The following is a 57,671-nucleotide window of genomic DNA, read 5'->3' on the forward strand; positions in this document are numbered from 1 at the left end:
TTATCCGGTTAAATTCCACTTTAAAGGGTTTGACGCATTTCGTCAAACCCTTTAATACCGAATTTAGTCTTCCGTGTGGAATTTAAGTTTACATGCGGAATTTACTTTTTCACTCAAGCCCGAATCCGCCCCGATACCAGCTTATTCTGCCCGATTGGGGACATGTCCATTCCAGTTTGGGACATGTCCATTTTACCCGATTCTTATTCACTGAATAAAATGATCGAAATGGACATGTCCCAAACTGGAATGGACATGTCCCCAATCGTCAGCAAAAATTTACAAAATTATAGACATTAATTCCGATAATCACAATCATCAGCAGCACAAACAACACCTTCTCAGCCCGTTCCGACACGACCCGGTGCGCTTTGCTTCCCAGCAATCCCCCAAGCACACCGCCAACCACCATCACGGCCAGAAAGACTCCGGGCACTTCCGGAACATTTCCCCCGGCCAGCGTGTGCAGAAGGCTTGTCGCCTGTGAGAACATAATCATATACAGCGAATTCACCGCCGCTGTCTTTGCCGACATGGAAAAGAAATAATAGAGCACTACCAGATTAATCGGCCCGCCGCCGATTCCCAGAAATGAGGACAGTACCCCCAGCACCAGTCCGATGCCCAGACATACCGCCGTATGCCTGACATGCAGCGTCCTGATTCTGGCACTGTACAACGTATAGACCAGAGTCCCCACCGTCAGAAAGATCAGCATCATCGCCTGGATAGCCCCAACCTGGTTCTGATCCCCAAAAAAGCCAATCACATACTGAAACCCGCTTTTTCCGACGAGTCCTCCAACCGCCGCTCCTATAGCCAGCGGTGTGGATGTCTTCCAGTCGATCTTCCCGCTTCCCTGCCGCATCTGCCGGAAGACAGATACCACGCTCATAGACAGAACCGTGCAGCCTGACAGGAAGCTGATGCCGGCAACTCCCATAATATCTGCCGCATCCAGCACCGGCTTGATGATCACTCCGCCGCCGATCCCGCAGATCGCTCCCACGACCGACGACAGAAAACTGATAAAAAATATAAGTATCTCCATAGATTGTACCTTCTTTTATCCGGCTGTTATATGCGATGCGATTTCCATCAATCCCGGCAGCGCATGTGCAAAGAACATTTTGTAACTCTCACAAAAATAATTCCCACCATATTTTCCGGACGGCAGAAGCAGCCGGTTTCTTTTGCAGCCGCCGCGGCAGATCCGGAAATAACTGCACTCAGAGCATAATTTCTGCGCTTCCTGAGATTCTTTTATGAATCCTGACACCCGGCGGTGTTCTTCGATTTCTTCAAAAGAGCATTCCTTAAGATTCCCAAGCTTAAAGGCACTCATGGCGTAAAAATCACAGGGATAGACGCTCCCGTCCGCCTCAATCACATTCTGCCTCCCGCATACACCGTTCATATCACAACACTCCGCCGGGTTTCCAAGCAGCAATGCCAGGTAATTCTCAAACTGGCGGATATAAGGCTGTTCTCCTCTCAACACGTCGGCGTACCACAGATCAAACAGCCGGATCAGGAATCCGCCGTACTCTGCCGGACTCAGGGAGTATTCTTCCATCCCCTTCTCCTTGCCAAAAGGGTCCAGACAGGGAATGAATTGAAGATACTGGAATCTTTCCCGTTTAAAGAACTGATAGATCCGTCCGACACAGACCGCACTGTCTCTGGTCACCACGGTGAGAATGTTAAATGGCACTCCGTAACGCCTGCACAGCCGGATCGTATCCATGACACCGTCAAAGGTTTCCCGTCCCTGCCGGGTCTTTCGATACCGGTCGTGCAATTCCCTGGTCCCGTCCAAAGAGATCCCCACCAGAAATCCTTTTTCAGCCAGGAATGGAAACCACTCCTTATTGAGCCGGTATCCATTCGTCTGTATTGTATTGTGGATGACCAGATTTCTGGTGTTATACTGTTCCTGAAGCCTAACCGCGTCCCGGTAAAAATCCAGGCCCGCCAGCGTCGGTTCGCCTCCCTGATAGCCGATCACACATTCATCCTGCGCATAGTCCATGGCCTTTTTTATGATCTGCTCCAGGGTGTCCAGCTTCATAAGACACTCACTTCCCGGATCTCTGGCCTGATAAAGCTCCCTGTAAAAACAGTATTCACATCGCAGGTTGCAACTGCCGGAAGCCGGTTTTATCAACAAGTTCAGAGCTGGCATTTTCTCCCTCCATCCAGGGAATATCCCATTTTGCTATGAGCACTTAGCCTTCCACTACAGATAATTCCTCATGCCCTTCTGTATCAGATCCTGATAGAATCTTTCCCCGATCCTGCCGTCCCTGTCATAGACTCCATAATAGGGCGCCAAATCCCAGGACATCCCTCCGGACACATCCTTTTCCCGGCCAGTGCAGGGGATCGTCGGATTCGCCGTCTTGATCCTTGTGGTCCGGACCAGCCAGCAGTAAAGCTTATATCTGAGTTCCTGCACCACATCCTGGTACCCGGGATCAAAATATAGATTTTTTAATTCATAAGGATCATTTTCCATATCAAAGAGTTCCCCAAAGTCTTCTCCCTGGAATTCCGGAAGATATTGGGTCAGTTTATAGCGTTTCGTGTGGATCGTCTTTGTATTCGGGTTCTCCGTAACCGCCATATCCCGGATCGCGGTGTCATCCTTTAGTACCGGTACCGCGCTTTTACCGTCCGCCCAGTCCGGACGCGCCAGCCCTGCCAGTTCGCACACCGTAGGCAGAATATCAATGGATTCCACCAGGGAATCCCGCACCTCGCCTGCCTTCATTTTCCCCTTCCAGGAAAAGATCATGGGTATTCTGGTGACACAGCCAAAGCCGATCCCCGGCGCCTTCTCGATCATGCCATGTTCTCCCGCGAACTCTCCGTGATCTGTCGTGTAGACAATGATTGTATTTTCCCTGATACCCAGCTCGTCCAGTTTGTCCAGCACCCGGCCCATAGCGTCATCCATCTGGGAAACACAGGCATAATATCCCCGCAGTACCCGTTTTCTCGCCTCATCGAAGTCCCGGGGCTCGAACAGCATCCAGTCTCCATTCTTCTGGAAATTCTCCTGGGTAGTCCTGGCCGCGGCCGACCGGTCATGCATGTCATTTCCTGCGTTTGGCGGCAGTTCCAGATCCATGCCCTCGTACAAATCCCAGAATTCTCTGCACGGCGCATAAGTCTGATGCGGTCTGGGAACGGTCATCCAGTAACAGAAGGGTTTCTCCTCCTTTACACATTCCTCGATAAATTGATTGGTACACTTGGCTGTCCAGGCCTCCATGGAATGTTCCTTCGGAATCCTGGAAAACCGGGAATCCACGCACTGTCCTTTCCTGTGCTCATTTTGCTGGAACCATTCCTGCAGGATCTTGTCATCCCGCTCCTCATATAGCCCGTGTTCGGCCAGATAGACCGAGTAGTCATCCCCTTTTAGTCCCTGGCAGCCCTCTTCCATCCTGCGGTTCCATGGCCTGACCGGATGTTCGAAGCCATACCCGTCTCCCACGTAATCACAGGCGTCTGATACCCAGCCGGCCGGCGTATGTAATTTCCCCGCCGCCCCGGTCCGGTAGCCCTGCTCTTTGAAATATTCGAAAATATTCGGCAGGTGTTCCGGTTTTTCCCCCATCAGTCCATAGTAACCGATGTTGTGGGCGTACTGCCCGCTCAGCATACACATCCTGGACGGGGTACAGATGGGATTCTGTGTAAATGCATGATCTATTTTGATACCGTCCCCGGCCAATCGGTCCAGATTCGGCGTGATTACCTGTTCATTGCCGTAACAGCCCAAGGCCCTGGCGCTGTGCTGGTCGCTGTGCAGAATCAGGACATTCGGCATACGTTGTTTTTCGTTCTTCACCTTTACCTCCTACTGCATCCTCTCGAATACAGATTCTATAGACTTCCCTACCACCATTTGATCAGATCAGTTACCTGGTTTCTCAATTTTACAAATTCTTCGCCGGCAATATCCCGGGGCCTCGGCAGCGGATTATCCAGGAAGGTTTTCACCGTCGTCGGCTTATTGGTCAGAATCAGAATCTTACGTCCCAGATAGACGGCCTCCTCAATATTATGTGTGATAAACATTACGGTAGTTCCGGTTGCTTCCCATAGCTTGATCAGCTCATCCTCCAGCTTGTAGCGCAATTCAATGTCCAGCTGGGCATAAGGCTCATCCATCAGCAGCAGATTCGGCTTCGTGGCAAATGCCCTGGCAATCGATACCCTCTGCAGCATACTGGCCGAGAGCTGTCTGGGGAAAAATTTCCGATACGGGGTCAGGCCTACGATCTCCATAAATTCCTCGACCCGCTCCTTTTTCTCCTGATCACCGACTTTTTTGATATCCAGGCCGAACCGGATGTTCTCCTCCACAGTCAGCCACGGCATTGTGGAATTCTCCTGAAAAATATAGGACACATTGTGTTTCTTCAGATCCACCGGCTCATCATCAATCAGGATCTGACCGGAGGTAATCTGATACAGGTTCGTCAGACTGTTTAAAAAGGTGGTTTTCCCGCATCCGGTGGGTCCTACCACGCACAGCAGCTCTCCCGCCTCCACTTCAAAGTTCATATTATCCAATACAAGGAGATCTCCGAATTTCTTCGTTAAATTTACCGCCTTTATATTCGCTCCACGACTCATTTGCTCTCCTCCTATTTCGTAATATCCACGATGCTGGTGATTTCCTTGCGCAGCCGCAGGAATTCGGGATCCACATAGCTTCGTGGCCTGGGCAGATCGATCTTATACTCCGCCTTGATCGTCGCCGGGCAGTTACTCAGCACCACAATCCGGTCCGCCAGATACAGAGCTTCTTCTATATTATTCGTGACAAAGATCACCGTCCGTTTTTCCTTCTGCCAGATCTTCTCGATCTCTTCCTGCATCATATAGCGGGTCTGGGCATCCAGCGCGCCAAAGGGTTCGTCCATCAGCAGCACGTCCGGTTCGTTACAGTAGGCCCTGGCGATTCCCACACGCTGCTTCATGCCGCCCGATAATTTTACCGGATAAGCCTTCTCAAATCCCTGCAGCCCCACCAGATCAATATAATACTGGGCCTTCTTCTGCCGTTCTTCTTTCCCAACGCCCCGGATCTTCGGGCCGTATTCCACATTTCCCATGGTGGTCAGCCACGGAAACAGATTGATGGTCTGATAGACAACCCCTCTGTCGGCACCGGGTCCTGTGACCGTCTTGCCGTTGACCGTAATCTCACCGGAAGTGGCCGGCAAAAGCCCGGAGATCAGATTAATCATCGTGGTCTTTCCGCACTGCCCGGGTCCGAACAGAACCAGGAATTCGTTCTTTTTCACCTGAAGATCGATGTCGCCGATCACCACGTGTTCTTCTCCTGCCAGGTTCAGGAACTTTTTATGGACAGCCTTGCACTCGATTACCGGAGCTTCTATTTTCCTCTCACGTTCCACTGACATAATTTGCCTTCCACTCCTCTCATAATGGTTGCTAACAGGAAGCCGACGATACCGATCGCCAGGATTCCCACAAAGATCTGAGAAATATTATTGATATCCATACCGCTGACGATCAGGAAGCCCAGGCCTTTGGAAGAACGGACCATTTCCGCCGCCACCACGGCCGCCCAGCTGGATGAGATACCGATCTGCATCCCGGCGAAAATATAGGGGATCGTAGCCGGGATAACCACGGTGCGGAACACCTGGGCTTCATTGGCTCCCAGCATCTTCGCGCAGCCCACCAGCTCCTGATTGATGGATTTGGTTCCCATGAACACGTTAATCGTAATGTTGTTAAACGCGGACAGGAAAATGATAAAATATGCCATGGTCTCACCCAGGCCGAACCACAGAATCGCCAGAGAGATCCAGGCAATAGGAGGGATCGGACGGATCATTTCATAGAATGGACGGAAAATGGCTTCCGCCAGTCTGTATCTTCCCATCAAAAGACCCAGGCTGATACCCAGGATACAGGCCACGGAATATCCCACCAGTACCCGGCTCAGGCTCCAGAACGTATGCCCGAATATGGTATACCCGGCCGTCTTCTGGGTGAATGCCTCGAAGAAGCTTTTCAAAATGACGACGGGCCCCGGCATAATCTCTCCCAGTCTGGTTCCGTTGGTCCCGAAATGCCAGATCAGAAGAAATCCCAGAATCGCGATGATTCCGCAGATCAGCCGCCAAAAATCATCTCTGTCTTTGAACAGTTTTTTCGCCATTACCATCTGCCTCCTCTCAGTACCAGTTTTTCCAGCAGATTCAGCAGGACGCCTAAGAGTGCCCCCACGATACCGATCATCGCCATACCTGCTATGATAATGTCAACCCGCATTAGCCCCCGGCTCTGCTGGATCATGAAGCCCAGGCCTTTTGTGGATGCCAGAAGCTCCGCCGCGATCAATGCGCCCCAGGAAGTCCCAAGCGCTGCTTTCATCCCGGTCATGATCATGGGAAGTGCGGTGGGAATCGCGATCTTGAAGAGCTGTGTCGCATTGCTGGCCCCGTAGATCTGTCCGACCCACAGATGGACGCTTTCCGTCTGCTTGATACCGGAGTAGGAATTGATGACACAGGCGGTAAAGGATGAGATAAAGATAACCATGGATTTTGACAAGAGGCCGATGCCGAACAGAATGATCATCAGCGGAATCCAGGCGATTCCCGGAACCGGACGGATCAGATCAAACAGAGGTCTGGCAAACCAATCGAATTTCTTATACCAGGCCATGCAGATTCCAAGCGGAATACCGACCAGCAGGCCGATCAGGTAACCCGACAGCGCCACCTTTAAGGAAGCTGCCAGATGTACGAGCATCGTGGCTCCATCCGGGTTTTTATCCGTAAATTTCAGGAAGAAAGCTTTCACTACCGCCACCGGTGTGGGAAGCATCCCGCCCGGATTCATAGCCGCGCAGATCTGCCAGATCATCAGGAAAATGGCCACGGCCGCAATAGAGATCAGCGTATATTTTTTCTCTTTCATGGAGTTCCTCCTTCTTTTGAGGGAGCTGCCGCCTCAGTCTGTATCAGATCGAAGCGCAGCCCCGCAAAAGTCTGTCATTATTTTGTTTCCGGTTTAATGTCGATGCCCAGTGCCTTGTTCAGATAACTGGGATCCAGTGAGGAATACAGGTTCGGGATCTGGTCTTCCGTGATTTTACCATTCTCCACATAGAATTCGCCCTGGTCGGTGAAGCATTTTCCAAAGGAGTAGGTGCCGTCTGTAAAGTCATCCTTACCCATGTATTTTCTTACGGCGATCTCATCCGCCATATCCTGCTCGGAGTATTCTCGACCGTTATCTTTAAAGAACTTCATGGAATATTCGCTTCGCAGCGTATCATCTTTTAATTCCTCATCGGCTCTGATTACACATTTTACAAATTTCTCAATATCTTCCGGGCGCTCCTTGATCACTTCCGATCTGCCGAACAGCGCATCGATGATGCTGAATCCGGTCGCTTCCTCGAAGGTTGTGATCTGTACCATACCTTCGTTCTGCGCATTGAAGGAATAAGGCGGATAGGCCGCCAGCGCGTCCCCTTCTCCTGCCACAAAAGCCTGGAAAGCGGGGCCTGCGTCCATATGTACCATGGTGTAATCGTCACTGGTCAATCCGAATTTGTCCATGTATTTGGAAACATTTAACTGTGCCGAGGTACCGAGCTGTCCCAGAACCGTTTTACCCTTCAGCACGTCTGCGGAACCATATACATCAGGAGTATCCGTAAGTTCTCCCTGGACACTCAGGATATCGGAATCGGGCCTCACATAGATTCCCATTCCGCCGGAGGTACATAGCTCAGCCAGCAGCGTACAGTTGCCGGATGCCAGCGAGAAGATCGTGGCGGCGCCGGAAGCGGCCAGGTCGATCTGTTTCGCAGCGATCGCCTCGTTAATCGGAGCGCCGGTCTGGAATATCGAAAGTTCCACCTTCAGGCCTTCCTCCTCAAAATAGCCTTTGTCATACGCGTACTGTACCGGAACGCCTACGGATGCCGGCATGATTCCGACCTTTAAAGGCTCTCCCTCTTTTTTCCCTCCGCATCCCGCCAAAGAGGCAGCAGCCAATACGGTTATAAGTCCTGCACAAATAAGTTTTTTCATTCTTCCTTTCATTCGTCTCTCTCCTTTAATGTGTACGTTAACAGTTCTATTTCATTATAAGCAAACATGCAAAATAAGTCAATTTTTATTTGAATTTGTCGGTATTTTTGTGATTATTCAACCATTTTTTACATTTATTTTTATGCACATTTTACATTATTTCTTATATCTCGCATCCTTTCCTCTTCACTTTTCATATTCTTCCGTTACCGTACACACATGTAATTATTGTCATCTATGGAACAACAAATAATTACGAACAATAACCGATTATCCTATCTGTGTACCTGCATCTCCCGGCAGGCAAACCATAATATTTATTCTCAGCTCCCAATATAAGAAAATCCGGACAGCACTCTACAGAGAATGGATGCCCCCCCTTGTAAACGCAAAGAGCCTTACTCCAAAACACCTGGCCGATCCGTTTTTATACGCCGCACATAAGCGCTATCTTCCTTTCGCAACCGTGTGAACTAACCGCCTTATGACTCTCAAATCCCGTTGATAAAGAGTTTCACCTGGGAAACTCTCCGCCTGCTGCGGGCCGTGTAAGCGGCATCTTCTCCTCCGCCGCTGTGCGATCTCCGCGGAGCGTATTTTATTTCATATGAGCATTTTCCTATAAAATTAAAAACTGTTATAACAGCCCTGTCTGCTCCGCAGACTCGTTCTATTATAACAGTTTTTTCTGATCCGTTATCCCGGCAGATTATAACAGTTATCCCTGTTCAGTTATCCCGGCAGATTTTCCCTTATCACAATCTCAGACTCGATCGTGTGGGTGTATTCGGTCAACTCACCCGTCAACAGATAATTAAATATCATCTTAATCGTCTCGTACCCCTGCTTATAAGGTTTCTGATTAATCGTTGCGGAAATATACCCCTCTTCCAGCCCTTCCCTGGTAAAATTCTGAAGATCAATGCAGATTATTTTAATCTTATACAGCAGATCCAGCTCCTTCAATGCCACGATCCCTCCATTACTCAGTGAGGTCGCATACCAGAGAGAAGTTATCTCCTGGTGTTCCTGAAAGAACTGCTTGACTGTTTTATATATCTCGATATCATTCGATGGAATCTCACAGACACCTGCCATCGTAATCTGGGGATACCATCTATGAAGGGTATCCTTCAAGCCTTCAATTCTCTGCACATGGCCCAGCATTTTCATTCCCGGCGAAACAATCGCCAGTTTTTCCTCGCCTCTGGAAATCATATTAAACAGTCCGGCCGTAATCCCGCCAGTCTGATAAGCATCGATACCGACAAAGATATGCGGATTCCTGGTCTTAATATCATTGATAAAACAAAACACAGGAAAATTCTGATCGATCAGCCCATCGATCCGGTCGATCACCGGCTGCTCATTAATCGGTGTAATCGCCAGAGCCGAAACCCCTTCCTCCAGCAGACGGTCAATCAATGCCAGCTGATCATCCACATCAAAATTCCTGCTGTAATAGCTGATCACCGTAATCCCATAATCCACCAGTTCTTCGGTAGCCGCCTGAACTCCCAGTTTCACCTGCTCAATAAAGAAATTATTCTTCACATGAAAAACAACCCCTATTTTAGGAGCTTTCTTCCTCAAAGCCAACGACTTCGCCATCAGATTCGGTTTATAATTCAATTCCTTCGCTATCTGCCGGACTCTGGCCTCAATATCCTTCGACACATTCCCGCGGTTATTCAACACGCGGTCCACCGTCCCCTTAGACACCCCGGCCAGCTCCGCAATCTGATTGATGGTTACCGGCACATTAACACCTCATCCCTTAAACTATCGATTTTGATACCCTTTCGCTCATATTTTTCAATTATATTGAGTTTCCCAAACTCTGTCAAGTGAAATGGGGATTTTGTTGCAGCCCCGGAGCCGGTAAAATCCCTGGCTTCCAGGGCCCTTTCTGAAATTTCAAAAAGGACATGTCCCAAATGGACATGTCCCCGATTGATTTTCATTATTTCATTACCCGCGTTGCGCATACAGGAGTTCTGTAATACATTCCGGAAATCTTGATACCGGACTTCGGAGAACTGGCATGAACAACCTGTCCGCCGCCGATATACAAGGCCACGTGGTTGATCCCGCCGCCGTTGCTGTAGAATACCAAATCTCCAGGCTGTACTTCATTTAATCCGACACGGGTTCCGCAGTTGGCCTGCGCCCTGGAGGAATGAGGAAGCCCGATTCCAAATTTGGCATATACGCCCATGGTAAATCCGGAACAATCTGTACCGTTGGTCAGGCTGGTCCCGCCATATACATAACGGTTACCAACAAACTGTTTCGCATAAGAAACGACGGAAACACTCTTCTCAGATACGCCTTCTCCCACCTGAAGCTCCTGAATCGTGGAAGCCTTGGGCAGTTTTGCGGATACATCCACATATTCTGAGGATACATAACCCTCGTCGCCGTCGATATTAACTTTTACCCAACCCTCCAGTTCTTCCAGTACCTCCAGCTCCTCTTCAATGGGAACCAGGGTAACGATGGTGGATTCGGTGTTCGGTTCGGCCCGCACATACAATGTGGTGGTGTTGACCTTCGCCATCTTGGACATCGCCTGCTGCGCCGCTTCCGTAGCTGCGTCGCCGGTCAGCAGATATTCGCTTTTTACATATCCGGTTACTTTTCCGGATTCGATTTTCGTCCAGTCTCCCTGAACTTCTAATACTTCACAGCCGGCATTTTTAGGCATTTTACCGACCAGTTTTGCGCCTTCATCGGGTTCTTCACGGACATTCAGATGATTGTCCACCTGAGCGATTCCCAGATTCGTATATCCCTCGACCTGTACAGCAGGTGCTGCCTGATCCTCAGCAGGAGCCTGTGTCTGAGAAGCCTCGGCCGGCTGGTCTGCTGCGGGCTGGTCTGTGTTCGCTGCCGGAGCTGCCGCAGGAGTCGTGTTCGCCGTGGCTACTGCTTTCGCATCTGCCATAATTCCCGCTGCCATGGCCGGTGCATCGGTCTGGGCCGTTGGCTGTGTATTTTGAGCAGTTGTGTTCACGCTGGCGGAAACATTGGCTGTCTTCGTCTCTATCTCAGCAGAAATGCCCGCTCCTGCGAAGCCGTTGGCGGTAGATGCCTTTGCTACGGCGTCCCCTCCGAATATGACAGCTCCGGTAAGACTCAGGCACAAAACTGCAAGTACAATCTGTTTTTTCATTAGAACCTCCTGTTGGTCTTATGTAAATTATTGTAAATTATTACGTAATTGTTAAATTTATTACCAATTTATTATAACACAGCTCATCTGTTTGTCAACAACGGAGGCTCATAAATCGCACTTTTTACAAATTGTTCATATTTTTGGCAAAATATGTTATTCCATATTGAATGTCTTTTTCCATCTGTTCTTTCAGCGCATCCATGGAGCTGAATCTGCGTTCTTCCCGCTCGAAGTTTAAAAGTCCCACTTCGATATATTTACCATAGAGATCTCCTTCATAATCGAAGAGGTAGGTCTCCACTCCAACCCTCGTCTCTCCCCCGACCGTCGGCTTATATCCGATATTCGTCATGCCCCGGTATACGAGATCATCCACCCGGGTCACGGATACATACACCCCGTTCGGAGGCAGCAGCTTATCCGCGGACGGCATCAGGTTCACCGTAGGCATTCCAAGCGTTTTACGCCCGATCTGTCTGCCATGGGCCACCGTTCCCCGGATCATGTAGGGATAACCAAGCAGAGCTTTGGCCGTTTCCATATGTCCCAGCTTAACCTCTTCTCTGACATAGGTACTGCTGATCTCCCGGCCTTCATATACTTCCTTTTCCACCACATGCAGCCGGTAACCGCAGCTTTTTGCGAATTGCCTTAAGGTCCCGCAGTCCCCGGCCCGCCGGTATCCGAAGTGAAAATCCGTACCTGCCACCAGCTCTTTGACCTTCAGGCGGTCCACAAGGATTTCCCGTATGAACTGTTCCGGGGTCATATGGGAGATCTGGGGGATGAACGGGCATTCCACGCAGTAGTCGATCCCTTCCCGTTCCAGCAGTGCCCTGCGCTCCTCATTGGTAGTCAGAACAGACAGGCCGTTTCCCGACAGGGCCGCCTTAGGAGGCACGGAAAAGGTAAACACCGCTGTTTTTTCCGCACCAGTGCGCAATTCTTTCATTTTATTCAGCAGCTTCTGATGGCCCCGGTGGAGTCCGTCGAATTTGCCGAGGGAAACGACGGACGGAGCATCCATATGAAAATTAGTCAGTTCTGTAATGTAATCCATGTTCTCAATCTCCTAAAAACATTTTCACCGGCTGATAACGGCCGCGGTCTGTCTGATATTCATAGATGCCGTAAAAACCTCCGGCCTCATCGTAGACACGGACCTGAACCTGTCCCTGCTCCAGGCTGCCGCCGCCCGTCCCGACTTCGTCCGGCAAAGACAGCAGATGCCCTGGCAGAAACGCATTGCCGTTCTGGATCAGCTTCTGAAATTCACTTTTTATGGTCACGGCGGGCATCCCGCCGAACATCTCATCTACCGGCGTCAGGATCTGACCAATCTGACCATTTTCCGCCAACTGCTGAATCTGTTGGAGCTTTAAGCTGTCCTTTAACGTAAAACGCCCTACTTGCGTCCGAAGCAGGGATTCCATACAGCCGCCGCAGCCAAGTTTTTCTCCGATGTCCTGGCATAAGGTACGGATATAAGTACCTTTTGAACAGCGGACCGTAAAGCGGATCAGGGGCAGCCGGCATTCCAGAATCACGATTTCATAGATTCTGACCCTTCTGGCCTTTCTCTCCACTTCTTTTCCTTCCCGGGCAAGTTCATATAATTTTTTTCCATTGACCTTCCGCGCGGAATACATGGGGGGGATCTGATCATATTCCCCCACGAAGCTGTTCACCGCTTCCCTGGCCTCTTCCGGCGACGCCTGTACTTCCCGGACCTTACGTACCTGTCCGGTCATATCCTGTGTGTCTGTGGTAATTCCCAGTCTCAGTACGGCTTCATAGACCTTCTCTTCCCCGGTCAGCATATCACAAAGCTTCGTGGCTTTCCCCAGGCACACCGGCAGCACTCCCTGTGCATCGGGGTCCAGCGTCCCGGTATGTCCGATCTTCTTCTGCTTCAGAATACCACGCAGCTTGGCCACCACATCATGGGAAGTATATCCCCGTTCTTTGTAAACGTTGATCACTCCGTGTATCACTCTTGTTCTACCTTCCTTTTCAGCTGCTTTTCGATGTGAGGAGTCAGGTTGTTGATAACGTCAAACATCGTTCCCTGCATGGTGCATCCTGCCGCCCTCACATGGCCGCCTCCTCCGAAATAGACCGCGATCCCGCTCACATCCACCTGGCTCTTGGAGCGCATGCTGACCTTGAATTCCTGGTTCCCGGATTCATAGAGAAACACGGCCACCTCGACGCCTTCCGTCAGCCTCAGCTGATTGACGATTCCCTCAAAGTCCAGCGGTCCCACGTGATAAAAATCCATATCCTTTTTGCGGAAGCCGCTGACAATACACTTTCCGTCCAGCAGCAGCATACTTTCCATCAGTGCCCGGCCCAGGATCTGGTTCTGAAGATAGGTCTTTTTATAAAAAGTCTCATCCACAATCCAGGAAAAATCAATTCCCTTGTCCATCAGCATACCGGCGATATTCATGGTCCTGGAGGAAGTGCAGGAATACTGAAACACTCCCGTATCGCTGGCGATCCCGGTATAGATGGCCTCGGCCATCTCCCTGGTTACTCTCTCCTCCCCGATCACTTCAAACACCAGCTCCGAGGTGGAACTGGCATCCGGCACGATATAATTGACCTGGGCAAATCCCTGGTTGCTGACATGATGATCGATACAGATGGTTTTTTCCGCCGTATCAAACAATTCACCCGCCGGGCCCAAACGCTCCCTGTCACTGGAGTCAAGGGAAATGAAAACGTCATACGGGCCCGCTCCCTCGCTGTCATGGCGTATTTTTTCCACTCCTTTAAGGAAATTATATTCCGGAGCGATTTTTCCGAGGAACACGTCTGTCTGTATCTCAGGAAAATATGTGGTCAGATACAGATACATTCCCAGGCAGGACCCGATGCAGTCGCCGTCCGGTTTTACATGGCCGGCGATCGCAACGGTTCTTACATTTTCAAGCTCAGATGTCAGATTGATCATCTACTTCACCCTTTTCATTCAAGTCCCGGTTGACATCGTCGATAAGCTTCGACATATTAATACCATATTCGATGGACTGGTCCAGCACGAACCGGATTTCCGGCGTGTTGCGCAGGTTAATGGTACGTGCCAGCTTCGTCCTGATATAGCCTTCCGCGCTCTTTAAGCCTGCCAGCGTATCTTTTTGGGATTCTTCATCCCCCAATACGCTGATATAGGCTTTACAAGTCTTCAGATCCGGCGCCACCTCAACCGCAACGACACTGGTCATGGGATTGATCCGCGGATCTTTGATTCCCGCGCGGATAATTTCGCTTAATTCCTTTTGTACTTCCTGGTTTATTCTGGTGTTTTTAATACTGTTCTTTCTCATGTTTCACACCTCGTTTTCAGGCTTACCGCCCGTTTTTTCCATCAGGCAACGCCTGTGGGAAATTATCTGGGGACCTCGACCATGGTATAAGCTTCGACCAGGTCCTCCTCTTTGATATCATTGAAGCCTTCCAGTACAAGACCGCATTCAAAACCGCTCTTGACTTCTTTTACATCGTCTTTGAAACGCTTCAGAGAGGCCAGCGGTCCTTCATAGATCACCACTCCGTCTCTGGTCAGCCGTACTGTACAGTTTCTCTGGAAGATACCGTCCAGAATGTAGGCTCCGGCAATGGTTCCGACTCCGGATGCCTTAAATGTCTGACGCACCTGTGCGTGGCCCAGGACCTTCTCCTCAAAGATCGGGTCCAGCATTCCCTTCATGGCCGCTTCCACATCGGCAATGGCATCGTAGATGACGCGGTACAGACGCATATCCACGCCCTCGCGTTCCGCCGTATTTTTCGCCGTGGCATCCGGACGCACATTAAAGCCGATAATAATCGCGTTGGACGCGCTGGCCAGGATGACGTCGGATTCGTTGATGGCACCTACACCGCCATGGATGATCTTAACCACTACCTCTTCGTTGGACAGCTTCAGCAGACTTTGTTTGACCGCTTCCACAGAGCCCTGCACATCGGCCTTCACAACGATCCCCAGCTCTTTGATATTGCCGGCCTTGATCTGTGTAAACAGGTCATCCAGCGACATCTTGGCTTTGGTATCATCCAGAAGCCTCTCACGGCCTTCGGAAATGAAAGTCTGTGCAAAATTTCTTGCCTCTTTATCATTTTCCGGCGATACAAAGATATCACCGGCGTTGGGAACATCGCTTAAGCCTAAGATTTCCACAGGAGTGGAGGGGCCGGCTTCTTTTACCCTTCTGCCCTTGTCGTCCATCATCGCGCGGACCTTTCCATAGGAAGAACCGGCGGCGATCGAATCTCCCACGTGCAGAGTTCCCTTCTGCACCAGGACAGTAGCTACCGGACCTTTTCCTTTATCCAGCTCCGCCTCGATTACCAGTCCTCTGGCTCTTCTCTTGGGATTCGCTTTCAGCTCGCACACTTCAGCCGTCAGGAGGATCATTTCCAGAAGATTGTCAATTCCCTCATGGGTATGAGCGGACACCGGAGCGAAGATGGTGCTTCCGCCCCAGTCCTCCGGAATCAGTTCGTACTCGGTCAGTTCCTGCTTCACCCGCTCGATGTTGGCGCTGGGCTTATCTATTTTATTGATCGCTACGATTATTTCAATCCCTGCCGCTTTGGCATGGTTGATCGCCTCTATGGTCTGGGGCATCACGCCGTCATCGGCGGCCACCACCAGAATAGCGATATCGGTGGAATTCGCGCCCCGCATACGCATGGCGGTAAATGCCTCATGGCCCGGTGTATCCAGGAAGGTGATCTTCTGCCCGTCGATGGACACCGTGTAGGCTCCGATATGCTGGGTAATGCCTCCGGCCTCTTTATCAATCACATGGGTATTCCGGATCGCATCCAGCAGAGATGTTTTACCGTGGTCAACATGACCCATCACGCATACAACAGGAGGTCTGGGGATCAGGGTTGCCGGATCTTCCTCGTCCTCCTTCAGCAATTCTTCGATCACATCCACTTTTACTTCCGCTTCCGCTATACAATTGAACTCCAGGGCAATCTCCTCGGCCTTTTCAAAGTCAATTTCCTGATTGACCGTCACCACCGATCCCTGTAAAAACAGTTTCTTCACAACCGCGGCTGCCTGCACTTTCATCTTTTCCGCCAGTTCCTTGATCGTCATGGTCTCCGGCAGAATAATGGTGCGGATGGTCTCTTCCTTAGGCTCCTGCTGTACCGGCTTCGGCGCGGGAGTGTTATTTCTTCCTTTTCCGCCCAGGTTTCTCTGGTTCGGTCTGTTGTCCTGGTATCCGCGGCGGTCGTTCCGGCCATTCCGGTCTTTATCCCTGCTGCGGTCGTTTCTGTCCCCTCTCTCCGCTCTGGAGGTTACATTCTGCTTCTCTGTAGCTTTTGTCTGAGGCGGCTTCGGTATCGTCAGACCGTCTCTCATCGTCTGACCTCCTCCGGGCCTGGTTCCCTGGGAACGGTTATTCTGACCCTGCGGTCTGCCGTTCTGTCCCTGGTAAGGACGGTTTCCATACTGGCCCTGACCGCTTCTCTGCCCATTCTGTCCCTGGGAATTTCTCTGATACTGTCCGGAACCCTGATTCTGGTACTGTCCGGAACCCTGGCTGGGACGGCCGTTCGGACGGTCTCCCTGCGCCGGACGGTTATACTGGCCCTGGCCGCTTCTCTGGCCCTGGCCGGACGCCGTATTTCTGTTACCATTATTATTCTGCTGTCCATAGGGTCTGTTGGAACCGTAAGACTGCTGGTTTCCGGCCGGTCTTTGGGACGAATTTCCCTGCTGGCCGTTAGGTCTGTTATACTGGGACGCTCCTGCCGGTCTGTTCTGGGAACCCTGCTGGCCCTGGGGACGCTGTCCCTGATTTCCCTGATAGGTGCCATTCGGTCTGGCACCCTGGTTTCCCTGGCCCGCCGGTCTGGTCCCCTGCTGGCCCTGACCCTGCATCGGTCTGGCACCCTGCTGGCCCTGGCTGCCCTGCATCGGTCTGGTACCCTGCTGGCCCTGGCTGCCCTGCATCGGTCTGGTGCCCTGCTGGCCCTGGCCGCCCTGCACCGGTCTGGTGCCTTGCTGGCCCTGACTGCCCTGCACCGGTCTGGTTCCCTGCTGGCCCTGGCCGCCCTGCACCGGTCTGGTACCCTGCTGGCTCTGGCCGCCCTGCACCGGTCTGGTACCCTGCTGGCTCTGGCCCTGCATCGGTCTGCCGGTCTGCTGGCTCTGGCCCTGCATCGGTCTGCTTCCCTGCTCTCCCTGGCCCTGCATTGGTCTGGCACCCTGCTGGCCCTGACTCTGTACCGGTCTGGTTCCCTGCTGGCCCTGACCCTGTACCGGTCTGGTTCCCTGCTGGCCCTGACCCTGCATGGGTCTCGTTCCCTGCTGGCCACCCATGGGCCGCTGGCCCTGAGGTCTGGCATTCTGGCCAGGCCTGCCTGCCTGCGGACGGCCGGACTGACGGTTCAGCGATGCCTGCTGGCTGTTCTGCGGATTATATACCTGAATGATATTGGGCTTTTTCTTCGGCATCTCCTGCTGCGGATGCGCCTCAGACGCATGGGCGGACGCCGGCGCTTCCTGGGCAGGCGCTGCCGGACGTTTGCTTTGGCTTTGGGGCCGGACCGGACTCTGGCCCTGGGTTTTTCCACCCAAGCTCTTTCTCACCATATCCACCTGATCATCAGACAGACTGCTGGCATGTGACTTCACTTCTATATTTTTCGACGCAAGGACCGTTAACACGTCCTTGCTCTCTTTGCCTAATTCTTTTGCTAACTCATATACTCTCAATTTCGCCATACTTACTACCTCCAGTTTTTGCCGCGTTAGTATTAACAAGTTCCTTTTCCACTGCCTTCGCAAACCCTGCGTCCAGCAACGCTAACGAGGCCCTCATTTCTTTACCCATTGCATGACCCAGTTCCTCTTTACTACCAAAAAAGTATACCGGCACTTTATAGTAAGTACACATGTTCCGAAACATTTTTTTGGTGTTGTCGGATGCCTCGTCTGCTACGATCACCAGGCTGGCCTTATTGGATTTTACCGCTTTCTCCGTGGAAAATTCCCCGCTGGCCGTCTTGCCTGCTTTGGTAGCCAGACCTATGAGGGACAGGACTTTATTCTGTTTCAAGAGCATCCAACTCCTCTCTTAATCGTTCGTATACTTCTTTTGGGATACTCATCTTCAGGGACCGTTCCAGGCCGCGGCTTTTGACCGCCTTCTCAAAACATTCCCGGGAATAACACAGATAAGCCCCTCTGCCGTTTTTCTTTCCGGTGGCATCTATCACAATTTCGTTCTCTGCGGTTTTTAAGACGCGGATCATTTCCTTTTTGCTCTTCATCTCACCACAGCCGGTGCATTTACGTAACGGGATCTTTTTATTCGTACTCAATCTACCACTTCCTTTGAAGACTTACTGCTGTTCGTAATCTTCTATATATTCTTCTGTCGCAAAGTCCTCATCCGTATACTCTTCGTCCGCATAATCCACATCTGTGTACTGAAGGTCCTCCGGATAGTCCTCATAGCCCAGATCTTCCATATAGAAGTCACCGGCCTCCCGAGCCTGGCTTTCACTCTTGATATCTATTTTAAAGCCGGTCAGTCTGGCGGCCAGTCTCGCGTTCTGGCCCTCCTTACCGATGGCAAGTGATAACTGATAATCCGGAACCACGACCTTGGCCGTCTTTTCATCCGCGTCCGCGATAACGGACACTACCTTAGCCGGGCTTAAGGCATTTTCAATCAGAAGCGCCGGATTCTCGTTCCAATTGATGATATCTATCTTTTCTCCGCGCAGTTCGGAGACGATGGCATTGACTCTGGCGCCGTTCATACCGACACAGGCTCCCACAGGGTCCACGTTCGGGTTATTGGACCACACGGCGATCTTCGTTCTGGAACCGGCCTCTCTGGCAATGCTCTTGATCTCGACTGTTCCGTCCCTTACCTCGGTTACTTCCTCTTCAAACAAACGTTTCACCAGTTCCGGGTGTGTCCTGGAGACGAGAATCTTCGGCCCCTTGGTCGTGTCCTTTACCTCCAGCACATACAGCTTGATCCGCTCGGTGGGACGGAACACCTCGCCTTTGACCTGCTCATTCTCAGTCAGCAGCGCGTCCGCCTTGCCCAGATTAATACTGACATTCTTCCCTACATAGCGCTGTACAATACCGGTGACCACATCTCTTTCCTTCTCATAGTACTGATTGTACAGGACTTTACGCTCTTCCTCGCGGATCTTCTGCAGAATCACGTTTTTGGCGTTCTGGGTGGCGATCCGTCCGAATTCCTTGGATTTGATCTCCACATTGACGATATCGCCCAGATCGTATTTGGAATCCATCAGCTTGGCGTCGGACAGGCTGATCTCCAGCACCGGGTCCTCCACCTTTTCCACAACGGTCTTCTCTGCAAATACGGCAAATTCCCCGGTCTCATGATTGATATTGACTTTCACATTATCCGCTTTTCCAAAATGGTTCTTACAGGCCGTCAACAGGGAATTCTCAATGGCTTCCATCAGGGTTTCCTTGCTGATATCTTTCTCCTTTTCCAAAATGTTCAAAGCTTCCATTAATTCCGTATTCATTTTCTCACTTTCCTCCTAATATGATCAAAAATCAAAGGCCAGGCGGATCAATGCGATGTCCGCTCTCGCGATTTTCATGGTCTGTTCGTCTTCAAACGCAAGGGTCACACTGTCTTTATCATATTCTTTTAAAATACCGGTGAACTCTTTGGACCGGTTGATGGGACGATAGGTTCTCACTTCCACCTCTTCCCCGATACTTCTTAGGAAGTCTTTTTCTTTTTTCAGCGGCCGCCCTAATCCGGGGGAACTGACCTCCAGGATGTACGCTTCGCCGATTAAATCCTTCTCATCCAGCAGGTCGCTTAACTGCCTGCTGACCAGTTCACAGTCGTCGACCGTGATTCCGCCTTTTTTATCAATATAGGCCCGCAGGTACCAGTTGCTGCCTTCTTTTACATACTCCACATCCACCAGTTCGAACTGATGGGCCTCTATAATTGGTATCAGCAGCTTTTCCGTCTCTTGTTCGTATTGCTCTCTCTTTGTCATTCCTACACCTTCCTTCTACTTATACCAACAAATAAGAGTGGGCATTCACCCACTCTAGTCATTCTACCTTGTAATTATCTTATTCATTATAGCACCGGGATATACGAAATGCAAGTACTTATTTTTGTAACAATCCTGGAGCCATTTTTCCTTTTTTCGCGGTTATTGTAACATAATATTCCTTTAAACGGGCAGGGAAAGAAATCGAAGAATAATGCAGTAACCGAATAACAGAAAAACAGCAGAGCTAATCTGAGGAAGATCTTTACCTGAAGTGCTCCGCTGTTTTTTTGTTATTTATTTTTATTGCTTGTTATTTTAACTATCTTTCTGGTTCTGTACATCCGTTCGGATTAGTCTGTTCCGTGTCCACCACTGCTCTGTCTCTTCCGATACAGTATGAAAATCACTGTTCCAATCGCTGCCAGCGCGAACAATACCCATACAACAATTGGTGCGCTGTCCCCTGTCTGAGGTGCCCCCGCCGTCTGCTGTGATGAATCAGACTGTTGTTGCTGATCGGAATCGCTGCCCTTATTCTGATCCTTAAGTTTCAATTCTTTTACCGCGATCTCAAGTTTCGTAATCGCTTCATTGATCTGCTGCTGGGTCGCTTTGTCATCCTTCATAACTGCAAGGGCGTGTGCTCTTGCATCGGAAAATACCTTGAAGCTTTCGTCCGTGTAATCTCCCTGCTTAAGCTCCGCATATTTATCATAAATCTTTTGCAGCCCGGATTTATCTGTCATCACAGGGTCATCGTCCTTGGTTATAAAGACTGCAAACGGAGAAAGGCTGCTTACGTTAACCTTTACCCGGCCATCGTTCACCGTGGTTTCAAACCGTTCCAGCCCGGCCGGTACAGCGTGAAGCACCAGCACTTTTGAGCCGTTAAATTTGGGGTCTGTCGGAATAGTAGCGGTGATATCTCCTTTAAAGTCTTCACTGAGTGTCAGGTTCCCGCTCCAGACAAAGGAATCCTCATGCTTGTCCAGATACTCCCTGAATTCTTTACACCCATTACAGTCATCCAGTTTCAACTCTTCTACCGACAATTTTGCGTTCTTATGGACCTGCTGCCCGTAGATTAAGAATCCTTTGTGATCCGGATCATCCACGGTCCTCTCCAGGTAGTCACTTTCTCCTATATCCTCGAAAACTGCTTCCACCGTGACATCTTTACCCGGCATGATAAAACTGGTTTTCCCGGACACGGCATCTGCGAACTCCACATCATCCGACATCCATTTTACAAAACGTTTTCCTTCCAAGTCATCGGCAACAATCTCTACTGCTGCCCCTTCCTCAAAATCACCGGATCCGCTGCCACCCTTTACGGTGACCTTATATGACTTGCCGATTACAGGAACATCTTTGTATGTGGCTGTTACCGTTACATCCTGCGCTATCATTATGAATGTGGTTGATTCCTCTTCCGGCTGTTCGATCTCCACATCGCTGCTGATCCAGCGGTCAAATTCCTTTCCTTCCGGAGCGTTGTCTGCAGTAATACTGACCTGATCGCCTTCTCCGTATTCACCGCTGCCTGTTCCGTCCGTCACAATTACCATATACCTGGGAGCCGGTTCAAAAGTTCCGGTGATGTTGACATCACCCTCCGGCATCAGGAAACTGTAGCTGTCTCCGGATACTTCCACCGGGACATGCGTTTCCCCGAACAAGACCGTTAAACTGTCCTGCGTCAGGCGGTAACCGCTCTCCGGCGTTACACTTATGTACACTCTTGTATCCTTGGCAGCCGTTTCCTTATCTGCCTGGATCTCGCCATGCTCGGTCTGAGATACGGTTATATGATAGAGAATCTCTTCAAACTGTGCATAGACTATCTTAGATGTCGTAAAATCTTCTACTTTCTCGCCGCCCGCAGCCTGGGTAAACCACCCGGTGAAACGCAAGCCTTCCTTGACCGGTTCTTCCGGCATAGTGATCTCCTGTCCCTTTTCTGCGGACGCTCTGGCATATTCGCTGTCGTCCATCATAAAGACGACCTCATAAGTCTCGGCCTCCCCTACTATCACGATCGCTTTTGCTTTCAGCGCGGTACCTTCCACACTTCCCTCTACCGTAAATTCGTGCATAGTCTCGACCTGATCCTGGGACACTTCATCCCATGTCACAGTCACATCCATCTCGTGTCCGTCTCCGTAAGTAGCTTTCACGGTCTCCGGCAGTACCGGCAGCACGTGCAGAGGCGTTTCCACATTGACATCCTCTAAGGAGATCAGATGTTTGCTCTCATCGGTGTAGATGCGGAAGGCATCTACTGTGATGTTTCCGCCTTTATTTTCCAGACGAATGGTATGTTCGCCGTATGACAGATCCGTTTTGCTGAATACGCACATCTGGTTTGCCCGTTTGAAATATTTATCATTCGGAGTCTTTGTGTTTACATCCGGCTGTGCTTCCCCGTCAATGCTGACTCCCAGGAGGCAGCCGTCCACATTGACCGTCGTGACAATGTCGATTCCGGTTCCCGTGAATGTATATTCTGCAGTTGCGTCTCCCGTATTTCCATAGTGGATATCCCTGCTGTATTCCGTCACTCCGTCAGGGTCACCGCCCCGGCCGTTGTAGTAAGAAAAACCGCCGGTATAGATAATCGCCGGATCATTATCATTGATCACTGCTGTCGGCTCCAACCCTTCCACCGTTACATGGACCACCTTTGTCAAACTGTTGTCCTTAGGATGCGTCAGTGTAATATCCGTATTTCCACCGCTTACCGCATTGATCTGCAGACCATCCGCCGCGCTCCAGTTTGCAGTTGCGATTCCCTCATCGCCGGATGTGACCGTCAGATCCCTCAGGTTCGTATCTGCATCAACCGTAACCTTTACAAATTCTCTGTCTCCGGCCACCTTCAGGTCAATATCCTCGGCGGAAACGTTCAGTTCCGGTTCGGCGGGCGCCTTCGAGCCATACACTTCCAGCTCAGATACATTCACATACCCCGAGTAGCCTCCGGACAGATTATAAAAACCGCTGTTTTTCAATCTCACATACCGTCCGGGTACCGGCTGATCCAGAATAAAGTCATTGCCCAGTGCAAAGCTATAGAAGGTCTGGTCGCTTCCCGCTCCGCATCCCATCCGGTTCTCCGTATCCGTATTGAGGACGGTCACCGTATTTTCCGCCGCAAAATCAGCCGTCGTTGATATCTGAATCACGACATCACGGAATCGTCTTAACTCTTCGTTTTTATAATTTCGGAAGAACTGCGTCAGGGAGATTGCATCGATATCATAAACTGCACCCAGATCGATCTCATACTTCAGTCCCTGATTCCCTACTGTACCGTTGGAACGGGCCGTCCACGGCGTATCTCTTTCTTTTCCGGCAAAATCCAATACTTTGCCGTCGTTCAGCCGCTGCGCATCGGACATACCGTCACTGTTCAGCTTCTTGCCCAGAGCGATGTTTTCCCGCTCTGATTTGCGGAAGGGAATAGCCTGTGACGCTGCCTCAATATCCGCGTCCTCAAGAGCTGCTCCGTAGAAGGAGAATTCATCTACCAAGCCATTATATTGAAGCTCTCTTTCCTTTTCATTCAGCTTCGCACCGATCGTAAGGGAATCCCCGACTGTCACATTTTCAAGTGATACCTGTCCCATCTGAGTTCCGTTCAGGAAGAGAGTAAATGTATCCTTGCTGCGAACGACGGAAAAATGGTTCCATGCTTGGCGTGTCTCGCCTCCGGTCACTGTCTCCATGGCAAATTCTTCCGGGGCCGTCAACACCTCGGTTGTATTCCCGTCGGAAATTTCCAGCACCAGTTTGCGCTTCTGAAGAGACAGTACGAAGTTCCCTTCCTGATCCGCCAGAAGCACCTGCTTTGGCGTACCCTGCACCTGGTTATCCGGATCGATCGTATCCGTAACCTCTGTGTCCAGATATAACTGCGGTTTAAACCAGCCGTTCACCGTGAACTGTTCCATCCCCCAGATAGGTGAATCCGGGATCGAGATATAGTTCTGTATATTTTCGTACAGGTATGCTCCCCGGTGGAACGGTGTCCCGACCCTCATATATTCTCCGTTTATAAACTTCGCGTTATGCCCCGGAATCGCGTTTGCGATTGTCTCACCTTTTTCTTCATCCATATGGTAAAGGGCCGTCAGCTCTTTGCTGCCATCCGCCAGCTGCAGCTTGTCCTGTGCTTCCTGGAGCCGATCTATCATATCGGCAATCTCCGCAGGCATCATACCGGCCGGATCCTTGCTGTCCACTTCATCCATAACAGCTTTCAATGCCTGATAGGTCTCGTCAGTAAAGAGGCTTCCATCCACAGCTTTTGCCTCATCCATCACCGTGCTCAGGGCCGCCAGTCCGGACCGGGCAAGTAATTTTACATTCTCTGCATTCAGCGGTACATTATAAATGGATATCTCACTTAAGTCTCCGCTGTAGAAATACACGCGGTCACCGCCTGCATTGTTGGTCATAGCTCCGGCTAACAGTGCATTCTGTGTATTATTCTCCCCTATCTGTGCGCTCTGAGTGCTTATCTCTTCCCCGTTCAGATAAAGAGTAAAGGTGTCCCCGTCCCGCACAGCCGCGGCCAGGTTCCACTGATCCGAAACGATAGTCCCGCCCTGGAGTGTGACATCGTTTCCAGTCCCGTCACTGATGTGGAAATTCAGACTTCCATTCTCTGTCCAGAGAGTCAGGTCATCCTCCGGAATTCTATCCTGTCCCTGACTTAACAGAACCTGTTTTTCCGCCTGGTCTGTCTTAAACCAGACACTCATGGAATACTGTTCCATTCCCTTCAGTAGTCCGCTTCCCAAATTGCCGTAAGATTTTTTATCAGTATTCAGTCTTACGGAAGATCCGTAGGTCTGTTCCAGCTCATCCATATAATAGGCTTTGCCGGTATAATTATGAAAAGCATCTGTAATCAGACCTTCGTCTGCCTGTTCAAATCCAAACTTAGCAATGTAGCCGTAGATCACTCTCTGCTCATACGGTTCCATCTCGTTTTTGTTTTTGGATGCGTCACACACCTTCTCTACCTCCAGTGTGTAAGGCTGCAGCAGTGAAAGTTTATCTGTGGTCAGTGTAACTTTTTCGCCCTTTGCTGCAGCGCTTTTTACCGCGATCCCCTCTGAAATGCTGTAATTCGCGGTATCCTCCGCCGTTACAGCATCTACGTTCTCGTTAAAGCTGATCTCGACGGTGGTTTCGTTGATTGCCTTGATTCCAGCCACCAGCGGAGCCGTCAGGTCGGTCTGCGTGTCCACTTCTGCCGGATCGCTCAATGCGCCTTCCACACCGTTCGCTACCGCCTTTACTGTGTAGGTGTATTTCTGCTGCTCTTTCAGACCGGAATCCGTATACGTGTTATCCATAGTCTGAGCGATCAGATCGCCGTCCCGATAGACCATATAACCGTCAATCGTAACTGCCGGATTCGGGATTACCACGCCGTTTTCTGTCATAGTAAAGCTGACATCTTTGTCCCAGTGTAGCTCTGCGGAATTCTCAGTTACCTCCCGGGCTTCAAGACCGCTTACTTTTCCTACTTCCAGAGTTACTTCCGGCGCCTCTGCAGTATCATAGATGCTGTAGTAGGTAAAGCTCATAGGCGGCAGCGTTACTTTCAGCTGCGCATTTCCATTGGAATCAATGGATAATACCTCTGACTGAACGCCCTGCTTCATGAATGCAGCTTCCCCGTAATCACCGGCCTTTGTATCCGGCTGCCGGTAATTCGCCTCTGTCTGAGGTATCCATTTGTAATTCGGAGGATATGCCCCATACCTGTGGACATCCTTGCCCAATGACCCATTTAACGGTACCGGTGGATAATTCAGTCCTTCTGACAGGCCAGTATAATACATCGGTACGTCAATAATCTCCGTTCTCTCTTCGTCCGTCTGATTATATACCCAGAGAAGGCCTTTTTCCCCCTCGTTCAATGCGTTGACATGATACAGCGTATCCATCTTTGTACCGCGCTGTCTGTTGGTTCCCGCAGCGTCGTAGGTTGCCTGTGAAATATGTACCATATCAGAATTCACGATGCCCCGGTAACGCTTGTAGAATTCCACCCATTTATTCAGAATATCCTGCGTTCCATCGTCGTATAAATGAGGTCCCCGGAAGTCGGAATTGACTCCGTTCCCCACATTCTGCGCGATCACCCAGTTATAATCCTCTTTTTTGTCTTTAAACGGCTGAAACGCCGCGTCTCCGCCGCCGCCGTGATACTCGGCAAACGGTACATGTGACCAGCTCATGGACATGGTCCTTCCATAGGAAGCGTTATACATAATCTGGCGTCCATACATCAGCTGTTCATGCCGGGGCTGGCTCCAGGCTGCTTCCTCATAACCGATACCGCATTTATTTGCGCCGTTCAAATAATACCACGCAGGTACCTTGATATATACGCCCATGTCGCGGAAATCCTTGCACATCATGCGTACACTGTTCTCCCACTGTTTCACCACAGAGTCGAAAACACCGTTGTGGAAACTGTATTTGGAAGCTTTTCCGGTCGTCGTATCCGTGGGATCCGCCGGATCGGTCTCTTTATCCTCGTTTACATGTTTTTCTCCGCTGTTGCAATAGGTCCCGGGATACGTACCGTCGATTTCCACGCAGTCAAGTCCCGTATACTGAACAAAATTTTTGAAATTATCCCAGTAATCATCAAAGGCTGCAGTGGCTACACACCATCCGTCCCAATGTCCGGTCGCGTTCGTGCCGTATGCCTCGCCCTTCTTATATTGCCCTAATTGGTACTGCGCCTGATAGATCCCGATCGCGATTCCCTTGCTATGCGCATAATCTACCAGTTCCTTGTAATGATCCAGCGTTTTCTGATCACGGGTTAACATCTGTCCGGAAGAATCCGGCGCGCTGTAGGACTGGATGATCATCTCGAATTCGGCAGCCGCCGCTTCATCGATCACTTCCTTCGTCAATGCTCCCGTATTATGGTGGGTCAGCGGATTATCCGTTATCCACGGGAACAGCGTGCGGTAGATCCCCAGCCTTTCCCGCATCTTCAGTTCAAACCAGTAGGTGCTGTGGGTAAATTCGTAAGTATTATATCCAATCATCGATTGATCTTTTACCAGCTCGTAAGCCGGCCCCACTTCATAACAGGTATGAGCGATATCCTTAAGCTCCAGGAATGGACTGCCCTCTTTCTCCAGTTCGCATTTACAAGGAAGCGCCCTGTTGATCGGAAGGGTGCTCTGATCGCCGCAGGTAAAGTCTGTCTCTAACGCCAGCAGGTCCTCCATATCCTGGTTGCCGTTTAATACCTCAGGCGCCAGGCGGCCGATCATCACCTGCTGATCACCGGTATTGGTAATTTCGACTCTTTTTTTCATAGCCGGTACATTGTCATACATCTCGTAAATAACTTTGACCTTAATTCCCTGGTACGCCTGCGGGAATTCAGCCGGCGCGGAAAAGTTGAATTCCAAATGTTTTCCCTTCGGCGGCCATTCCTTCGCCGCCGGATCCCCGAAGAATTCGTTAGGGGTCCACTCAAAGGGTTTTTCACAGGTTTCCTGAATCTCATAACCGTCAAAGACAAAGGTATTTCCAGCTTGCTTTCCTCCGATAAAATAATAGTCCGGATCTGCCTTGATACAGCTTTTTGGTATCTCAATCGTATTGTCAGCGGAAGAGATCGGATCATGTGTGATCTTTATCCCCTCATCACTGTAAACCTCACGATATGGTTTATCGTAAAGTCCAAGATACACATCCGGCCTGACGTCGTCCGTGTCCATCATTTCTTTGTCGATATACAGATTTTTGTAGCTTGACGTATAGAATTCGCTGCCTCCTTTTTCCGGTACCTTAAACTTTCGTTCAACAATACCGTTTCCAATCGTCAGACTGCCTTTTTCTTCTTTTACTTCAACCGGCAGCGGCTCTGTCGTCTCCAGCCAGTGACGTTTCCCGGACACGGCATTCTCAAGCCCCTCCACGACTTCGCCCTTTTCGTTCGTATAAGGCGTAGCGATAAAGGTGGTATCCTCAGCATTCAGCTTTACAAACCCCGCTTTAGCCGCATCACCCAGAATTCCCGCAAATGCCTCGAGGCCTGTCAGTGAGGTAAATATCACCGTACAGGCCAATAACATTGCAAGACGTCTTTTGAAACCTCGATACTTTTTCTGCATTTTCTCCCTCCTCAGGTTGTATTTTATTTCCAGCACTTCGTGTGAGCTAATTAAATTATATCGGATAATCCATAGAAAGATAATGTACAAACCTGACCAGAGACAGTGGACTTTTTTTACACCAGCTGTGCGGTAAAACCACGGGGACAAAACCGGCAAAGGCTCTTTGTAATAGAAAAAAGCACCCTGACCGTTTGACACAGCCCTCTTCTACTGCATCTTACTATCAGGGTACTTTCACTTATTTATGAAACATTAATTTTTTCGTGCTGATGAATCCCCGTATCTTCTTCTGAACAGCAGGATTATTGCCGCCCCGCCGGCCGCCAGCATGAACCAAAGCCACGCGATGGGTGCCCCGTCTCCGGTCTCCGGAGAATCTGCTGTCTGCTGCCCGGACTGATCTGACTGCTGCGATTGGTCCGAATGGTCATCAGAATCCTGTTTCTTCTCCTGTAGTCCCCTGACCGCATTTTCCAACTTTTCTTTTGCTTCATTTACCTGCTGTTGTGCCGTTTTGTCATCCTTTAGAACATTCAGTGCATGATCCCTAGCTTCGGCAAACGTCTTCCAGCTGGCATCCGTATACTTGTCCTGTGTCAGGTTAACGCATTTGTCATATATATTCTGCAACCCGGACTTATCCACCGTAACCGGTTTTTCCGTAGGCTGCGGTTCCTCCTTGATCTTCTCAAACTCCGCGCTTACGCTGACATTTTTGCCGGGCATCCGGAAACTGGTCGATTGGGCACCCGCATTATCCAGAGTCACATCTGCTGATGTCCATTTTATAAATTTCATACCCTCAGGAATGGCCGCTGTAATCCTCACCGTCTCGCCCTTTTTGTATTCTCCGCTTCCTGAGCCGCCTTCTACTGTAACCTTATATTTCTCTACTGCTACAGGCACTTTTCTTAATCCATCCACCGCATCTGAAAGGGTTTTCACCATTTTGTCGATCTGAGGCTGGGAAAAACCATCGTCAAACAGGGTGCGCACTGACTCTGCCAATGCATCCGAAAACGGTTTCCATGTCTCTTCCAGGTATTCTTCCTCTGCCCGGTCTTTATTTTCCTCATACAGTTTCTTTAGATCAGTGCGGTCTGTCACATTTACCCGGAAATTCACCGTTTCCGTATCTGTGCCGCTCGTGAAGGTGACCTGGAACGTATGTGTCCTGTTATCAAGCGTGCCCAGATATTCCGGTTTCAATGTGATCCCTGTGCCATCCTGAGCAATTGTATAGCTTCCGGCATCTAACTCGGTGCCGCAGGATACCTTACTTACACCGTAACCGTTAGGGTCCATATGAATGATGACTTCATTCCTGGCGTTGGCCTTGTCAAACGCATGGTCTTCGTCATAGATTACCGGCTTATATTCCGTCATGCCCGCCTGCGCTTTGATTTCTTCCGGAGTCAAAGCTGCTGCATAGATTTTGTACTCATCCAGCAGGCCGTTGAAACCATGGAGATAACTGCTGCCACTGGTATTGACACCCATGCAGAGATTCTTTTTCCATTTGCCGGCGTCGAATCCCGCGATTCCTTCTTTGGATCCGATCTCTTCCCCGTTCAAATACAGTATCATGGTGCCGTTTTCATAAGTAAGCGCCACATGATTCCATTGATTGAATTCTATCGCTTTGCTTCCATTGAGTGTACCGCCGCCTGACGTGGATTCCACTTCCACACAGGGCTTACGGGAATCTCTGTGTATATAGAACCATATGCCGTTTTGGCCCGCAGTCCCGCTGGTGACACTTGAGAACAGGGTCTGCGACTGGCCTGAGGCTCCCAGGCTGTTGCACCATGCCGAGATGGTGAAACTGTCGGAACCGGCAAACGCGGAGGAAGTGATCTGCACCCCATCATTCTTTTTGCCGTCAAGCTTAACTGCACCGGCATTTTTACCGTCTCCGGATTCTAAGGTACCGATCTTTGTTCCGTCTTCATCACCGGAAAAATCCCTGATGGTATCTCCGGAGATATCATCGAATTTGTAGTAGTGTGTCCGCAGCGATAAACCTGCCCTGTCCTTTATACAGAGGTTTGCGGATTCTGAAGTGTCCGTCACATTGCGGACCGTGATAACCAGCATATCTTCCGGACTCATATCGGAAATTGTCAGGGTCACAGTTTTTCCATCTGCTCCCAGCTCAGCTTTTATTACTTTTACACTGGAAGATATTGTATAGTTCTCTGCATTTTCCGCTGTCACTTTTGTGACCGGTTCATCAAATATTACATTTATGGAGGTTCTAGATACAGCGGTTACCTTATAAATTTGGGGAGCCTCTGTATCTTTTCCGGCAGTGACTTTTGCTTCATTGGAACTGTCACTTATAAGATTAGCTGCATTCACTCCTTTTACCGTATAGGTATATTCCGTATTCTCCCTGGTATTCGTATCCACATAGCTCGTATTTTCCGTAAAGGCAAGGAACTCACCATCGCGGTATATGTTATATCCTTTCATAACGCCGTCATTTTCCTCAGAGGGCTGCCATTCCAAGCGGATTTGATTACTGTCTGTGGAAACTGCCGTCAGCGCGGACGGTGCGGTGGGCGGCGTCGTATCTATCCGTTCGTTCACCTGCCTTAGCTGATCAAATGCGGTAGGATCCAACTCACCCCGCGCGTTCACTTTCAGATCAAAGCAGAGTACAAAATTATTTTCCATAGCTCCGGTCCGCGCCTCATACATCTCATCCACACTGCGCGAAGATCCCTTGCAGCCCCAGCGGTTCTGCCATGTGCCAGTGGAACCAAGAGGGGCGAAGTGGAAGAGCTGACAGTCACCGCTCGCCCAACGAGTGTCAGACAATCCGGGATTAAGCCCGCCTGCCTCTCCGGCCGTATAGTCCGTATAATCAGTAATTTTACTGTGATTGACCGAGGCGGAGGTACCCTTGTTAAAGGTAACAATGCTGTAAGGGTTGCCTGCTTTCGCAGCATTTGCCAATGAAGAGACATTATACTCCAGGCTCATATCCAGCTGGCTGCCTGCACCGCTGTGATAAAAGCCGTCAAACCACCATCCGGATACCATGTCACCATAGTGTTCGGACCACCACGCCACCATCTCAGAGAGCACCTTTCTGGCTTTTTGAGACGGTACGCCGTCCTGGCCGGGCGTATAGTCAAACACTTTTTTTGTCACCAGATAATCGCTGAAATAGCCATATCCATTCGGAGTACCCGATTCATCCCAACAGGCGGAATGAGGAGGGTTGGAAGGCAGGTACAGCATCAGACGTATCCCATAAGGTTCAAGTGCCTTGGCAATCTTCATCGGAAGATCATTCTCCATAGAGGTAGTCTTGGGATTCTGCTCTCCCTCTTTTAACAGCCCTGCCTCACGCATATACTTATCATAGACCGCATTGGGGGCACAGTAGCTTCCGGAGTTCTGCCCCAGGGTGAGCAGTACATATTTCGCGCCTGTCTCATTTACCTGCTTCGCATATTCTTCCGCGTCGAACTGACCGACGTACTCATCCCACGTTGTAGTCGACCGGTCCCATTTTTCACTGTCACCGGCGTAAGTACCGGGAAGATTGAAGTAATTGGACAGGAAATGATGAGAAATTCCGAATTCCGCATCATAGAACCAGTCCGTAAGCGGATTGCCGTCGGTGTGCTTGACAGGGGCAGAGGTGGACGGTGTGAAATATTCCGTACCTCTGTTGCCAAATTCATCCGCAGGCGTAACCTTGCAGCGCAGATACTTGTCCTCGTACTTATCCAGCAGGATAACCGTCTCTGCGCAGATGCCGGAGAGATCCTCGAATGGCCCGTCCTGTGCGTCTGCTATCTGCCACTGAAACTTTGTATCCCCCTCGGCATCGCCGTCCTCATCTGAAAAAGTATATTCGGCTTTCAACATCCCCTTTACGCTGGGATCTTCCCCCAACATAGATACAGAAAGATTCGTCACTTTAAGATCCGCTGCCGCAGGCGCCTTGTTGGTGCCTCCCGGCAGTACCACCGATGTTTCTAATGTTTCCCAGGCGTAAGTGACCGCCAGTTTAACGGTCACTTCGTATTCCGTCTTGTTCGTAAACGGATCATACGTAACGACAGCCTGGCCGGTTGACGAATCATAAGCGAAATCGGTCACATTGACTGCCTTCTCTGCCCCATCGACAGTGGCTTTCAGTGCAACTTCGTTGACCTGCACATCCGCCGGCATATTGGGAAAGGTAAGTGTCAGCTTTCCGTTTTCGGATTCTTCCTCCACAATAGAAAAGGAACTCTGTGCTTCCGCGTCATAGATCGCCGCAATTTCTTCTGCGGATATGGCAGTATCATACAGGCGCAGATCATCCATCGCTCCGTTGAATGCATTCTTGGCGTATACATTTCCGTCTTTATCACAGTTAATACCTATGTACAGTGGATAGTCAGTGGCTGCAAAATCATCTGCGCTCACTGCCAGTGTACCTGCCGGCGCTCCGTCGATATAAAAAGATACTACCGCGGCCTCCCTGGCAACAGCAATATGGTGCCACTGTCCCACATCTGCTCTGGCCTCTGAAAAGCCTTCCTGAAATGAGGAGTTGGAACTGCCCACACTCATTGCATGATACACCTGTGCGTTCTTTATATTGACTCCCAGCTGATTCGCGACTTTACCTGTGTTCCCGCGATAAAATACTGCCTGTCCATCGGCCGGATTCGGCGCCTGCCTGATCCACCCCATCATTGTGTAAGCGCTGGTTGGCTGAAAGTCCGTGCCAAGATCGATGTACGTATCGGTACCGTTGAATTCCAGCGCATACTCCCCCTGACGGCCTTGCGTAAGCGCGGTGCTACCGTTTACGGCATAACTTGCCCCGCTGATCTTCTCCTCCACCATGCCGCCTGTCAGACTTTCCATTTCAAAACGTAGTTTTGGTTCCGTCATCTGATCCGACTCCGACGCATATGCCGGCAGCGCGGGAATCTGCATAAGCATGGATACACAGCCGAAAATGGCGACCATTTTTTTCCATAAAACAGTTTTCCTCATTTTGCAATCTCCTCTTTCTCATATTAGTGAACGCAATACCCACATAATTTGATTATAAGGAAATTTATTCAAAACAAAAGGGACAGACCTGACCAGTAAGTGTGGACTTTTTTTACTCCCGGTATTCTCCCGGTGTCATTCCTGTCTCAGCCCGAAACACCCGGCTGAAATAACGATAGTCATTATAACCGCATAGATCGCTGATCTTTGTCAGATTCATATTCGGATTTTCCTTCAAAAGCTGCTTTGCCAGTCCTATCTTTTTTTCCGTAATATACCGGTTCATGGACACTCCGGCTTTTTTCTTGAAAAGCCGGGAAAGATATGCGTAATTATAACCAAACTCGTCCGCGATCTGTTCCACACTTTCGATCGTCAGGTAATTCTCGCTGACATAGTCCAGCAGCTGATTCTCTACCTTGTCCTCATATATACTTTCCATAAAATTATTTACCTTCTTAAACTCACGCATAAGGTTTTCAAACAGCTCTTTTTCTGATATGGACATACTGATACTTCTGATCATACGCATCTGCATTTCATCCAGAAAATTTTGTCCATATTCCTGTCTCGAAAACTCCAGCAGCTTCAGTACATAGAGGCAGAGCTTTTCTATACTTTCCTGTGAGGCATGTTTGCTCTCCATATATTCTAATACCGTTTGGATCTCATTCATAAAATTTTCCAGATTCGTACTGATAAAATATTGCCGTATATAGGTATTCATTTTCATCTTGACGATTTCCAGAAGATCATGCCGATATGTTCCTCCTTCATCTGAAAAAAACAGATTGTTTCTGCCGATAACCAGCCGCTGTTTGATAACATTGCGCAGCTGCTTGGCACCGTCCCAGATATCCTTCTGCAAAACAGCCTGGCGTACCCCGCACATGGTCACCGGAAGTTCTGTATACTCCTGCACCAGTGCGGTCAATGCTTTCATGCGCTCTTCAATCACAAAATCGTCAGACGGCTTCGCTTTTATGGCAATCATTTTTTGATTCGGAGAATGTTCATCCGCCACGAACCATTCCTGCTCTTCCTCGCAAAGCTCCGTCATGATGACCTTCCACGGTACCGCACCCATCTGTTCCTCATAAAATTGCCATACTTCCTCATCCTGCAGATTATAGATCACATTTCCCATACACAGTTCTATCAGCAAAAAGCTTTCTCCCTGTTCCGGTACAATCCGGTACTGAGCAGAATAAATGACATGCCGCTGTCTGTGGACGGCAAAATGGGACAGGCTTTTTTTGATATCAAATAACGTTTCCCGCAGTGCTTCCTCTTCCAATGGTTTTAGAAGATAGTTAAACACCCCATATCTGATCGCTTTCTGCGCATAAGTAAAGTTTGAATACCCGGATATAATCACAATAATAATATCCTGACTGCTGTTTTTGATCTCCCTGGACAGCTGCATTCCATCCATAACAGGCATAGCGATATCCGTAAAAACCACATGGGGTTTTAGTTCGGCTATTTTTTCCAGCGCTTCCTTCCCATTTGACGCACATCCAACGATATCAAACATAACATCCGCCGACTGGATTTTATGGCAAATGCCGGCCGCGATTTTCTCCTCGTCTTCCACTACCAGTGTCCTGATTTTAAATTGTTCCTGCATCTCCATTCATACATCCTCCGATCACGATTTTTCCTTCCAGGGCTTCTATATGATAGGTCATGTTCTCCCCAAAGAAAAGCTTCAGTCTGACGAACACATTGACCAATCCCATTCCATCTATCTGGCTGGACAATGCTTTTTCATCCTTCATCCCTTCCCGGCATTTTTTCATGATCTCTTCTTTCTTCTCTATCGGGAAGCCGTCTCCGTTATCCTTTACCTCCACAGTCCACCTGCCATCCTCCATAAGATAGCCGCGAACGGTAATCTCCGGCTTCTGCCGCTTACAATATTTAAACGCATTTTCCACCAGGGGTTGGACAATCAGCTTTGGTATCCGGCAGTTCATAAGCTCCAAAGGAATATCAATCTGCACCTTAGATGTCGGAAAGCGTTCTTTCATGATCTCGACATATTGCTCCACATGACGTATCTCCTCAAACATCCGGACTCCGCCTTGTCCGCTGTCCGCAATATAGCGGAACATCTTAGTGAGATTCAGGCATATTCGCGTAATCTTGACATTTCCGTCCTCCTCCGCCAACGTCCCGATCATAGTCAGCGTGTTGAACAGGAAATGAGGCTGCATCTGCGCCTGAAGCGCCAGCATTCTCGCCTGTGTCTCATAATCCTTCAGCGTAATTATGTTTTGAAGGGACTCACCCAGATCCACGCTCATCTCCCTGAGGGAATCGGATAAAAATTCCAGTTCATCAATGTGGGTTTCCACTTTTTCAAAATGGATGCCCTGCTTCAGATCTATGCTCCGCACCCGGCCGCACATATTATGAATCGGCTTGGATATCTGCTCTGAGATCTTATAGGTAATAACCGTGATCGCGCCAAAGATCAGGATGCTTAAGAACAGGGCCATGATAAGGAAAGAAAACAGCTTATTATAATAAGTAGCGCTATCGATCGTATAAACAACGGTCAGCCTGCCGTTAAAAATCTTATGGACATCTATCATAGATCCCTTTTCACGTAAGACACCGGTTACTCCTTTCTCCACATATGACGTGAGATTCAAATCCGACTCTGTGTAGATTGGTTGTCCGTATGTATCGTATATATTGACCTGAAGTCCCTGGCCGTCGGTATTTCCCGACAAGCCGGAAATCATGTTTTTAAACTCATCCACATCCGTCATGATCTCCAGAACCGCCCGCCCATTCAAATACCTATTACCCGGGTCCATACTTCTGGACAATGTGATATAGCTCTGCTCCTTTTCCTTTGCAAAGCGATCCCCCCCAGTTTGTTCCAGATATTCGTTTTTACTTAGGTACTTGACAACCGGGGTTTCATCCCTCACCAGGTCGTCATACGTATGGATCTGTGCCGTGTCCACCGGACTGATATAATAGCTATGCCCCATCCATATATAATATTGATTATCCACCAGAATCCCGATCCGGTACTTCTCCTGTATCATTTTATAAGACTCAAGATACATGGTAGAGAAGGCCTCAGACGCTCCCCCCATTCCGGTGTCACTTATTTTCGGAAGACGGCTGACAGCAGCTTTCTTGAATTCACCGGAATTCAACAGTTCAATCGAAAAAGAATTCATATTCTTAAAATAATTCTCGATATTCTCATCGATATTCTGGCTGAGCTGCTCCCGTGTATCTGCGATGTTCTGGCTAATCACCGTGGCCACATACCAGATCGCAAGACACAGGATAATAAACAGGCACAACAAAAACCAGCCTGCATAGGTTCGGAACAGTTTCTGAGACAGAGAACACGTTTTTCTGTCCATAGGACACCTCATCATTCATATGATCTGTTACGCTCAATAGCGCCGGTTGACAAATACAAAACATTGCCTCAACCCGACGCTATATTACTGATTATGCAATCATTTGCACCTGAAAAAGAACACCGTCACAAATGTACAGTCTGTTCAAAACATTATATCACAATTGCCAACGTCCCCGCACTCATATTATGACAGCTCTGCCCTTTTCCTGAAATCCTCCATATGGATCGTCTTCCCGGTAATTCTCGACTCCTCAGCTGCCAATGCCATCAGGTGACTGTTGACAGAAACCTGGGCCCCCGACAGAGTAAAAGCTCCGTCTGTTTCCACTGTTTTGATAAAACCTTTCATAAACTTTTCATCACTCCCGCTATGCCCTGAATTACCCACTTTTACGGTCGTCTTCGTCTTATCACCTGTCAGGAAGTCCTTGACTTCGATTATATTTTTCTCCATATCACATAAGATCTGGCCTTTTGTACCCATGATATTCATCGTACGGCTGCCCTCATAAGTAAATGCGCACATGGTGAAGCTGACGGTCACTCCGTCCTCAAACTCAAGATTGACAACCTGATGATCCACCACGTTGTTATCACACCGATAGACGCATCTTCCGTACGGCCCTGTTTTCAGCTCCTCCGTTACTGCCTCCTGCGAACCCTTAAGGGCCACCACTTTCCTGATCGTGTCAGAATACCATTCCTCATCCCGGCAATAGATCTTAGCCGCGCTGTACGGACAGCTGTCCTCGATCTTACAGTCGGTCAGGCATCGGGTTCCCGCTCCGTTTGGCGCATTCTCCTCCTTAAAGTGTTTCAAAGAGCCAAAAGAGGATACGCTAATACATGGCTTTCCGATCAGCCAGTTCAAAATATCCATATCATGACAGGATTTCTGAAGAATCATAGGACTTGTCATATCCGAATTTCTCCAATTCCCGCGCACGAAGCTGTGGGCCTGATGCCAATAGCCGACACACTCTATGTGCTGGATCGAAACGATTTCACCGATTACTTCCGTGTCCAGAATTTCTTTTAGTTTTGTAAAAAACGGGGAATAGCGAAGCACATGACAGATCGTCAGCGTCTTATGGTATTCCTCTGCGTACTTTCCCATCTCGATACACTCTTTGGCATCTGGTGACATGGGTTTTTCGCACATCACATGATAGCCTGACTTCAGCGCCTCCTTCACAGGTTCCGTGTGAAACCGGTCCTGTGTACAGATCATGGCACAATCCGCAAGCTTACCGGCTGCGAACATATCTTTCCAATCAGAAAAAGTCTGATCCTCAGGAAGCCGGTGTCTAGCCGCAAATTCCCTGCGTCTTTCTTCATTCGGTTCCGCCACCGCCACGATCTTAATCTCATTGGGATGCGAGACCGCATATTCCGCATAGACCTGTGCTCCGCGCTGGCCGGCTCCTGCTAATACAGCTGTTATCATACACTCACCCCTTAACCGATCCGGCCACCATACCGCTGATAATGTATCTTTGTCCGAAGATATAGACGATCAGGATCGGCAGGATCGCAAATAGTATTGTAACGCTTACCAGGTTCCAGCTGGCTGTATAGGTTCCATAGAAATTATAGACCTTCTGCACGATGACTGCCTTATCCGGATCCGGCAGTGTATACAGAGGAATCTGGAAATCATTCCACACATTCAGGAAATTAATCATAATGACTGTGACAGTAGCCGGTTTTAACAGCGGGAAAACGACCTGTGTAAAGATCCGCAGCGCCCCGGCGCCGTCGATCACCGCGGCCTCATCCAGTTCCTTTGGAATCCCTGTGATAAAACCGTAATACAGGAATACGCTCAGCGGCAGAATCAAAGCCACAAACACCAGGATACTTCCAAACAATGTGTTATACAGATGGATCACCCGAAGCACCTTCACGATGGAAACCATGCTGACCGGAACCATCAGTCCCATGGCAAAATACAAATAAATGAACCGATTCTCTTTTGTCCGGTTCCGGCTGATCACATAGGCGCACATGGCGGATGTGATCACCGTTACAACCACGGAGGTAATACTGATGATCAGGCTGTTGACCAGAGAATTCAGGATACTTCCCTGTTCCCATACCTGCTTAAAATTTTCAAAATGCCAGACCTTTGGCAGTGTCAGCTGCATGTTGATCGCTTCCGGCTTTGTCTTAAACGCATTAAAGATTACGATCAGAAACGGGACGATTACAATCAGGGACAACAGCCAGAACAGGACTTCCTTCACCGCCATCATTGCTTTTTCATGTTTTGTTTTCATGGCTCCTCCCTCCTAATCGTCATTATTATCTTTGATACGCAATACCAGAAGCCCGGCCGCCGCTGTGATGAGGAACAGGATCACTCCATATGCCGAGGACATTCCATATAGTTTCTTTCCGAATTCCTTAAATACCAGGGTATTAATCAATTCTGTAGCTCCGCTGGGGCCACCGCCCGTCAGCACAAATACGATGTCAAATGCTTTCAGGCCCTGGGAAAGAGCCAGCAGCAGGTTAATGATCAGGGACGGTATCATTCTCGGCAGCGTGATAGAAAAAAGCTGCTGACGTTTGTTTGCCCCGTCTACCGAAGCCGCTTCATAGTAACTCTTGTCGATCAGCTGCAGACCAGCCAGATAAATGACCATATTAAAGCCTACCTGCCTCCAGATTTCCACGAACATGGCCGTACCAAGCGCCGTATCCTTGGATGTCAGCCAAGCACGGGTCAGGTTCTCAAGTCCCAGTGAAGAAAGCAGTTGATTCGCAAATCCGGCCTTCATGAATATAGAACCGAATATCAGACCGATGATCAGCGGGGACAGCATAGCCGGGAGAAAAAAAATCGCCCGCAGGATATTCTTTGTCTTGAGTCCTTCATTGAACGCCAGGGCCAGCAGGAATCCGATCACATTTTTGAAAATAGTGGTAACCCCCGCGAAAACCAGGGTTCTTAAGATGACGGAAGCCAGTTCTTTGTTCTGGAAGATCTTTATGTAATTGTCCAGACCGATGAATCTCGCAGTTTCATGAGTCATCTTGATCGCATTCCAGTTCGTGAATGAATAGACAAAATTCAGGATAACAGGAACCATAAACAACAAAGTATAAAGAAAGACGGCGGGAAGAGTAAAATAACGTTTATAGATTTTTTTATTATACACTTATTGCTCCTTTCATTAAATTGGAGTGGAACAATGTGTTCCACTCCAATCATTTTTACTCAGCCGTGTCAAACATCGTCGCTCTGTAATTATCGGCATTTTCAATAAACTGATCCGCTGTAACACTACCGTCCGCAAATCCCTGCAAATATTTATACATATCGGGATCCCAGTACAATATAGTCTTCATACCCATGACAACCGGTTCCCCTTTGGATCTCTCCATAATTTCTGTCGTAGCAGTGGTAGGTTTTACGCTTTCCACATCCTTAAATGCGGAAGTAACCAAATCCGTGCGCGCGGCATAGTAGGTTTCCAGGTTCTCTTTCTTTGCCAGGAAGTTTAACAATTCTTTGCATTCATCGATCGCTTTACTGTTTTTATTGATAAATTTGGAGACTCCCCCACCATTGCTGACTGCTGTCTGGTTGTCCAGAAGCGGTACCGGGAACATACCGAACTCATCGGTTGCTCCATTGGCTGCCAATTCAGCTGCATAGGAAGAATATGTAAACATCATGACCGTTTCCTGCTCCTGAAGGGAAGTATAGCTGCCGAACCAGTCCTCTGCCTGTCCGTCATTGGTATAATACTTCGGATTGTTGCCATCTTTCGCAGACAGAAGCTGTGAGAGCTGTTCCAGCCCCGTTTTCAGGCATGTGATATCCGCGAGTTTATTATCTTTGCTTTGATTCAGGTATTCCACAAAGTCCGGTTTCTCAGCAGCCATACACGGGGTCATCCCGTATACCCAGGACTGTGTATGCCATGTCCCGTTGATTCCTTCGTACAGCGGCGTTTTGCCCAGTCCCTTGATCTGATCGCACAGTGCCATAAAATCATCCCATGTAGTCGGAACCTCCAGATTGTTCTCTTCAAAGAAGGTCTTATTGTAAAGAATACCTTCATAGTCAATCCCCCAGGTACTAAATCCGATCACTTTGCCATCGTAGCTGTTGGCATCCACTGCCCATTTTTCCAGATCGGCTACCCACTGCTCGCCGCTCAAATCAACCGCCACATCCGGTATACCGCCGGATTCCATCTCCGAGCCCGCAGGATACATGAACATATCAACTGCGTCACTTCCACCGGAAAGCGTGGTTCCAAGAAGAGTTTTGTATTCATTGTCCGGTGTCAGGGATACTTTTACTTTGATACCGGTCTCTTTTTCAAACGCATCAAACAGTTCGTTGTCCACATCCTTGATCCAGTTCTGGGAAGCCATCAGCGTGATCTCTTTTTTCTCTTTTGAGTCGGAATCACCGGCTTCCTGATCTGCGGCATCATCCGCCGCAGGGGTCGCGCTTGCGTCTGCAGTTCCGCCTCCGGATCCTTCTGCTGTGCTTTCTGCCGCTTTGTCTCCGCATCCTGCCAGCATAGACATAGTCATTCCCGCCACTAAGATTGCGGACAGGACTTTCGTTGTTGATTTTCTCATATAACTGCCTCCTTTTATCTTTTCTGAATCATCATTTTTCTGATGATCCTAATTTACCACAACGCTTATCCTTTTAAAACTAACAGACCTGACTTCCCGGTGTGCACTTTTTTTACCATATGTGCCCTTCAGCACTTAAAAGAGCTTATTGCTTCCTGATACACAAAAACCCCCGGCAGAGACTGCCGGGGGAAATATCCTGTTTATTTTATAACTGAGGTCCGGCAGCAACTAAAGCTTTACCTGCCTCATTATCCTCATATTTCGCAAAGTTCTTCACGAAGCGCTGTGCGAGATCTTTTGCCTTAGCTTCCCATTCAGAAGCATCCGCGTAAGTGTCGCGGGGATCCAGGATCTTGGGATCTACGCCGGGAAGCTCTGTGGGAACTTCAAAGTTGAAGTACGGCATCTTCTTGGTCGGTGCCTTTGCGATAGAACCATCGAGAATCGCATCGATGATACCGCGGGTGTCACGGATAGAGATACGTTTTCCGGTGCCATTCCATCCTGTATTCACAAGATATGCCTTCGCACCGCTCTCCTGCATTTTCTTAACCAGCTCCTCTGCATACTTGGTCGGATGCAGCTCCAGGAATGCCTGGCCGAAGCAGGCTGAGAATGTAGGCGTAGGCTCTGTGATACCACGCTCGGTTCCGGCAAGTTTTGCTGTAAATCCGGACAGGAAATAATACTGTGTCTGCTCCGGAGTCAGGATCGATACCGGAGGAAGAACACCAAAGGCGTCTGCAGACAGGAAGATAACATCCTTTGCAGCAGGAGCAGCGGAAACCGGGCGTACGATCTTCTCGATATGATCAAGAGGATAAGATACACGGGTATTTTCCGTCACACTCTTGTCGTCGAAATCAATCTTGCCGTCAGCATCCAGCGTAACATTCTCAAGAAGAGCATTGCGCTTGATCGCATTGTAGATATCCGGCTCGGATTCTTTATCCAGGTTGATTACTTTGGCATAGCATCCGCCTTCGAAGTTGAATACGCCATTGTCGTCCCAGCCGTGCTCATCGTCTCCGATCAGCAGACGCTTCGGATCGGTTGACAGCGTGGTCTTGCCTGTTCCGGAGAGACCGAAGAAAATAGCAGTATTTTCGCCGTTCATATCCGTGTTGGCAGAACAATGCATGGAAGCAATTCCCTTCAGCGGCAGATAGTAGTTCATCATAGAGAACATACCTTTCTTCATCTCTCCGCCGTACCATGTATTGACAATAACCTGCTCGCGGCTGGTAATGTTGAACATTGCCGCCGTCTCAGAATTCAGGCCCAATTCTTTGTAATTTTCCACTTTTGCCTTGGAAGCATTGTATACAACGAAATCCGGCTTAAAGTCCTTCAGCTCCTCAGCGGTGGGCTGGATGAACATGTTAGTAACGAAATGAGCCTGCCATGCCACTTCAACGATGAAACGGATCGCCATACGGGTATCTTTATTGGCTCCGCAGAATGCATCCACAACGAAAAGCCTCTTGTTGGAGAGCTCTTCCAGAGCAATTTTCTTCACGGTATCCCAAGCTTCCTGGCTGGCCGGATGATTATCATTCTTATACTCATCAGAAGTCCACCATACCGTGTCTTTGGAATTTTCATCCATGACAATAAACTTATCTTTGGGGGAACGGCCTGTATAAATACCGGTCATAACATTCACCGCACCGAGTTCACTTACTTGTCCTTTTTCAAAGCCTTCCAGGTCCGGTCTGGTCTCTTCTTCGAACAAAGTATCAAAAGAAGGATTGTACACAATTTCTTTGGTTCCTTTAATGCCATACTGGCTCAAATCGATGTTTGCCATAACACTTAACCTCTCTTTTCTGTATTGTATTGTTTAATAGTAACCATTTTAACACTTAACCCGCCGGATACAAGTCACAACTTATAACCAAATTCTATTATACAATATTAAACCAAAAAGTCTATATAATTTTTTCATTTTTATCGCTATGGGCACGAAGCACCGGTTAAGCGAATCCGTTAAGAACCGGCATAGATATTGTAATAACTCCTCTTTAGCTTGACATTTGTCATGCAATATGATACGGTACAAAAAAGAACGACTACTGTCGTGCAGCGGAGGGAACGAATGGCAAACGAAACCAATACACTTGGAAAAAGCGAATGGCACATTATGGAAAAGCTCTGGGAGAAAGCTCCCCGCACCTATGTACAGCTCTGCCATGAATTAAAAGAAAATCCCGGCTGGAGCCGCAGTACCGTCCAGACCATGCTGGAACGCATGACGGACAAAGGAATTCTGCGCTATGAAGTGGTCGGACGGGCAAAGCAATATTATCCCAACGTTGCGCGGGATGATGTGGCGGTCGCCGAGACCCGCTCTTTGCTGGACCGGGCCTTTGAAGGCTCCGCCAGCCTGATGATGAGCACCCTGGTACGCAAAAACCAGCTTACCAAAGAGGAAATCGATGAGCTGTATGCTATTTTAGAACAGGCGGAGGTGGAATCATGATAGAAACCATCATCACCTCATCCGTTCTGATCCTGATTATTATCGCGCTTCGGTATCTGCTCCGGGGTCACATATCCTCACAGCTGCAATATACTCTGTGGATGCTGGCGGCCATCCGTCTGCTTCTGCCGTTTCCCCTGTTTGAAAATCCTGTCAGTGTGATGAATATCCTACCGGATACGCAGACGTTCGTACCGGCAGACATGCAGCAGGCGGGCGGCTCTCCCCCAGCGGAGGGGGCTTTGACGGGAAATCATACCCCTGTTGTCCAAAACAGCAGATCCGCAGCAGGTCCTGCGGCAAACACAACGCCTATCGTCTGGACCGCACGGTATATCTGGCTTTGCGGCATGCTGCTGACCGGTGTATTTTTTGCAGCATCCAACGCCCGTCTGGGCCGAAAACTGAAGCAGAACAGGAGGCAGATCCAAGTACCCGGTTCTCCTCTTCCGGTTTATCTGACAGAACACCTGCCCTCCCCCTGCCTGTATGGAATCCCAAAGCCTGCCGTCTACCTGACACCGGACAGCCTGGCCGATGAAAAGCGCACCGCGTTTGTTCTGGCACATGAACTGACCCATTACAGGCACAGGGATTATCTGTGGGCTCTTATCCGCATTTTCTGTCTGTGCATCCACTGGTTCAATCCGCTGGTATGGCTTGCCGCTGTATTATCCCGCAGAGACAGCGAGCTGGCCTGTGACGAGGGAACTCTGGGGAAGCTGGGCAGCGAAAACCGAGTGGAGTATGGCAGGATGATCATCGAAATGTCCACCGCTCCCGCAAAGCCCTCTCAGCTCTTCTGCTGCGCAACCACCATGACCGGCGGCAAGAAAGAAATGACTGAGCGGATCAGGTGCATCGCCAGGCAGCCGAAAACTCTGCTGATCTCACTGGCTGCTGTTGTGATCGTGACTGTGACAGCGGTTGCCATAACTTTCGGAAGTGCAGCAAATAGAAGTGAATCCAAACCGGAGGAGGCACAGGTCCTGAATCCGCAGGAACTATGGAATGCGCGGACCGCCTATGTTGGCGACAACGCCGCAGAAATGCCGCAGTACCGAATAGCAAAGCTGGAAAATGGAAAGGTGCTATCAGAAGTTCCATTGGAAGACGGCGGGTTAGCGAATGCCATCATCATGGATGTTATGGTAAAATCCGCCGCATGGGAGGGCAGTGATATCTCTGCGCTGTCCGAATGCTATCAGATACGCCAGACATTCCCGAATGCGAATGAGATTCATGACTACTATGCCTATCTGCCGGAAGACGGCAGAGCTGTCCTTCAGTCAGGTACAGACGGATTCTGCTCTGTGCTGTCCCAGGAGCTTTATTCAGAACTGCTTGTATTATGGGATAATCTTACCGGGGACCCCTGGCTGGCAAACAGTTATACCGAAGGTGTTCCGCGGCCTGATTTTGACCACCTGCTCTGGATGACACCAGATGATGAGAAAGGATACTGTGCCGTCTGCTATCAGGATGTCAGCCGGGAACAGATGGAAGCCTACCTCCAGACACTGGCGGCTGACGGCTGGCAGACACTCCGGGATTTTTATGAGGATACCACGGTCGGTGGCCTATATGAAAAAGGCAGCCGCATGATCAGTATCCAGTTTGCCGGTCAGCAGGTGGTCTTATACTTCTCTTCAGAGGGGGCTTAATCCTTAGTATTCTACTTTCGTAAACACCACGAAAATACCCCGAAGCCGGGTACCGGCGGACAGGTTAATTTCCACCAGTTTCAGACTTCAGGGTATTTATTTACTGGTCCAGAACCACAGACGGTATCTTAAGCATCACCGCGATCTTCTCGAAGAGGGAAGCATTATGTCCCACGCTCATGGCGAAGTGATGTGTGGGTGCCTGTGCAAACCATTCGTCCATGTAGGCATCCGGATCTTTTTTGAATCTCACCGGAGTCTGTGTGTTTCCGATCGTCATAATGGTACCGTTGGTCGCTTCGGCTTCTGTGATGATAAATTTAAGCCTTCCGTCTATGTTCTGGGTACAGCCCAGATTGGTGATAGCTCCGGCTTTTACTTTCGCCTCTACGGAGACCCCGGTCCCCTGTTTCCCGTGATACAGTCCCATGCCGCGCAGGATGGGCTTGCCGTTTGCGATAGCCAGATGGAATGGGCCGTCATGGCCCAGAAGGATCGTACCGTCCTCATAGTCGGTGACGACGATCTCGCAGTAACTTCCGCCTCTGTTTACGATATCACAGATTTTCATGGCAAGGCAGGTCTTTAAGTCTCCTTCCCCGGCACAGGGAATTCCTTTTGCGGTGAGCAGGGAATGGCCTACGATAAAGCCGCCCTGTATTTTTTCATAGTATCCGCCAGGTGCTCCGTGATAGTAGTAAGTCAAAGCGTCCAAATCATATTCTTTTACCAGTTTTTCCTGGGCAACTGCCACTTTCGCAGACCATTCCAATTGTTCCGGAGTAGGTTTTTTGGCCAGCGGATCCGAAGGGGAGTCTTCGCTGATGATAAAAAATTCAGTGATTTCCTTTTTCTTCGCTTCCACTTCCTCCTCTGTTACAGTATCCAGCATGCGGTTCAGATCGCACATCTCCAGCACTTCCAGATGGGCTCCCGTCTGTCCCTGGAACATGGTAAAGTCACTGTACATATCCAGCATCCCGTTGAAGGTGTTGCCGAGAAAACCGAATCTGGCATTGGACAGCCCGCTTTTCACGCTGGCGGCCAAAACCCACTCTTCTATCTGTTTCCAGGCCCGGACCGCTTCCGGTCGGGAGGCCGTGTTCTCATCCGTCATGGAGATCTCAGGCGTATAATCAAGTCCCAACAGGCCATTGATGATGTGGCATTCTATGCCGGACCGGTTGAATGCGTTGGTCATCTCAGGTACCGGACATGCCCCGCAGTGGGCCAGCCACTCGCCGGTCGTAGTCCGGGCATAGTTGATTCTGGCTGTGGGCTGAAGATTCAGGATGACGACCGGGGCTTTGCAGACCTGATGAACCGGCAGAACCGAGGCGCTGTTTACATAGGTACCTGCATGGGCAAAGATCAGATCCACATTGTTGGCGTTAAAATATTTTCCCGCCTCCTCTCCTCGTTCGGAACAGTCCACCAAACCGTATAAGAATACCTGTGCATTGCCTATTTCCCGGACTTTTCCGGCAATAAATTCTGCATACTCAATCACTCGTTCGCGCAATCCGGGGAATTGATCCCAGTAGGGCTTTAATCCCATTGTATAAATACCGATCCTAGCCGGTTTTGTTTGTTTTAATTTTTCCATGTTTTCCTCCAGTAGCGCATTTACTGCGCATTAAATTCAGGTACACCGTTTACTTCTGCAAACCAAATGAATACCGTTACTTATTCTATTACGGACAAATCACTTCCAGCTCAAGTCCCAGAACTACTGCCGTTTTCCGGATCATATCCATCCAGCTGCCCACAGCCATTGAACTGTGATGGGAGGGCCCAGCCATACACCATCTGTCCATAAAGTCCCTCACGGGAATCGGAAAGCGCACCCGGGTATTCGTATCCCCGAGCGCCAGGATATCTCCCGGAACACTCTCTCCCTCTGCCGCGATCAGACGGTAATTGCCTTCCCCATCCTCACTCAGCGCCAGCAGGGTCACCGGACCCTTTTTGACCAGGAACTGGGTAAGATAGCCTTTTCCGGATTTCCCGTGGAACACTTCGGACTCTCTTAACACCGGCTTTTCATCTGACAGCGCGAAATCGCTGGAACCACTGTGACCGATCAGACAAGTGTCATTCTCAAGATCCATGGAATACAACTCAGCGGTGGCGCAGCATCCCGCCAGCACTTTGGTGATCAGCATGGCGATGGTGGTCTTAATATCCCCCTCCACACAGCACGGAATACCCAGGGCAATGAGGGCGGAAAATACAATGTTCATCGGCCCGATAATCTCCTTATATTCTCCTTGCGTCTCACCCGCATAGTGGAACGCCACCGCGTCCAGATTCTGTTCCCTGATCAGTGAAACCATGGCGGCGGTCACTTTGCAGAGATCCTCGAATTCCCGGGCATTCTGAGACACTGTGAGCGCGAAATGGTCCTTGATAAATTGGCGGCACTCCTCCAACAGCTCAACGGTTACCTCCCCCATGGCATTTTTTATCTGATACAGCTCCAGAAATTCGGTGTAGATCCCGAATTGATTATATATTTTTGTCTCATCTACATACAGGTCCATCATCCCGTTAAACGGATGACCGATCATCCCGATCCGGCCTCTTTTCAGCCTGGCCGCCACGGCCGCCGCCCGGCACCAGGCGTCTATCTCACTTATCACATGAGGATCAGCCGAGATCGCGCCTGTGACTACCCCGTATGATGCGTTTTTCTTTTTCAGCACCGCGGTGACTTCCGGTGCTCCCGCGCAGGAGAGAGTCCCGAGCCAGCCGCCGATGGTGTCAATCTTTGAACAGTCCAAAGAACTTTCCGGCTGAAGATTTAATACAACAACGGGAGCAGACAAGCCACGGATGACCGGAAGCACATTCGATGAGGGGGAGTAGGTGGCGCAATAGCAGAATACCAGATCCACCTCCGCCTCCACAAATGCGCGGTTGGCTTCAGCCGCCGCAGCATAGTGATCCACCAGACCGCCGTCAGTTACATGTATGTCCTCCGGCAGCAGTCCCTTTATTTTTCCATAGTGATCCATTACCGCTTCACGCAATCCCTGAAACTGTTCCCAATAGGTATTCAGTCCTATACAAAAAATCCCGATTCCCGCATTTGGTTTTTTGATATGTAGTCCCATAGAAACCTCTCCTTACCCAATCCGATTATTTTAACTTTTTCTTTATCAGGCTGTCTAAAAGTACGGCTCCAACCAGAATTACTCCTTTAAATACGGTCTGGTAGAAAGTCCCCACCCCCAGCAGATTCAGCCCGTTGGACAGAAAGCCGACGATCAGGGCACCGATGGCCATACCGATCACCGAACCGGAACCGCCGGCTACACTGGTGCCTCCAAGCACGATGGCCACGATGCAGTCAAATTCAAAGCCGTTCCCCACATTGGGATCACCTGCCCCGAGACGGGAAGCCATGATCACACCGGAGAGCCCCGCCATGGTACCAACCAGGGTATAGATGGAGAGAACCAGCCGGTTGCTCTTTATTCCCGATAACGTGGCAGCATTTTTATTTCCCCCGATCGCAAACGCGTATTTGCCGAATACCGTTTTACTCTCCAGAAAGAAAAAGACCAGAAGCACCAGAACCGCAATGATGACCGCGATTGGAATCGTACCGATCATTTTCCGGCCGATAGAGTCAAAGCCTCTGGGCAGTCCGGCATTGATGGACTTCCCATCGGTAACGATATAGCTAAGCCCTCTCGCCACATACATGCTTCCCAGGGTGGCGATTACATGGGTCACCTTCAGTTTAGTCACCAGGATACCGTTTAGGACACCGAAGGCGAATCCCACTCCGACGCCCAGAATCCCTGCCAGGAACAAGGGAATGTCATTCATGGCGCACACTGCAAACACCACACCCGAGAGCGCCAGCAGGCTTCCGACGGAAAGATCCATATGCCCCGTAATCATCAGCATGGTGGCCGCCGATCCTGTTATAATGACGAAGGTAACCTGCCGCAGCACATTCATCATATTGTTATAGGTTAAAAACTCCGGCGCCAATAGGGATAACACCACGACCAGTACGATCAGTATGGACAGGGTGATCAATTGGGTCAGCGTGGATTTACTTATATTTTTACTCATCATATTTATCAAGCCCTCCTGTAGAGATCTGCATTATTTTTTCGGAATCCGGCTGTTTTTTTACACTGTTTTGGACCACGGCGCGGATCTTCCCTTCATACAGAAGGATGATTTTGTCGCAGAGAGCCAGAATCTCGGGCAGTTCCGAGGAAAATACGATGCAGGCGTTTCCTTTTGCCGCCAGTTCCCGGATAATATGGAAAATTTCGTCCTTTGCTCCCACATCCACTCCCCGGGAGGGTTCATCCAACAGCAGGACCTTCGCATCCGCGTTCAGGCATTTGGCCAGCACCACCTTCTGCTGGTTTCCGCCGCTTAGCAAAGATACGCTTTTTTCTTCGCTGCTGGTGGCGATCCGCAGATCTTTGATATATTGAACTGCCATTTCCCTTTGTTTTCTCTTATTGTAAACATTCCATCTGGATATCTTTTTGTAATTCATGACCGGGATATTATCTTTGACGGAAAGCTCCAGGAAGAGCCCCTGTGTTCTACGTTCCTCCGGGACCATAGCGATTCCCTGACGGATCGCGTCCCTGGGGTCCCGGACATGTACTTCTCTTCCGTCGACCCTTATGGTACCCTCAAAGGGATCGGCTCCGAACAGCGCCCTGGCCACCTCCGTCTTACCGGCACCCACCAGACCGTAGAATCCCACGATCTCTCCCTTTAGCGCTTCAAAGCTGATATCATGCAGCTTATCATTGGTGAGATTCTCTACTTCCAGCACTTTTTTGTCCGGATCTATGACGCTTGGCACATAAGTCTGGATAACGAGTTTGCCCAGCATGAGCTGGATCAGCTCTTCCTGTCCGTGAATCTTTGATGCCTGCTTGGTGGCTATCGTCTTTCCATCCCGCAGCACCGTGACATAATCCCCGATTTCCATGATCTCATCCAGCCTGTGCGAGATATAGATTACGGTCACTTTCTGTTCTCTTAATTTATGTATGATGGTAAATAATTTCCGTACCTCTTCTTCCGACAATGCGGCCGTCGGCTCATCCATAATCAGAATGCTGGCATTGGCAGCCACTGCCTTGGCGATCTCTACAATCTGCTTTTTCGCCATACTGAGTTTTTCCACTTTTTCCTTTAGCTGGATACTGGGATCAATCTCATTCAGAACCTCATAGGCCCGCTGCGACTTGCCGGAGTGTCTGATCACGCCGAAACGGGTATCTTCCGCTCCCAGTGTCAGATTTTCTTCCACCGTCAGCTCATCCACCACATTCAGTTCCTGATACAGCACACTGATTCCCGCACGCATGGCCTCTTTGATACTCTTTGGGTGATACTCCTGACCATGAAGGAGCATGGATCCCCTGGTCTTCTCGATCGCTCCGGTCAGGATCTTGATGAGTGTCGATTTCCCGGCCCCGTTTTCTCCTATAATGCAGTGAACCACATTGGCCGGAATATCAAAGCTGACATCATCCAGCGCTTTCACTCCCGGATATTCTTTGGAAATGTTCCGGATCGACAATATCGGCTGTTCCATTTCAAAGCTCCACCTTTCTTCGGAAATAGAAAGGCAGGGAATGCTGTATGTATTCCTGTATATGGCATTCCCTGCCTCATACTGTTATTCCAGTCCCAGTTCCTGTTTCAGATCCATCTCAGAAAAATATTCATCTACCAGGAATTTCTGGAATTCATCGATCGGGGTGCTCCAGTAATCCAGAACAACGTCCGTCACTTCCACTTCATAATCCGATTTTGCATCAATCTCACCGTTCATCAACTGAATAGCGGTATCGATCTGGGTTTTCGCGTTATTCTTCGGAGACAGAGCCATAGTCAGCTTCAGTGAGGAATTAGGGTCATAGATTTTTATGGCTTCCTGCTCACTTCCGTCTGTTCCCACGAACAGCTCTGTCTTTGGAATACCGTCTTCTGCCTGTCCTCTGCCCGCCGCCTCAAATGCAGCCAGAGCGCCCAGCACGGAATTCGCATTGATACCGTAGACCATATTTACCTCGGGATGGGATTGAAGGATATCTTCCCCGCAAGCCATCGACTTATCTCTTGAGGACTCTCCGTCCAGCATAACTGCCACTTCCGCATCCGCAGCCACACTCTGGACTCCCTCTACAAAGGCCAGTGCTCTCTCTTCATGCACCTGCTGAGAGGAAGGGATATCGATAATAGCCATCACGATCTTTTTATCCGGATACCACTCCATCCACTTTTTCGCAGCGGCCGCTCCCAGTTCTTTGGTAGCCGGTGCTTCATACAGGCGGATATGGGGATTTGCCGTAGTCTCAGCCTTATTTACAAAAGTCGCCAGCGGTACATCTGCGTTCTGGGCTTCCTGCACCAGCGCCTCCGCGTTCGCTACATCGGCAGGCTGACAGATGATCGCCTTTGTGTTTTTTGAGATCAGATCCTGTACGGAATTCAGCATAATCGATGAATCCACTTTCCCGTCGATGATAATTGTTTCGTAACCGGCTTCCTCGGCATATTTTTCAAACCATGCGCATTCCGCCTGATGGTATGCCTCATTCATATTGTAAGATACTTTTCCGATGATTGCCTTCCCGTCCTTACTTCCAGATCCTTCATCCGGCTTCGCGGCATCTGTTTTTGCCGTGTCGGCGGCCTGCGCGTTCCCTGACTGTGCCGCACCGGCATCGCCGCCGGCCGGTGTCTCTTCTTTACTCTGACACCCGGCAGACATCACCATAATTGTAGTCACTGCCAAACATACAGATAACCATCTTTTTATACTATTACTTTTCATTTTTCCCTCCTGATACCTTCCAGTTTTTTACACGCCCAACGTTGTTTTGTGTGATTTAAATATAACATCTGCCGACAGGGGCAACAATGCGGTAAAATTTAGAAAAAGTATGATATCTTAATTTCTACTCCGATTATTTATAAATTCAGGCAGAGTTTTCGTAAAACGGATTGGGTTTTTATTGGTTTTTTCCTCCGGGGCGGTCCCTATAACCGGACTGCCCAATATCGGCTGGTCTCCGTGGTATTTTGGGAAATCTGGGATACTTATAAGATATCCGGATACATATTTTCTTCAGAGAAAAATTCAAGAAACAGAGTTTATGAGAATAGAAGTGATAAAAAGTATTTGGCGACATGCCGGATTCATCCGGGGTTTTGGAAAATATCTGGCCTCCATTGGGAGCGTAAAAATATGGCTGCTTTGCGAAGGCTTTTCCTTTGCTACCTATATGGCATTGCTGTCTCTGTAATTTTTAAGAATATTTTAAAAGTAACGGAGAGAAATCAATCGTTATTTTAAAAATTTGATGTTCTATTTCAATATTTGGTTCATTGCAATTCATACGCAAAAGTAATTTTTTTACAATGTATAGTCCTTGCCCTGATGTTCCCTTAGTTCTCGAAGTATCTCCTACATAAAAACGTTCCAGTAATTTTGATGGTTCCTCTATTGGAATTTCCTTAATAGGATTTTTTACACAAAACAAAAGGCGGTTTTCGCTATATGATAGTTGAACGTTAACATTTTCCGCAGTAGAGGTTACTGCATTAAATACTAGGTTTTGTATGATACGAATACAAGCCATCCTGTCTGTAAAAATATGAATATCTTTTTTTGGAATATCAATTTCTGGTTCGATTTTTTTCGTGTTAAAAACAGAATAATTATCAAGTAACGTTTCAGTCAGTAAAGAGCATATCTCGATATCTTCATCATGAAACGGATATTGTCCTGCGTCCAAAAGGGAAACATTGTAAAAATCGTCTATGAGATGTTCCAGTCTTAATGCTTTTTCTGATAATGTATTCATATAGGATTCTCTTTTATCTGCGGGTGCATTTTGCATGAGTTGTAAATATCCACGGATAGAAGTCAGAGGAGTTCGTAAATCATGGGATAAGCAAGAAATATTTTCTTTTAATTCCTGTTCTCTGTTCTGAATTTTCACAAAGCGTATATCATTTTTCAATATAATACGATTTATGGTTTCAACCAAATTTTCCAAACTCTTATCTGACAAAGATACAGTTACAGTTTTTTTTGTTTTTCCATCCAGAATGTCATTGAGTTGGACGATTACTTTGTGTATTTGTATTTTCCAGTTAATAAATGCAGTCGTAAGAACGATTACAAGTATCATCAATATAAGAAATAGTATCGCCCACTTCATGCCAAACTCCTTTATTTGATTTCTTTTTTGTTCATAACAAAACTACCAATAATTAAAAGCAGGATACATCCGCCAATATAGAACGGAAGATTTTCAACAATACCCATTGTACGGCAGGAACTGAAATTCATCCAGTAAAACATAGGATTTCCATATATAAAAATCTTCATAGGGATTGCTGCTTTTTCCATTTCACTCCAAATCATTAAATAGACGGATGCTCCACTAAAAACATATAAAAAACAAATTCCAGTTACAATTCCTGTGTTTGGTATCAGAACACAAAAAAATATAGTGATACATTCCAATGCAATCAATACCATTCCACATAAGGACGTCCAACCCAAAAGTTTTATTAGTTCATGCGTATTAAGGAAATAACCGGATAGCATTGTTTCGACAATAGTAAATACAGCTACAAAAGCAAAATATGTAAGGAATGATATCACAAAAATAGTAATTGCCTTTGTATAATATAGAATACTTCGTTTCATTCCGTATGCAACAGAAAGTTTGATTGTTCCCTGGCTATATTCTTTTGTGAAAAATAGCGCTGTAAATAATACACCTATCATCCAGAAAAAAGCCGTATATGCAAGTGCAGAACGGGCAACAGATATAAACGTTGGTGTTTCTTCTGATAAATAGCATTTAGCTTGAAAACCGATAGAATTTGTAATTCCATCACCAGCTCCAAAAAATGTCATATTACCAAACGCAAAAGAAGCTAAAATAATCGAAATACAAACACCCAAAATTATAAAAGGCATTTTCGAATGATGAAATTTGTACCATTCGGCTTTATATTGATTACGCATGTTCTACACCTCCAATCAAATTTGTATAATAGGTTTCAAGATCATCACCTGCATTCGCCATTTGATAAATTACAATATTGTTATCATTTAACAAAGTTGAAAGCTCTCCTATGCACCCCATATCATATAAACGAATACTCTTATCAGGCATTACTGTAAAATTAGAAGTATGCAATTTATTTTCTAATATAACAACAGTAGCAGGGACATTATCAACCTGTAACAATAAGTGTCTTTTACAACGCTCATCCAATTCTGCTGCAGTTATTTCTTGCAGTATTCTTCCATTATGCAAAATACCATATCGGTTCGCTAATTGATGTAACTCAGTAAGAATATGGCTTGAGATTAAGATAGTGATACCATAATCTTTATTTAATTTTTGTAACAAGTTACGAAATTCTACAATACCAATAGGATCGAGGCCGTTAACAGGTTCATCAAGTACAAGAAATTCGGGTTTACCAAGCAAAGCAATCGCAAGGGCAAGCCGCTGACGCATACCCAAAGAAAAATCTTTTGCCTTTTTCTTCCCAGTATTTTTTAAATTGACTAAATCGAGGGCTTCCTCAATGCAGGTTTTCCCCGGTATTCCACGTTGCAGACGTTGCACCTGTAAATTCTCACGTGCTGTCATATCAGGATAGAGGGAGGGGCTTTCAATAATACAACCTATACGTGCTCTCTGTTTGGCAAGTTTCCGTCCGGTTTCTCCAAACAGACTTATTTCCCCGGATGTAGGTTCTGCCAGACCTGATAAGAGTCGGATTGTTGTTGTTTTTCCTGCACCATTCTCTCCAATAAATCCATAAATATCGCCTGGGAAAACAGACATGGACATTTGATTTAATACGTTTACATGGTGATACTCTTTTGTAATATTGATTGTTTCAAAAATAGTTTTGCTCATATACTTATAACTCCTTTCCTGTCACTTAGTATCGCAGGAAAAACTCTAAAAAGTCTAAAGCAAAATCTAAAGATAATCTAAAGTTATTTATTGAGCCGATACCCCAATCCCCATACTGTCTGAATACGGTTGCCTTCTGCCTTTAACTTTTTGCGTAAATTACTAATATGAGTATTGATAACATCATTATCCCTTGCGAAAGGTTCCTGCCAAATACTTTCATAAAGATTCTGCTTTGAGAAAACCTTATCAGGATATTTTGCTAACAGTTCTATAATTTGATATTCTTTTGCTGTAAGTGGTAAAATTTCACCTGCAGCCTCAACGGTTTTAGATGATGTGTCAATCAATAATTCTCCAACGGTTATGGCAATGCACGGTGTATTCTTTTGACTTCTGATTAAGTTCCGCTCAATTCTTGCCGCTAGTTCATCTAAATTAAAAGGCTTTGTTAAATAATCATCTGCACCTAAACGTAAAAGTTCAATCTTATTAAAAGTCAAGCTTTTCGCTGATACTACAATGACAGGAATTTCAGAAAATGTTCTGATTTGCCGTAATAATTCATCACCATTGATATATGGAAGCATTAAATCCAAGATGATTAAGTCTGGAGATATCTTTTTCACTTGTTCAACCGCATTTGCACCGGTAGAAATAAAAGAAACATGATAGTTATACTTTTCAAGATGGTCTTTTATCATGAGGCAGATTTCATTATCATCTTCAATAATTAAAATGCTATTCATAGGGCAATTCCTTTCTTTTTTTCATTCTTACGGGCAGCGCCCTTTACTCCAAATACAAATTCATATTTACCGCAGAAAAGTCCCCCCGTTCCACTATCCCGTTGACGGTTCCCTTCCGCACAATAATAATCCGGTCGCAGATTCCTGACATCTCCTTAAAATTGGCAGAAATCATCAGGATTCCGATTCTGTCCTCCGCCATCTTAACAATTTCGCCTATAATTTGTTCTTTCAACAGAACATCCGAGCTTTCCGTGGGATTCATGAGCACCAGAAGCTCCGGATGGAACAGTTTGATTTCCCCGATATACAGCTCAAACAGTTCCTTGTTCGACAGCTGTTCGATTTGTTTTTTCAGGATATCCGGTGAAAATCCCAGGTCTTCCATCTTTTCATTTTCCAGATGCATCTCGATCTTCCGGCTCAGAATCCCCAGCGGAGTCTTTGCCGCCTTTTGCTGCGCCAGGAACACATAATTCTGTGAAACCGACAGATTTTCAAACAGCTCCTCTTTGATATTGGCTTTATGCATAAAGCAGGTCCTATTATGCACAGTCCCACGGTCCTGTAGAAATTGTCTGTTAACGGCTTGTCCATTGCGGTATATGGCGCCGCTTTCGATCTGGGCTTCCCCCATCAGGATATCGATAAATTCCTGATTCCAACGGCTGGACAGAGACAGGATTCCCACGATTTCTCCTTCCTTTACCTCCAGGGATATATTTTTCAGACGAACGCTTGTGACCTTTGTAAGCCGCAGAATTTCTCCCGCACCAGGCAGCTTTTTTCTGTCATAGAGACTGTTCTCCTTGATCTCATACCCGACCATCCATTTATAGATCATCTGCTTGTCAAACATAGTCTTTGGAAGCCGCCGCACCGAACGTCCATCCTTTAATACCACGATCTCGTCCGAGAGCTGCATGACGTATTCCAGATTACTGTGGATGAATAGAAACGATACTCCTTTTTCGTAACTCTTACGGATCAGCTCTTTTAACTCCCGGATATCCTGATCGTTGTATGTATGTCCCGTACAGTCCAGAATCACCAGCCTGGCCCCTCCTGCCAGTACCTTTGCGATTTCCAGACGTTGCTTTTCATTGTCCTCCAAAATACCGCAGGGACTGCCGGGGCGGGCATCCACATGCACCATCTTTAACAACTTTTCACTATTTTCCCTTATTTTCTTTTTATGGACGATAAAATCCCTAATATGATTTTTCTTTAACACAAATAAGTTATCCGCAATGGACAACTCGTCTACCAGAGAATTTTCATTTCCAAGATAGGCCACCTTACCGGAGAGAAT

The 57,671-nt window shown here is 48.4% G+C and carries 41 protein-coding genes (1 of these 41 running past the window's edge); 3 read left to right on the forward strand and 38 right to left on the reverse strand.

From position 1 onward, the window contains the following. Positions 1–268: 268 nt before the first annotated feature. From ABC831_RS04870 to pckA, 28 genes are all read right to left on the reverse strand, one after another. Positions 269–1,051, reverse strand: coding sequence for a TSUP family transporter (locus ABC831_RS04870; protein WP_343247125.1), 783 nt, complete (start codon positions 1,049–1,051; stop codon positions 269–271). A gap of 15 nt (positions 1,052–1,066) precedes the next feature. After that, a complete protein-coding gene (locus tag ABC831_RS04875) occupies positions 1,067–2,185 on the reverse strand; it encodes an anaerobic sulfatase maturase (protein WP_343247126.1) in 1,119 nt (372 codons plus the stop codon). A 54-nt stretch (positions 2,186–2,239) separates the two neighbouring features. Further along, complete coding sequence (locus ABC831_RS04880) at positions 2,240–3,859, reverse strand: sulfatase family protein (protein ID WP_343247127.1); 1,620 nt, start codon at positions 3,857–3,859, stop codon at positions 2,240–2,242. A 47-nt stretch (positions 3,860–3,906) separates the two neighbouring features. Further along, entirely contained in the window at positions 3,907–4,650 is a 744-nt protein-coding gene (locus tag ABC831_RS04885) for an ABC transporter ATP-binding protein (RefSeq protein WP_343247128.1), read from the reverse strand. Positions 4,651–4,661: 11 nt separating this feature from the next. Next, positions 4,662–5,444, reverse strand: a complete 783-nt coding sequence (locus ABC831_RS04890) for an ABC transporter ATP-binding protein (protein ID WP_484840524.1) — start codon at positions 5,442–5,444, stop codon at positions 4,662–4,664. Beyond that, positions 5,417–6,211, reverse strand: a complete 795-nt coding sequence (locus ABC831_RS04895) for an ABC transporter permease (RefSeq protein WP_343247129.1) — start codon at positions 6,209–6,211, stop codon at positions 5,417–5,419. The genes ABC831_RS04890 and ABC831_RS04895 overlap by 28 nt, the downstream gene beginning before the upstream one ends. Next, positions 6,211–6,975, reverse strand: coding sequence for an ABC transporter permease (locus ABC831_RS04900; protein WP_343247130.1), 765 nt, complete (start codon positions 6,973–6,975; stop codon positions 6,211–6,213). The genes ABC831_RS04895 and ABC831_RS04900 overlap by 1 nt, the downstream gene beginning before the upstream one ends. A 77-nt stretch (positions 6,976–7,052) precedes the next feature. Continuing rightward, on the reverse strand, positions 7,053–8,111 hold the full coding sequence (locus ABC831_RS04905; RefSeq protein WP_343247131.1) for an ABC transporter substrate-binding protein: 1,059 nt from the start codon (positions 8,109–8,111) through the stop codon (positions 7,053–7,055). Positions 8,112–8,831: 720 nt separating this feature from the next. Next, positions 8,832–9,860: a LacI family DNA-binding transcriptional regulator gene (locus tag ABC831_RS04910; RefSeq protein ID WP_343247132.1), complete on the reverse strand. Its 1,029-nt coding sequence runs from the start codon at positions 9,858–9,860 to the stop codon at positions 8,832–8,834. A gap of 202 nt (positions 9,861–10,062) precedes the next feature. Beyond that, positions 10,063–11,274, reverse strand: coding sequence for a C40 family peptidase (locus ABC831_RS04915; protein WP_343247133.1), 1,212 nt, complete (start codon positions 11,272–11,274; stop codon positions 10,063–10,065). A 124-nt stretch (positions 11,275–11,398) separates the two neighbouring features. Further along, on the reverse strand, positions 11,399–12,337 hold the full coding sequence (locus ABC831_RS04920) for a bifunctional riboflavin kinase/FAD synthetase (RefSeq protein ID WP_343247134.1): 939 nt from the start codon (positions 12,335–12,337) through the stop codon (positions 11,399–11,401). Between the two features lie 4 nt (positions 12,338–12,341). Then, positions 12,342–13,271 (reverse strand): tRNA pseudouridine(55) synthase TruB, encoded by a 930-nt coding sequence (truB, locus tag ABC831_RS04925; RefSeq protein ID WP_343247135.1) that lies wholly within the window; start codon positions 13,269–13,271, stop codon positions 12,342–12,344. Beyond that, on the reverse strand, positions 13,268–14,236 hold the full coding sequence (locus ABC831_RS04930; protein ID WP_343247136.1) for a DHH family phosphoesterase: 969 nt from the start codon (positions 14,234–14,236) through the stop codon (positions 13,268–13,270). The genes truB and ABC831_RS04930 overlap by 4 nt, the downstream gene beginning before the upstream one ends. Further along, the gene (gene rbfA, locus ABC831_RS04935) at positions 14,217–14,609 is read right to left on the reverse strand and encodes a 30S ribosome-binding factor RbfA (RefSeq protein ID WP_158344095.1); all 393 of its coding nucleotides are present in this window, start codon (positions 14,607–14,609) and stop codon (positions 14,217–14,219) included. The genes ABC831_RS04930 and rbfA overlap by 20 nt, the downstream gene beginning before the upstream one ends. Positions 14,610–14,671: 62 nt before the next feature. Continuing rightward, positions 14,672–18,031: a translation initiation factor IF-2 gene (gene infB, locus ABC831_RS04940; RefSeq protein WP_343247137.1), complete on the reverse strand. Its 3,360-nt coding sequence runs from the start codon at positions 18,029–18,031 to the stop codon at positions 14,672–14,674. Continuing rightward, a complete protein-coding gene (locus tag ABC831_RS04945; RefSeq protein ID WP_330655982.1) occupies positions 18,009–18,365 on the reverse strand; it encodes a L7Ae/L30e/S12e/Gadd45 family ribosomal protein in 357 nt (118 codons plus the stop codon). Before ABC831_RS04945 ends, infB begins: the two co-directional genes overlap by 23 nt. Then, a complete protein-coding gene (rnpM, locus tag ABC831_RS04950) occupies positions 18,352–18,630 on the reverse strand; it encodes an RNase P modulator RnpM (protein WP_158344089.1) in 279 nt (92 codons plus the stop codon). The genes ABC831_RS04945 and rnpM overlap by 14 nt, the downstream gene beginning before the upstream one ends. 21 nt (positions 18,631–18,651) lie before the next feature. Then, entirely contained in the window at positions 18,652–19,830 is a 1,179-nt protein-coding gene (gene nusA / locus ABC831_RS04955; RefSeq protein WP_343247138.1) for a transcription termination factor NusA, read from the reverse strand. Positions 19,831–19,854: 24 nt separating this feature from the next. Next, the gene (gene rimP / locus ABC831_RS04960) at positions 19,855–20,322 is read right to left on the reverse strand and encodes a ribosome maturation factor RimP (RefSeq protein WP_343247139.1); all 468 of its coding nucleotides are present in this window, start codon (positions 20,320–20,322) and stop codon (positions 19,855–19,857) included. Between the two features lie 353 nt (positions 20,323–20,675). Further along, positions 20,676–28,490, reverse strand: coding sequence for an InlB B-repeat-containing protein (locus ABC831_RS04965; RefSeq protein WP_343247140.1), 7,815 nt, complete (start codon positions 28,488–28,490; stop codon positions 20,676–20,678). Positions 28,491–28,745: 255 nt separating this feature from the next. Further along, complete coding sequence (locus tag ABC831_RS04970) at positions 28,746–33,503, reverse strand: LamG-like jellyroll fold domain-containing protein (RefSeq protein ID WP_343247141.1); 4,758 nt, start codon at positions 33,501–33,503, stop codon at positions 28,746–28,748. A gap of 112 nt (positions 33,504–33,615) precedes the next feature. Beyond that, the gene (locus ABC831_RS04975) at positions 33,616–35,139 is read right to left on the reverse strand and encodes a response regulator transcription factor (protein WP_343247142.1); all 1,524 of its coding nucleotides are present in this window, start codon (positions 35,137–35,139) and stop codon (positions 33,616–33,618) included. Beyond that, entirely contained in the window at positions 35,117–36,898 is a 1,782-nt protein-coding gene (locus ABC831_RS04980) for a sensor histidine kinase (protein WP_343247143.1), read from the reverse strand. The genes ABC831_RS04975 and ABC831_RS04980 overlap by 23 nt, the downstream gene beginning before the upstream one ends. A gap of 186 nt (positions 36,899–37,084) precedes the next feature. After that, entirely contained in the window at positions 37,085–38,347 is a 1,263-nt protein-coding gene (locus tag ABC831_RS04985) for a Gfo/Idh/MocA family protein (protein WP_343247144.1), read from the reverse strand. A 4-nt stretch (positions 38,348–38,351) separates the two neighbouring features. After that, positions 38,352–39,179, reverse strand: a complete 828-nt coding sequence (locus ABC831_RS04990) for a carbohydrate ABC transporter permease (RefSeq protein WP_343247145.1) — start codon at positions 39,177–39,179, stop codon at positions 38,352–38,354. 12 nt (positions 39,180–39,191) lie between these two features. Then, on the reverse strand, positions 39,192–40,064 hold the full coding sequence (locus ABC831_RS04995; RefSeq protein ID WP_343247146.1) for a carbohydrate ABC transporter permease: 873 nt from the start codon (positions 40,062–40,064) through the stop codon (positions 39,192–39,194). Positions 40,065–40,119: 55 nt separating this feature from the next. Next, positions 40,120–41,505: an ABC transporter substrate-binding protein gene (locus tag ABC831_RS05000; RefSeq protein WP_343247147.1), complete on the reverse strand. Its 1,386-nt coding sequence runs from the start codon at positions 41,503–41,505 to the stop codon at positions 40,120–40,122. Between the two features lie 208 nt (positions 41,506–41,713). Further along, the gene (pckA, locus tag ABC831_RS05005) at positions 41,714–43,318 is read right to left on the reverse strand and encodes a phosphoenolpyruvate carboxykinase (ATP) (RefSeq protein WP_343247148.1); all 1,605 of its coding nucleotides are present in this window, start codon (positions 43,316–43,318) and stop codon (positions 41,714–41,716) included. Between the two features lie 288 nt (positions 43,319–43,606). Here pckA and ABC831_RS05010 point away from each other — a divergent pair, with 288 nt between their 5' ends. Both ABC831_RS05010 and ABC831_RS05015 read left to right on the forward strand, forming a co-directional pair. After that, positions 43,607–43,990, forward strand: a complete 384-nt coding sequence (locus ABC831_RS05010) for a BlaI/MecI/CopY family transcriptional regulator (protein ID WP_343247149.1) — start codon at positions 43,607–43,609, stop codon at positions 43,988–43,990. Beyond that, positions 43,987–45,654: a M56 family metallopeptidase gene (locus ABC831_RS05015; protein WP_343247150.1), complete on the forward strand. Its 1,668-nt coding sequence runs from the start codon at positions 43,987–43,989 to the stop codon at positions 45,652–45,654. The genes ABC831_RS05010 and ABC831_RS05015 overlap by 4 nt, the downstream gene beginning before the upstream one ends. A 100-nt stretch (positions 45,655–45,754) precedes the next feature. Here the strand turns inward: ABC831_RS05015 and ABC831_RS05020 are convergent, their stop codons facing one another. The 5 genes from ABC831_RS05020 to ABC831_RS05040 all read right to left on the reverse strand — a co-directional run bounded on the left by ABC831_RS05020 (position 45,755) and on the right by ABC831_RS05040 (position 52,489). Continuing rightward, entirely contained in the window at positions 45,755–47,260 is a 1,506-nt protein-coding gene (locus ABC831_RS05020) for an L-fucose/L-arabinose isomerase family protein (RefSeq protein WP_343247151.1), read from the reverse strand. Between the two features lie 88 nt (positions 47,261–47,348). Next, complete coding sequence (locus ABC831_RS05025; RefSeq protein ID WP_343247152.1) at positions 47,349–48,770, reverse strand: hypothetical protein; 1,422 nt, start codon at positions 48,768–48,770, stop codon at positions 47,349–47,351. 25 nt (positions 48,771–48,795) lie between these two features. Continuing rightward, positions 48,796–49,743, reverse strand: coding sequence for an ABC transporter permease (locus ABC831_RS05030; protein WP_343247153.1), 948 nt, complete (start codon positions 49,741–49,743; stop codon positions 48,796–48,798). Further along, complete coding sequence (locus tag ABC831_RS05035) at positions 49,736–51,244, reverse strand: sugar ABC transporter ATP-binding protein (protein ID WP_343247154.1); 1,509 nt, start codon at positions 51,242–51,244, stop codon at positions 49,736–49,738. Before ABC831_RS05035 ends, ABC831_RS05030 begins: the two co-directional genes overlap by 8 nt. Before the next feature lie 84 nt (positions 51,245–51,328). Then, positions 51,329–52,489 (reverse strand): sugar ABC transporter substrate-binding protein, encoded by a 1,161-nt coding sequence (locus ABC831_RS05040; RefSeq protein ID WP_343247155.1) that lies wholly within the window; start codon positions 52,487–52,489, stop codon positions 51,329–51,331. A 322-nt stretch (positions 52,490–52,811) separates the two neighbouring features. On the opposite strand from ABC831_RS05040, the gene ABC831_RS05045 reads away from it, so the two are divergent. Next, on the forward strand, positions 52,812–52,961 hold the full coding sequence (locus tag ABC831_RS05045) for a hypothetical protein (RefSeq protein WP_343247156.1): 150 nt from the start codon (positions 52,812–52,814) through the stop codon (positions 52,959–52,961). Between the two features lie 3 nt (positions 52,962–52,964). Here ABC831_RS05045 and ABC831_RS05050 read toward each other — a convergent pair whose 3' ends face one another. The 5 genes from ABC831_RS05050 to ABC831_RS05070 all read right to left on the reverse strand — a co-directional run. Continuing rightward, positions 52,965–53,882 carry a sensor histidine kinase gene (locus ABC831_RS05050; RefSeq protein ID WP_343247157.1) on the reverse strand — a complete coding sequence of 306 codons (918 nt, stop codon included), beginning with the start codon at positions 53,880–53,882 and terminating at the stop codon, positions 52,965–52,967. 11 nt (positions 53,883–53,893) lie between these two features. Then, positions 53,894–54,700, reverse strand: a complete 807-nt coding sequence (locus ABC831_RS05055; protein WP_343247158.1) for an ABC transporter permease — start codon at positions 54,698–54,700, stop codon at positions 53,894–53,896. Next, positions 54,693–55,610: an ABC transporter ATP-binding protein gene (locus ABC831_RS05060; protein WP_343247159.1), complete on the reverse strand. Its 918-nt coding sequence runs from the start codon at positions 55,608–55,610 to the stop codon at positions 54,693–54,695. Before ABC831_RS05060 ends, ABC831_RS05055 begins: the two co-directional genes overlap by 8 nt. 83 nt (positions 55,611–55,693) lie before the next feature. Then, positions 55,694–56,359 carry a response regulator transcription factor gene (locus ABC831_RS05065; protein WP_343247160.1) on the reverse strand — a complete coding sequence of 222 codons (666 nt, stop codon included), beginning with the start codon at positions 56,357–56,359 and terminating at the stop codon, positions 55,694–55,696. A 43-nt stretch (positions 56,360–56,402) separates the two neighbouring features. After that, a protein-coding gene (locus tag ABC831_RS05070) for an ATP-binding cassette domain-containing protein (RefSeq protein ID WP_343247161.1) crosses the window boundary here: on the reverse strand, positions 56,403–57,671 show its 3' portion. It continues 225 nt past the right edge of the window; the window shows 1,269 of its 1,494 coding nt (coding positions 226–1,494); its start codon lies off the right edge, out of view; the stop codon is at positions 56,403–56,405.

The organism is Diplocloster hominis (assembly GCF_032380655.1).
Lineage (GTDB): Bacteria > Bacillota > Clostridia > Lachnospirales > Lachnospiraceae > Diplocloster > Diplocloster hominis.

What these genes read in the sequence shown, in the direction of transcription:
- ABC831_RS04870 (WP_343247125.1), bottom strand. Translation starts at nt 1,051, where the DNA reads ATGGAGATACTTATATTTTTTATCAGTTTTCTGTCGTCGGTCGTGGGA.
- ABC831_RS04875 (WP_343247126.1), bottom strand. Translation starts at nt 2,185, where the DNA reads ATGCCAGCTCTGAACTTGTTGATAAAACCGGCTTCCGGCAGTTGCAAC.
- ABC831_RS04885 (WP_343247128.1), bottom strand. Translation starts at nt 4,650, where the DNA reads ATGAGTCGTGGAGCGAATATAAAGGCGGTAAATTTAACGAAGAAATTC.
- ABC831_RS04890 (WP_484840524.1), bottom strand. Translation starts at nt 5,444, where the DNA reads ATGTCAGTGGAACGTGAGAGGAAAATAGAAGCTCCGGTAATCGAGTGC.
- ABC831_RS04895 (WP_343247129.1), bottom strand. Translation starts at nt 6,211, where the DNA reads ATGGCGAAAAAACTGTTCAAAGACAGAGATGATTTTTGGCGGCTGATC.
- ABC831_RS04900 (WP_343247130.1), bottom strand. Translation starts at nt 6,975, where the DNA reads ATGAAAGAGAAAAAATATACGCTGATCTCTATTGCGGCCGTGGCCATT.
- ABC831_RS04905 (WP_343247131.1), bottom strand. Translation starts at nt 8,111, where the DNA reads ATGAAAGGAAGAATGAAAAAACTTATTTGTGCAGGACTTATAACCGTA.
- ABC831_RS04915 (WP_343247133.1), bottom strand. Translation starts at nt 11,274, where the DNA reads ATGAAAAAACAGATTGTACTTGCAGTTTTGTGCCTGAGTCTTACCGGA.
- ABC831_RS04920 (WP_343247134.1), bottom strand. Translation starts at nt 12,337, where the DNA reads ATGGATTACATTACAGAACTGACTAATTTTCATATGGATGCTCCGTCC.
- ABC831_RS04930 (WP_343247136.1), bottom strand. Translation starts at nt 14,236, where the DNA reads ATGATCAATCTGACATCTGAGCTTGAAAATGTAAGAACCGTTGCGATC.
- rbfA (WP_158344095.1), bottom strand. Translation starts at nt 14,609, where the DNA reads ATGAGAAAGAACAGTATTAAAAACACCAGAATAAACCAGGAAGTACAA.
- infB (WP_343247137.1), bottom strand. Translation starts at nt 18,031, where the DNA reads ATGGCGAAATTGAGAGTATATGAGTTAGCAAAAGAATTAGGCAAAGAG.
- nusA (WP_343247138.1), bottom strand. Translation starts at nt 19,830, where the DNA reads ATGAATACGGAATTAATGGAAGCTTTGAACATTTTGGAAAAGGAGAAA.
- rimP (WP_343247139.1), bottom strand. Translation starts at nt 20,322, where the DNA reads ATGACAAAGAGAGAGCAATACGAACAAGAGACGGAAAAGCTGCTGATA.
- ABC831_RS04965 (WP_343247140.1), bottom strand. Translation starts at nt 28,490, where the DNA reads ATGCAGAAAAAGTATCGAGGTTTCAAAAGACGTCTTGCAATGTTATTG.
- ABC831_RS04970 (WP_343247141.1), bottom strand. Translation starts at nt 33,503, where the DNA reads ATGAGGAAAACTGTTTTATGGAAAAAAATGGTCGCCATTTTCGGCTGT.
- ABC831_RS04975 (WP_343247142.1), bottom strand. Translation starts at nt 35,139, where the DNA reads ATGGAGATGCAGGAACAATTTAAAATCAGGACACTGGTAGTGGAAGAC.
- ABC831_RS04980 (WP_343247143.1), bottom strand. Translation starts at nt 36,898, where the DNA reads ATGGACAGAAAAACGTGTTCTCTGTCTCAGAAACTGTTCCGAACCTAT.
- ABC831_RS04985 (WP_343247144.1), bottom strand. Translation starts at nt 38,347, where the DNA reads ATGATAACAGCTGTATTAGCAGGAGCCGGCCAGCGCGGAGCACAGGTC.
- ABC831_RS04990 (WP_343247145.1), bottom strand. Translation starts at nt 39,179, where the DNA reads ATGAAAACAAAACATGAAAAAGCAATGATGGCGGTGAAGGAAGTCCTG.
- ABC831_RS05000 (WP_343247147.1), bottom strand. Translation starts at nt 41,505, where the DNA reads ATGAGAAAATCAACAACGAAAGTCCTGTCCGCAATCTTAGTGGCGGGA.
- pckA (WP_343247148.1), bottom strand. Translation starts at nt 43,318, where the DNA reads ATGGCAAACATCGATTTGAGCCAGTATGGCATTAAAGGAACCAAAGAA.
- ABC831_RS05010 (WP_343247149.1), top strand. Translation starts at nt 43,607, where the DNA reads ATGGCAAACGAAACCAATACACTTGGAAAAAGCGAATGGCACATTATG.
- ABC831_RS05015 (WP_343247150.1), top strand. Translation starts at nt 43,987, where the DNA reads ATGATAGAAACCATCATCACCTCATCCGTTCTGATCCTGATTATTATC.
- ABC831_RS05020 (WP_343247151.1), bottom strand. Translation starts at nt 47,260, where the DNA reads ATGGAAAAATTAAAACAAACAAAACCGGCTAGGATCGGTATTTATACA.
- ABC831_RS05025 (WP_343247152.1), bottom strand. Translation starts at nt 48,770, where the DNA reads ATGGGACTACATATCAAAAAACCAAATGCGGGAATCGGGATTTTTTGT.
- ABC831_RS05030 (WP_343247153.1), bottom strand. Translation starts at nt 49,743, where the DNA reads ATGAGTAAAAATATAAGTAAATCCACGCTGACCCAATTGATCACCCTG.
- ABC831_RS05035 (WP_343247154.1), bottom strand. Translation starts at nt 51,244, where the DNA reads ATGGAACAGCCGATATTGTCGATCCGGAACATTTCCAAAGAATATCCG.
- ABC831_RS05040 (WP_343247155.1), bottom strand. Translation starts at nt 52,489, where the DNA reads ATGAAAAGTAATAGTATAAAAAGATGGTTATCTGTATGTTTGGCAGTG.
- ABC831_RS05045 (WP_343247156.1), top strand. Translation starts at nt 52,812, where the DNA reads ATGAGAATAGAAGTGATAAAAAGTATTTGGCGACATGCCGGATTCATC.
- ABC831_RS05050 (WP_343247157.1), bottom strand. Translation starts at nt 53,882, where the DNA reads ATGAAGTGGGCGATACTATTTCTTATATTGATGATACTTGTAATCGTT.
- ABC831_RS05055 (WP_343247158.1), bottom strand. Translation starts at nt 54,700, where the DNA reads ATGCGTAATCAATATAAAGCCGAATGGTACAAATTTCATCATTCGAAA.
- ABC831_RS05060 (WP_343247159.1), bottom strand. Translation starts at nt 55,610, where the DNA reads ATGAGCAAAACTATTTTTGAAACAATCAATATTACAAAAGAGTATCAC.
- ABC831_RS05065 (WP_343247160.1), bottom strand. Translation starts at nt 56,359, where the DNA reads ATGAATAGCATTTTAATTATTGAAGATGATAATGAAATCTGCCTCATG.